Source organism: Pseudomonas sp. NCHU5216 (genome assembly GCF_052156495.1).
In the GTDB taxonomy this organism is placed as follows: domain Bacteria; phylum Pseudomonadota; class Gammaproteobacteria; order Pseudomonadales; family Pseudomonadaceae; genus Aquipseudomonas.
This window is the reverse complement of record NZ_JBQLIX010000042.1, coordinates 1-43,043: the sequence shown is the minus strand read 5'-3', so window position 1 is coordinate 43,043 and position 43,043 is coordinate 1. Positions and strand designations below refer to the sequence as shown.

The window sequence follows — 43,043 nt, the reverse complement described above, 5'->3', positions numbered from 1 at the left end:
TCCGATACCAGAAGCCTGGCATCGGATTTTCGTGGAAGCCCCGCGGGGGCTCAAATGCTTAAGTGAACAGCATTACGAGACTGGCTCGGGGTTTCCTATCGGTTCGATAGCGCCTCAGAACGGAATATCGTCGTCAAAGCTGTCGTAATCCGGAGCCGGCTGCTGGGGTTGCTGCGGCGCCGGGCGCTCCTGGCGCGGAGCCGACTGTTGCGGCTCACGCTGCGGTGCCGGGCGCGATTGACGCGGGGCACCGCCCTCGTCACCACTGGGACGGCCACCGAGCAATTGCATCTGACCGTTGATGTCCACCACGATCTCGGTGGTGTAACGATCCTGACCATCCTGCCCCTGCCACTTGCGGGTACGCAGGCTACCTTCGACATACACCTGCGAGCCCTTGCGCAGGTACTCGCCGGCGATTTCCGCCAGGCGCCCGAAGAACACCACGCGGTGCCACTCGGTACGCTCCTGCTGCTGGCCGGTCTGCTTGTCCTTCCAGCTCTCGGAGGTGGCCAGGGTGATGTTGGTCACGGCGTTGCCGTTGGGCATGTAGCGAGTTTCCGGGTCGCCACCGACGTTACCCACCAGAATGACTTTGTTAACCCCACGGGCCATAACGTTCTCCTAGGCTTGGCACGCCGCCGGCGCAGAGGAAATCATGCGCTCCAACGACGTGCGATCCACTTGTTGGGTGTCCACTTTGATATAGATGGCCGCTTCATCGACCACCACCACGGCGTCCGCCACTCCCGGCGTCGCCTTGAGGCGTTCGACCAGTCCGGCATCGGCCAGTGCCGCAGCATCGAGCGGCAGACGCAGGCTGGTGACATACGGCGGTTCGCGCATAGTAACAGCAATGGCCAGCCAAATCGCACAGAGCAGGGCGCAACCACCGAACACGCCGACCAAACCCACATGCTGGTAAAGCCAGCCACCGAGAATGCCGCCCAGGGCCGCGCCGAGGAACTGGCTGGTGGAGTACACCCCCATCGCCGTGCCCTTGCCACCGGCTGGCGCCACCTTGCTCACCAGCGAGGGCAGCGAGGCCTCCAGCAGGTTGAACGCGGTGAAGAACACCACGATGCCCACCACCAGCATCCGCAGGCTGTGGCCGAGCACGGCGAAATACAGCTCGCAGGCCAGCAGCACCGTCACCGCACCGAGCAGCACGCGCTTCATCTGGCGCTTCTTCTCGCCATAGATGATGAACGGCACCATGCCGAAGAAGCCGACCAGCAGCGCGGTGAGGTATACCCACCAGTGCTGCTCCTTGGGCAGGCCGCCCTGCTCCACCAGCGCCAGTGGCAGCGCCACGAAGCTGGCCATGAGCACGGCGTGCAGGGCCAGGATGGCGAAGTCCAGGCGCAGCAGGTCGGCGTGCTTCAGGGTCGGCCAGAGGGCCTGGGCCGCCACGCCGGACTCGCGATGCTGCAACGGCCCGGCACTTTTCGGCACGATGCCGGCGACGATGAGGATGCCCAGCAGCGCCATGCCGGCCGTGACCCAGAACAGCCCGGCCAGACCGAAGGCGCGGGTCAGCAGCGGGCCGACCACCATGGCCACGGCGAACGACAGGCCGATGCTCATGCCGATCATGGCCATGGCCTTGGTGCGATGCTGTTCGCGGGTCAGATCCGACAACAGCGCCATCACCGCTGCCGAGATGGCCCCAGCGCCCTGCAATACCCGCCCGGCGATCACGCCCCAGATCGAGTCGGCATTGGCCGCCAGCACGCTACCGGCAACGAAGATCAGCAGGCCGGCATAAATTACCGGCCGTCGGCCGATGCGATCGCTGATGATGCCGAAGGGAATCTGCAGCACGGCCTGGGTCAAACCGTAGGCACCGATGGCCAGGCCGATCAGTGCGGGAGTGCTTCCGGCCAGATCCATGCCGTAAGTAGCCAGCACTGGCAGCACCATGAACATGCCCAGCATGCGGAAGGCGAACACCAGGGCCAAGCCGCCGGCAGCGCGAGTCTCGCTGCCACTCATGCGGTCGCTATGGGAATCGTGCATGAAAAATGCCCCATGAAAAACAGCCGGGGATTCTAGCAGCCCTCACAGCGCCGATACAGGCACTCACTTTGCCGCAGGGTGCCGCCTGCCCCTATACTCGACCGTTTTCCGCTCGCCAAAGGTGGCCAGCACCAGGCCACTCGTCAGCGCGGATGAAGGTGCATGCCACCGGCGCGCTGACGGCAACGCAGACAGCTTTTTAGAGGTTTTCCAGTGGACAAGATCCTGATTCGTGGCGCCCGCACCCATAACCTCAAGAACATCGACCTGACCCTGCCACGCGACAAGCTGATCGTGATTACCGGCCTGTCCGGTTCCGGCAAGTCGTCGCTGGCCTTCGACACCCTCTACGCCGAGGGCCAGCGCCGTTACGTCGAGTCGCTGTCGGCCTATGCCCGGCAGTTTCTGTCGATGATGGAAAAGCCCGACGTCGACACCATCGAAGGCCTGTCCCCGGCCATTTCCATCGAGCAGAAGTCCACCTCGCACAACCCGCGTTCAACCGTCGGCACCATCACCGAGATCTACGACTACCTGCGCCTGCTCTATGCCCGCGTCGGCACGCCACGCTGCCCGGATCACGACGTACCGCTGGAGGCGCAGACTGTCAGCCAGATGGTCGATCAGGTGCTGGCCCTGCCGGAAGGGCGCAAGCTGATGCTGCTGGCGCCGGTGGTGCGCGAGCGCAAGGGCGAGCACCTGTCGGTATTCGAGGAGCTGCGCGCGCAGGGCTTCGTCCGCGCCCGGATCGACGGCAAGCTGCATGAGCTGGACGAGCTGCCCAAGCTGGACAAGCAGAAGAAGCATTCCATCGATGTGGTGGTCGACCGCTTCAAGGTGCGCGAAGACCTGCAGCAGCGTCTGGCCGAATCCTTCGAGACCGCCCTCGGCCTGGCCGACGGCATCGCCCTGATCGCCCCGATGGACGATGAAGAAGGCGAAGAGATCATCTTCTCCGCGCGCTTCGCCTGCCCGCATTGCGGCCACTCGATCAGCGAGCTGGAACCCAAGCTGTTCTCCTTCAACAACCCGGCTGGCGCCTGCCCCACTTGCGACGGCCTGGGGGTGAAACAGTTCTTCGACGCCAAGCGTCTGGTCAATGGCGAACTGACCCTGGCCGAGGGCGCCATTCGCGGCTGGGACAGGCGCAACGTCTATTACTTCCAGATGCTCGGCTCGCTGGCCAGCCACTATGGCTTCAGCCTGGAAGAGCCCTTCGACGAACTGGCTGCCGAGCACCAGAAGGTCATCCTGTTCGGCAGCGGCACGCAGAGCGTGGACTTCAAGTACCTCAACGACCGCGGCGATATCGTCAAACGCTCGCACCCCTTCGAGGGCATCATCCCCAACCTCGAACGCCGCTATCGCGAGACCGAGTCGAACAGCGTGCGCGAGGAACTGGCCAAGTTCCTCAGCACCCAGCCCTGCCCCGACTGCCGTGGCACGCGCCTGCGCCGCGAGGCGCGGCATGTCTGGGTCGGCGAGAAGACCCTGCCGGCCGTCACCGGCCTGCCGGTAGGCGATGCCTGCGAATACTTCGGTGATCTGCATCTGAGCGGTCGCCGCGGCGAGATCGCCGAGAAGATCCTCAAGGAAATCCGCGAGCGTTTGCAGTTTCTGGTCAACGTCGGCCTCGACTACCTGACCCTCGACCGTAGCGCCGACACTCTTTCCGGCGGCGAGGCCCAGCGTATCCGCCTGGCCAGCCAGATCGGTGCCGGCCTGGTGGGCGTCATGTACATCCTCGACGAGCCGTCCATCGGCCTGCACCAGCGCGACAACGAACGCCTGCTGGCCACCCTCACCCACCTGCGCAACCTGGGCAACACGGTGATAGTGGTGGAGCACGACGAAGATGCCATCCGTCTGGCCGACTACGTGGTGGACATCGGCCCCGGCGCTGGCGTGCATGGCGGACAGATCGTCTCCCAGGGCACCCCTGAGCAGGTGATGGCCGACCCGCAATCGCTGACCGGCAGCTACCTGTCCGGGCGCAAGAAGATCCTCTACCCGGCCACCCGCACCCCGCGTGACAAGAAAAAGCTGCTCAAGCTCAAGGGCGCACGCGGCAACAACCTGCGCAAGGTCGACCTGGAAATTCCGGTCGGTCTGCTCACCTGCGTCACCGGCGTGTCCGGCTCGGGCAAGTCGACGCTGATCAACAACACCCTGTTCCCCATCACCGCCACTGCGCTGAATGGCGCCACCAGCCTGGAAGCAGCACCGCACGACTCGTTCGACGGCCTGCAACACCTGGACAAGGTGGTGGACATCGACCAGAGCCCGATCGGCCGCACACCGCGCTCCAACCCGGCCACCTACACCGGCCTGTTCACGCCGATCCGTGAACTGTTCGCCGGCGTGCCGGAGTCGCGCTCGCGCGGCTACGGGCCGGGGCGCTTCAGCTTCAACGTCAAGGGCGGGCGCTGCGAGGCGTGCCAGGGCGACGGCGTGATCAAGGTGGAGATGCACTTCCTGCCGGACATCTACGTGCCCTGCGACGTGTGCAAGGGTAAGCGCTACAACCGTGAAACCCTGGAAGTGAAGTACAAGGGCAAGAGCATCACCGAGGTGCTGGACATGACCATCGAGGACGCCCGCGCCTTCTTCGACGCCGTGCCGGCCATCGCCCGCAAGCTGCAGACGCTGATGGACGTGGGCCTGTCCTACATCAAGCTGGGGCAGAGCGCGACCACCCTGTCCGGCGGCGAGGCGCAGCGGGTCAAGCTCAGTCGTGAGCTGAGCAAGCGCGACACCGGCAAGACCCTGTACATCCTCGACGAGCCGACCACCGGCCTGCACTTCGCCGACATCCAACAGTTGCTCGACGTGCTCCATCGCCTGCGCGACCACGGCAACACCGTGGTGGTGATCGAGCACAACCTGGACGTGATCAAGACCGCCGACTGGCTGGTGGATCTCGGCCCCGAGGGCGGCTCCAAGGGCGGCATGATCATCGCCACCGGCACCCCGGAAGAGGTCGCGGCCAACCCGGCCTCGCACACCGGACACTTCCTCAAGCCGTTGCTGGAAAGAGATAGCGACAAGCGGCAAGCCTCAAGCGGCAAGTAAGAGCAAAAACAAAAAGCCAGAGCATCAGCTCTGGCTTTTTCTTGCAGCTTGCAGCTTGCAGCTTGCGGCTTGCAGCTCACATCTGACTTTGCAGGTACTTCTCCAGCCCCAGCTTGTCGATCAGTTGCAGTTGGATCTCCAGCCAGTAGGCGTGGTCTTCCTCGGTGTCCTTGAGCTGGGCCAGGAGGATGTCGCGGGTCTGGTAGTCCTGATGTTTTTCGCACAGTTCGATGCCCTTGCTCAGGGCCGCGCGCACTTCGTACTCCAGGGCCAGATCCAGTTTCAGCGCCTCGGGCACGGTCTGACCGAACTTGAAGGGGCTCGGCACCATGTCCGGCACGCCTTCGAGAAAGAGAATCCGCTTGAGCAGCGCATCGGCGTGCTGGGTTTCCTCTTCCATCTCGTGGTTGATGCGCTCGTAGAGCTTGTCAAAGCCCCAGTCCTCGTACAGCCGCGAGTGGATGAAGTACTGGTCGCGCGCGGCCAGCTCACCCTTGAGCAGGTGCTTGAGGTAGTCGATGACTTCGATATGGCCTTTCATGCCGGCAATCCTTGTTGCATTCGAGTGGGCAATGCTCCGCTTGACGGCCCTTGCGGTCAAGCAAAAGCACAACGCCTCCACGAGGGAGGCGCTGCGTTGCAGTGACGCACCAACGGCGTCGTTCAGGCGACTCAGGCCAGATCGAAACGATCCAGGTTCATCACCTTGCACCAGGCGGCGACGAAGTCCTTGATCAGCTTCTCCTTGCCGTCGGCACTGGCGTACACCTCGGCATAGGCGCGCAGGATCGAGTTGGAGCCGAACACCAGATCGTTGCGGGTCGCCGTGTATTTCACCGCGCCGGTCTTGCGATCACGCCCCTCGAACACTTCGTTGCTGCTGTCCACGGCCTTCCATTCGGTGGCCATGTCCAGCAGGTTGACGAAGAAATCGTTGCTCAGCACACCAGCCTTGTCAGTGAAAACGCCGTGCTGGCTACCGTCATGGTTGGCACCCAGCACACGCAGGCCACCGACCAGGGCGGTCAGCTCCGGCGCGGTCAGGGTCAGCATCTGTGCCTTGTCCACCAGCATGGTCTCGGTGGGCACGCCCAGGTTGCCCTTGCTGTAGTTGCGGAAGCCATCGGCGGCCGGCTCCAGCACGTCGAAGGACTCGACATCGGTCTGATCCTGACGCGCATCGACACGGCCCGCAGCGAACGGTACATCCACTGCCACACCTGCAGCCTTGGCCGCCAACTCGACACCGACGTTACCAGCCAGGACGATGACGTCGGCCAACGAAGCCTTGCCGGATGCCTGCTGGATCTCCATCAGTTTCGGCAGCACCTGAATTGCCCGCTGGTTGACCGCCCAATCCTTCTGCGGCGCCAGGGCCAGACGCGCACCATTGGCGCCGCCACGCTTGTCGCCACCACGGAAGGTGGACGCCGAAGCCCAGGCCACGGAGACCAGGTCGCCTACCGACAGCCCGGATGCCGCGATCTTCGCCTTCAGCTCGGCGATATCGGCAGCGCTCGGGTTGTGCGTGGCCGCCGGCAGCGGGTCTTGCCAGATCAGATCCTCTTTCGGCACTTCCGGGCCGAGGTAACGCGCTTTCGGCCCCATGTCACGGTGGGTCAGCTTGTACCAGGCACGGGCGAAGGCATCGGCGAAGGCCTGCGGATCATCATGGAAGCGCTTGGAGATCTTGCCGAACTCCGGGTCGAAACGCAGGGTCAGGTCGGTGGTGAGCATGGTCGGCTTGTGGAACTTGCCCGGCACATGGGCGTCCGGAATGATCTCCGGCGCGTCCTTGGCCACCCACTGCTTGGCACCGGCGGGGGACTTGGTCAGCTCCCACTCAAAACCGAACAGGTTCTCGAAGAAGTTGTTGCTCCACTGCGCAGGCGTCTTCGTCCAGGTCACTTCCAGACCGCTGGACACGGTGTCCTTGCCGGAGCCACTGCCGAAGTTGCTGGTCCAGCCCAGCCCTTGCGCCTCGATGGGCGCACCTTCCGGCTCAGGCCCCTTGTGCGATTCAGGAGCTGCACCATGGCATTTACCGAAGGTATGGCCACCGGCGATCAGCGCGACGATCTCCTCGTCGTTCATGGCCATGCGGTAGAAGGTGGCGCGAATGTCCTTGGCCGCCTCCATGTAATCGCCGCTGGCATTGGGACCTTCCGGGTTCACGTAGATCAGGCCCATGTGCGTGGCACCGAAGGGCGCGGCGAGTTCACGCTTTTCATCCACACGCTTGGGATCGACACCCAGCCAGGCCTCTTCAGCCCCCCAGTTGACGTCCTGATCCGGTTCCCAGACATCCTCACGACCACCAGCGAAGCCGAAGGTACGGAAGCCCATGGTTTCCAGCGCGACGTTACCCGCGAGGATGTACAGGTCGGCCCAGGAAATGGATTGGCCATATTTCTGCTTGATCGGCCACAGCAGGCGACGCGACTTGTCGATGTTGACGTTGTCCGGCCAGGAGTTCAGCGGCGCGAAGCGCTGCTGACCACGGCCACCACCACCGCGGCCATCGGTGGTGCGATAGGTACCAGCAGAGTGCCAGGCCATACGGATGAACTGCGGGCCATAGTGACCGAAGTCGGCCGGCCACCAGTCCTGGCTATCGGTCATCAGTTTGACCAGATCGGCCTTGAGCGCTTGGTAATCGAGCTTCTTGAAGGCTTCGGCGTAATTGAAGGCTTCACCCAGCGGGTTGGATCGGTCGGAGTGCTGGTTGAGCAGATCCACGCGCAGTTGGTTGGGCCACCAGTCCTTGTTGCTGGTGCCGCCGCCGGCGACGTGATTGAACGGACATTTACCTTGGTTCGACATGCTTCTCTCCTTCTCCTCATCGGGTCAGCCCTTGGCCTGCAGCCGACTTTGGAACAAGCGTAGCCGCGCTTTGATGAGAGAACCAATATATGAACTTCAACAAGCCGATAGTTTTTATCTTTATTTGTTTCAGGAACCCAAGAGCCATGGCGAGCATCGAAGCGCCAAGCCCCTGAAACGAAAAAACCGGGCACTAGGCCCGGTTCTTTCTACAACGTAACGCTTACTCGGCAGCTTCTACCGAACCAGCGACCGGACGGTCGACCAGCTCGACATAAGCCATCGGGGCGTTGTCGCCAGCGCGGAAACCGCACTTGAGGATGCGCAGGTAGCCGCCGTTACGGGTGGCGTAGCGCTTGCCCAGATCGTTGAACAGCTTGCCGACGATGGCTTTCGAGCGAGTACGGTCGAAGGCCAGACGACGGTTGGCAACGCTGTCTTCCTTGGCCAGGGTGATCAGCGGCTCGGCAACGCGACGCAGTTCCTTGGCTTTCGGCAGGGTAGTTTTGATCAGCTCGTGCTCGAACAGCGAGACCGCCATGTTCTGGAACATGGCCTTGCGGTGAGCGCTGGTGCGGCTGAGGTGACGGCCACTTTTACGATGACGCATGGTTCAATTCCTTACCAAACTTGTTCGTTCGGTGATGATGACGATCAGGCAGTCGCCTTGTCGTCTTTCTTCAGACTTGCCGGCGGCCAGTTATCGAGGCGCATACCGAGGGACAGACCACGAGAAGCCAGAACATCCTTGATTTCGGTCAGGGACTTCTTGCCCAGGTTCGGAGTTTTCAACAGTTCTACTTCGGTACGCTGGATCAGGTCACCGATGTAGTAGATGTTCTCCGCCTTGAGGCAGTTGGCCGAACGCACGGTCAGTTCCAGATCGTCGACGGGGCGCAGCAGGATCGGATCGATCTCGTCTTCCTGCTCGACCACCACCGGCTCGCTGTCACCCTTGAGGTCGACGAACGCGGCCAACTGCTGCTGCAGAATGGTCGCGGCACGACGAATAGCCTCTTCAGGGTCGAGGGTGCCGTTGGTTTCCAGATCGAGAACCAGCTTGTCCAGGTTGGTACGCTGCTCGACACGGGCGTTTTCCACCACGTAGGCAACACGGCGAACGGGGCTGAACGAAGCGTCGAGCTGCAAGCGACCAATGCTGCGGCTTTCGTCTTCGTCGCTCTGACGCGCATCGGCCGGCTCGTAACCGCGGCCACGGGCCACGGTGAGCTTCATGTTCAGCGCGCCGTTGTCGGCCAGGTTGGCGATGACGTGGTCGCCGTTGACGATTTCGACATCGTGATCCAGCTGAATATCGGCAGCGGTAACGACGCCCGGGCCCTTCTTGGACAGAGTCAGGGTCACTTCGTCACGGCCGTGCAGCTTGATGGCCAGACCTTTCAGGTTCAGGAGGATCTCGATGACATCTTCCTGTACACCTTCGATCGCGGAGTACTCATGGAGTACGCCGTCGATCTCGGCCTCGACCACTGCACAGCCAGGCATGGAGGACAACAGGATGCGACGCAGCGCGTTGCCCAGGGTATGGCCAAAGCCACGCTCGAGAGGCTCGAGGGTGATCTTGGCGCGGGTCGGACTGACCTCCTGCGCATCGATGTGGCGGGGGGTCAGGAACTCATTTACCGAAATCTGCATGGATGCACCTATTTTCTAGCCCTTACTTGGAGTAGAGCTCGACAATCAGGCTCTCGTTGATGTCAGCGGACAGATCGCTACGAGCCGGGACGTTCTTGAACACACCCGACTTCTTCTCGGCGTCTACTTCTACCCACTCAACGCGGCCGCGCTGGGCGCAGAGCTCGAGAGCCTGAGCGATGCGCAGCTGGTTGCGCGACTTCTCGCGAACAGCAACGACGTCGCCAGCCTTAACCTGGTAGGACGGTACGTTTACGGTCTTACCGTTGACGCTGATCGCTTTGTGCGAAACCAGCTGACGGGATTCGGCACGAGTGGCGCCATAGCCCATACGGTAAACCACGTTATCCAGACGGCACTCCAGCAGTTGCAGCAGGTTTTCGCCGGTGGCGCCCTTCTGGCTGGCAGCTTGCTTGTAGTAGCCACTGAACTGACGCTCCAGCACGCCGTAGATACGACGGACTTTCTGCTTCTCACGCAGCTGGGTGCCGTAGTCGGATTGACGACCGCGACGCTGACCGTGGATGCCGGGAGCGGATTCGATGTTGCACTTGGATTCCAGCGCGCGAACACCGCTCTTCAGGAAGAGATCGGTGCCTTCACGGCGAGACAGTTTGCACTTGGGACCAATGTAACGAGCCATTTCTCACTGTCTCCTGTTTACACGCGACGCTTCTTCGGCGGACGGCACCCGTTGTGCGGGATAGGCGTCACGTCGGTGATGCTGGCGATTTTGTAGCCGCAGGCGTTCAGAGCACGCACAGCGGATTCGCGACCCGGACCTGGGCCCTTGACGTTCACGTCGAGGTTCTTCAGGCCATACTCCAGAGCGGCTTGACCGGCACGCTCGGCGGCGATCTGGGCAGCGAACGGAGTGGACTTACGCGAGCCGCGGAAACCCGAACCACCAGAGGTAGCCCAGGACAGGGCGTTACCCTGACGGTCGGTAATGGTCACGATGGTGTTATTGAAAGACGCGTGGATGTGGGCGATGCCATCGACCACCGTCTTTTTGACTTTCTTACGAGTACGAGCAGCAGGTTTTGCCATGACTAAATTCCTGTCGATTCGCGAATGCGATTACTTGCGGATCGGCTTACGCGGGCCCTTACGGGTGCGAGCGTTGGTCTTGGTGCGCTGACCGCGAACCGGCAGACCTTTACGATGACGCAGGCCACGGTAGCAGCCCAGATCCATCAAGCGCTTGATCTTCATATTCACTTCACGACGCAGGTCGCCTTCGGTATTCACCTTGGCTACTTCGCCACGCAGTTGCTCGATCTGCTCGTCAGTCAGATCCTTGATTTTCGCAGCCGGATTTACGCCGGTAGCGGCACAGATTTTCTGTGCAGTGGTGCGACCAACACCAAAGATGTAGGTCAGCGAGATAACAGTGTGCTTGTTATCCGGAATGTTAACGCCTGCAATACGGGCCATTCAGTGGAACTCCAATTGACAGCTACCTACGCCCCGGAAGCCAAGAAATAGGGCGCGAGATATTAACGCTGTAAAAACAAATAATCAACCCGGCAGCGCACTAGCTGCCGGGCTTATCACGCGTGGTTCACACTCAGCCTTGGCGCTGCTTGTGACGCGGCTCTGCGCTGCAGATCACCCGCACGACACCTTCGCGACGGATAATTTTGCAGTTACGGCACAGCTTTTTCACCGATGCACGAACTTTCATTACCAACTCCTCGAACCTTACGGGTGGATCAGCGGAGCATGCCGCTGCCATAGCCCTTCAGGTTGGCTTTCTTCATCAGGGAATCGTACTGGTGAGACACGAGGTGAGATTGCACTTGGGACATGAAGTCCATGACAACCACGACCACGATCAGCAACGAGGTCCCGCCAAGGTAGAACGGAACGTTGGCCGCCACCACCAGGAACTGGGGCAGCAGGCACACGGCCGTCATGTACAGAGCACCGAACATGGTCAAACGGGTCAGAACGCCATCGATATAGCGTGCCGACTGCTCGCCCGGACGGATACCCGGAATAAAGGCACCGGACTTCTTCAGGTTTTCCGCTACGTCTTTCGGGTTGAACATCAGCGCCGTGTAGAAGAAGCAGAAGAAAATGATCCCTGCACTAAACAGCAAGATGTTCAACGGCTGACCGGGAGCGATCGCCTGCGCAATGTCCTGCAGCCAGCCCAGACCTTCGGACTGACCGAACCAGGAACCCAGCGAGGCCGGGAACAGCAGAAGGCTGCTGGCGAAGATGGCAGGAATGACGCCGGCCATGTTCACCTTCAACGGCAGGTGGCTGGTCTGCGCAGCGAAGACCTTGCGGCCCTGCTGACGCTTGGCGTAGTGCACCGCGATGCGACGCTGACCACGCTCGATGAACACCACGAAACCGATGATCGCCACTGCCAGCAGAGCGATGGCAACCAGAGCGAAGATGTTGATGTCGCCCTGACGCGCAGACTCGAAAGACTGCCCGATCGCCCTCGGCAGACCGGCCACGATGCCAGCAAAGATCAGCATCGAGATACCGTTGCCGACACCGCGTTCGGTGATCTGCTCGCCCAGCCACATCATGAACATCGCGCCCGCCACGAAAGTGGTGACCGCCACGAAGTGGAAACCGAAACCGACCGAGAACGCGACGCCCTGACTGGCCAGACCCACGGACATGCCGGTGGCCTGCACCAATGCCAGGACGAGAGTGCCGTAGCGGGTGTACTGGCTGATCTTGCGACGGCCAGCTTCACCTTCCTTCTTCAACTGCTCCAGCTGCGGGCTGACGGCGGTCATCAGCTGCATGATGATCGAAGCCGAGATGTACGGCATGATCCCCAGTGCAAAGATGCTCATCCGTTCCAGCGCGCCGCCGGAAAACATGTTGAACAAGCTAAGAATGGTCCCCTCATTCTGGCGGAACAAGTCCGCCAGGCGGTCCGGGTTGATGCCGGGCACCGGGATGTGCGCGCCTATCCGATAGACGATGATCGCCAGGAACAGAAAACGCAGACGAGCCCAGAGTTCGGACAACCCGCCACCTGCCAACGCAGAGAGAGCACCTTGCTTAGCCATTTAGTCCTCGAACTTACCGCCAGCTGCTTCGATAGCCGCACGCGCACCTTTGGTGGCAGCGATACCTTTCAGGGTGACCGCACGGGTAACCTCACCGGACAGCATGACTTTCACACGCTGTACGTGATGGCCAACCAGATTGGCATCCTTCAGAGCCTGCAGAGTTACGACGCCTTCTACCTTGTTCAGCTCGGAGGTACGCACTTCAGCGCGATCCATAGCCTTCAGGGAAACGAAGCCGAACTTCGGCAGACGGCGGTGCAACGGCTGTTGACCACCCTCGAAGCCCGGAGCGATGGAACCACCGGAGCGGGAGGTCTGACCCTTGTGGCCACGGCCACCGGTCTTGCCCAGACCGCTACCGATACCACGGCCCGGACGGTGCTTTTCGCGACGGGCACCCGGCGCGGAACGCAGATCGTTCAGTTGCATGATTAACCCTCCACCTTCAGCAGGTAGTAAGCCTTGTTGATCATGCCGCGGTTTTCAGGAGTGTCCTGAACTTCGACGGTGTGACCAATGCGACGCAGGCCCAGGCCCTTGACGCAAGCTTTGTGATTGGCCAGACGGCCATTGGTGCTCTTGATCAGAGTCACTTTGACGGTGTTAGCCATGGTTAGAGAATCTCCTCGACGCTCTTGCCACGCTTGGCCGCAACGGACGCAGGGGACTGCATGGCCTTCAGACCTTCGAAAGTGGCATGCACCACGTTCACCGGGTTGGTGGAGCCGTAGCACTTGGCCAGAACGTTCTGCACACCAGCCACTTCCAGCACGGCACGCATGGCGCCGCCGGCGATGATGCCGGTACCTTCGGATGCCGGCTGCATGTACACCTTGGAGGCGCCATGAGCGGACTTGACCGGGTACTGCAGGGTGGTGCCGTTCAGATCCACCTGGATCATGTTGCGACGCGCAGCTTCCATCGCCTTCTGGATGGCAGCCGGTACTTCACGGGACTTGCCACGGCCGAAACCGACGCGACCCTTGCCATCACCTACCACGGTCAGCGCGGTGAAGGTGAAGATACGGCCGCCTTTAACGGTCTTGGCAACGCGGTTCACCTGAACCAGCTTCTCGATGTAGCCTTCGTCGCGCTTTTGGTCGTTATTTGCCATAACTTAGAACTCCAGCCCGCCTTCACGAGCAGCATCGGCCAGCGCCTTGACGCGACCGTGGTACTTGAAGCCAGAACGGTCGAATGCAACCTGGGTCACACCAGCGGCTTTCGCACGCTCGGCTACCAGCTGACCAACTTTCTTGGCGGCGTCGACGTTGCCAGTGGCGCCGTCGCGCAGTGCTTTGTCCAAAGTCGAGGCACTGGCCAGGACCTTGCTGCCGTCGGCCGAGATGACCTGGGCATAGATGTGCTGCGAGGAGCGGTACACGCACAGACGCACGGCTTCGAGCTCGTGCATTTTCAGGCGTGCTTTGCGAGCGCGACGCAGACGAGTAACTTTTTTCTCGTTCATATCTCAGCCCCTTACTTCTTCTTGGCTTCTTTACGACGGACGACTTCATCCGCGTAACGAACACCCTTGCCCTTGTACGGCTCAGGACGACGGAAATCACGGATTTCCGCAGCTACCTGACCCACCAGCTGCTTGTCGATACCCTTGATCAGGATCTCGGTCTGGTTCGGGGTTTCGGCCACGACGCCTGCCGGCAGTTCGTAGTCGATCGGGTGTGAGAAGCCCAGCGCGAGGTTCAGCACCTGGCCTTTGGCCTGAGCTTTGTAGCCCACACCGACCAGTTGCAGCTTACGCTCGAAGCCTTGGCTGACACCGATGACCATGTTGTTGACCAGGGCACGAGTAGTACCGGCCATGGCGCGGTTCTGCTGATCGCCATTGCGAGCGGCGAAACGCAGCTCGGAGCCTTCCTGGATCACTTCCACGGACGAGTGAACGTTCAGTTCCAGAGCGCCCTTGGCACCCTTGACCGAAAGCTGCTGACCGGCGAGTTTGACCTCGACACCGGCAGGCAGCACGACGGGGTTCTTAGCAACGCGAGACATGCTTATCCCCCCTTAGAACACGGTGCAGAGCACTTCGCCGCCGACACCGGCAGCGCGCGCAGCGCGATCCGTCATCACACCTTTGTTGGTGGAGACGATGGAAACACCGAGACCGCCGCGGACCTTCGGCAGGTCATCGACGGATTTGTATTGACGAAGGCCGGGACGGCTCACGCGCTTGACTTCCTCGATGACCGGACGGCCCTCGAAGTACTTCAGCTCGATGGACAACTGCGGCTTGGCTTCGCCATTGACTTCGTAACCCGCAATGTAACCTTCGTCCTTCAGAACCTTGGCTACAGCCACCTTCAGAGTGGAAGACGGCATGCTTACGACGGACTTTTCAGCCATCTGGGCATTACGGATACGAGTTAGCATGTCCGCTAACGGGTCCTGCATACTCATGGGCTAGACGCTCCTGATACAAAAAGAACAGCCAGAAGGCTGTGGGATCATCCAAAAGCTCGGCATGGAAATACCAGGCTCAGGAGAGCCGGACATTCTAGAGACCGATCAAAAATGAATCAAGCCCCAAAAGGGGCTTGATTCGGATAAAACAAAGCCGGCGCTAGCCGGCTCCGTTTCGACTTACCAGCTGGCTTTCACCAGGCCCGGTACGTCACCGCGCATGGCGGCTTCGCGCAGCTTGTTACGCGACAGACCGAACTTGCGGTAAACGCCGTGCGGACGGCCGGTGATGCGGCAGCGGTTACGCAGGCGCGAGGCGCTGGCGTCACGCGGCTGCTTCTGCAGGGCGACCTGGGCTTCCCAACGAGCTTCCGGAGTGGAGTTCGGGTTGGCGATGATCGCTTTCAGCTCGGCACGCTTCTTGGCGTACTTGGCAACCGTCTGCTGACGCTTCAGCTCGCGGTTCTTCATGCTTGTCTTGGCCATTTGTCCAGACTCCGATCAGTTGCGGAACGGGAAGTTGAAAGCACGCAGCAGAGCGCGGCCTTCATCATCGTTACGGGCAGTGGTAGTCAGGGTGATGTCCAGACCACGCAGCGCATCGATCTTGTCGTAATCGATTTCCGGGAAGATGATCTGCTCTTTCACGCCCATGCTGTAGTTGCCGCGGCCGTCGAAGGACTTGGCATTCAGGCCGCGGAAGTCACGTACGCGCGGCAGGGAGATGGACAGCAGACGATCCAGGAACTCGTACATACGCTCGCGACGCAGAGTGACCTTGACGCCAATCGGCCAGCCCTCACGAACCTTGAAACCTGCGATCGACTTGCGGGCATGAGTCACGACGACTTTCTGACCGGTGATCTTCTCGAGGTCGGCAACGGCGTTCTCGATGACTTTCTTGTCACCGATCGCTTCGCCCAGGCCCATGTTCAGGGTGATTTTGGTGATGCGCGGAACTTCCATCACGTTGGCCAGCTTCAGTTCTTCCTTCAGCTTGGGCGCGATTTCCTTCCGGTAAATCTCTTTCAGTCGTGCCATGGTGTTCTACCTATGATTCTCAAGCGCCAACCGGCTTCTGGGTGGACTTGAAGACACGAATTTTCTTGCCGTCTTCGATCTTGAAGCCAACGCGATCAGCCTTGTTGGTTTCAGAGTTGAAGATGGCAACGTTGGAAGCGTGCAGTGGCGCTTCTTTCTCGACGATACCGCCTTGAACGCCCGACATCGGGTTCGGCTTGGTATGACGCTTCACCAGGTTGATGCCACCGACGACCAGACGGTCGTCAGCGAGAACCTTGAGCACCTTACCGCGCTTACCTTTGTCTTTGCCGGCGATCACGATGATCTCGTCGTCACGACGAATCTTTTGCATGTCGGATCTCCTTAAAGCACTTCAGGGGCGAGCGAGACGATCTTCATGAACTTCTCGGAACGCAGTTCACGGGTCACTGGCCCGAAAATACGGGTACCGATCGGCTCTTGCTTGTTGTTCAGCAGAACAGCAGCGTTGCCGTCGAAGCGGATGATCGAACCGTCGGCACGGCGAACGCCGTGACGGGTACGAACGACCACTGCGGTCATGACCTGACCTTTCTTCACCTTGCCGCGCGGAATTGCTTCCTTGACGGTGACCTTGATGATGTCGCCGATGCCGGCATAGCGACGATGCGAGCCGCCCAGCACCTTGATGCACATCACACGACGTGCACCACTGTTGTCAGCCACATCGAGCATGGATTGAGTCTGAATCATAAAATTTCTCCGACCCCTAGCCCTTAGACTTCGACTGCGCGTTCAACGACTTCAACCAGGGCCCAGGACTTGGTCTTGGACTGCGGGCGGGTCTCACGGATGGAGACGAAATCGCCGATCTTGCACTGGTTGTTTTCGTCGTGAGCGTGCAGCTTGGTCGAACGCTTGACGTATTTACCGTAGATCGGGTGCTTGACGCGACGCTCGATCAGAACGGTGATGGTCTTGTCCATCTTGTCGCTGACAACACGGCCGGTCAGCGTACGGACTGTTTTTTCAACTTCGGCCATGATTACTTACCTGCCTGCTGGCTGAGGACAGTCTTGACGCGAGCGATGTCGCGCTTCACTTGCGAGAGCAGGTGAGACTGCCCCAGTTGGCCAGTCGCTTTCTGCATGCGCAGATTGAACTGGTCGCGCAGCAGGCCGAGCAGTTGCTCGTTCAGCTGTTGCGCGCTTTTTTCACGAAGTTCGGTCGCTTTCATCACATCACCGTCCGCTTAACAAAGGTGGTGGCGAGCGGCAGCTTTGCAGCAGCCAGGGCGAAAGCCTCGCGCGCCAACTCTTCGGATACGCCTTCGATCTCGTACAGGACCTTGCCCGGTTGGATCTGGGCTACCCAGTACTCGACGCCACCCTTACCTTTACCCATACGCACCTCGAGAGGCTTCTTGGTAACCGGCTTGTCCGGGAAGACGCGGATCCAGATCTTGCCGCCACGCTTAACGTGACGGGTCAGAGCACGACGAGCGGACTCGATCTGACGAGCGGTGAGACGACCGCGGGCAACGGACTTCAGCGCGAATTCGCCGAAGCTCACTTTGCTACCGCGCTGAGCCAGACCACGGTTGTGGCCGGTCATCTGCTTGCGGAACTTCGTACGCTTTGGTTGCAACATGATGCGTACTCCTTATTTCTTGGCAGCTTTACGAGGAGCGGGCGCTTGCGGCTTCAGCTCTTCAGTGCGGCCACCGATGACCTCACCCTTGAAGATCCAAACCTTGACGCCGATCACACCGTAGGTGGTGTGCGCTTCGTAGGTGGCGTAATCGATATCGGCACGCAGGGTGTGCAGGGGCACACGACCTTCGCGATACCACTCGGTACGGGCGATTTCAGCGCCACCGAGACGACCACTCACCTGGATCTTGATGCCCTTGGCACCAATGCGCATGGCGTTCTGTACGGCGCGCTTCATGGCGCGACGGAACATGACGCGACGCTCCAGCTGCTGAGCTACGCTCTGTGCAACCAGCATACCGTCGAGCTCCGGCTTGCGGATCTCTTCGATGTTGATGTGCACCGGCACACCCATTTGCTTGGTCAGGTCCTGACGCAGCTTCTCAACATCTTCACCTTTCTTGCCGATCACGATGCCGGGACGAGCGGTGTGGATGGTGATGCGTGCGGTTTGCGCCGGACGAGCGATGTCGATACGGCTAACGGACGCGCTTTTTAGTTTGTCTTGCAGGTATGCACGAACCTTCAGGTCGGCATTCAGATAGTCGGCGTAATTGCGACCGTCTGCGTACCAGACCGAGGTGTGATCCTTGACGATTCCCAGGCGGATGCCAACGGGATGTACTTTCTGACCCATCTGATCGACTCCGTTACTTGTCCGCAACCTTGACAGTGATATGGCAAGACCGCTTGACGATGCGATCAGCACGGCCTTTGGCACGCGGCATGATGCGCTTAAGCGAACGCCCTTCGTTGACGAAAACGGTGCTGACCTTCAGGTCATCAACGTCTGCGCCTTCGTTGTGCTCGGCGTTGGCCACGGCCGACTCCAGCACTTTCTTCATGATCTCGGCGGCTTTCTTACTGCTAAAAGCCAGCAGGTTGAGCGCTTCGCCCACCTTCTTCCCGCGGATCTGGTCGGCGACCAGGCGAGCTTTCTGGGCGGAGATGCGAGCGCCCGACAACTTAGCGGCTACTTCCATTTCCAAAACCCCTTAACGCTTGCCTTTCTTGTCGGCAACGTGACCACGATAGGTACGCGTACCGGCAAATTCGCCCAGTTTGTGGCCGACCATGTCTTCGTTCACGAGAACCGGGACATGCTGACGACCGTTATGCACAGCGATGGTCAGACCGACCATCTGCGGCAGGATCATGGAACGACGCGACCAGGTTTTAACCGGCTTGCGATCGTTCTTTTCCACCGCCGCTTCGACCTTCTTCAGTAGGTGAAGATCGATAAAAGGACCTTTTTTCAGAGAACGTGGCACTGTCGTATCCCTCTATTTACTTGCGACGACGGACGATCATGTTGTCGGTGCGCTTGTTAGCACGGGTCTTCGCGCCCTTGGTCGGGAAGCCCCATGGCGACACCGGATGACGACCACCGGAGGTACGACCTTCACCACCACCGTGCGGGTGATCAACCGGGTTCATGGCAACACCACGAACGGTCGGGCGAACGCCACGCCAGCGTTTGGCACCGGCTTTACCCAGCGAACGCAGGCTGTGCTCGGAGTTCGAGACTTCGCCCAGGGTCGCACGGCACTCGGCCAGGACTTTACGCATCTCGCCGGAGCGCAGACGCAGGGTCACATAGGCACCTTCACGGGCGATCAGCTGAGCGGAAGCACCAGCGGAGCGAGCGATCTGAGCACCCTTGCCCGGCTTCAGCTCGATACCGTGAACGGTCGAACCCACCGGAATGTTACGCAGCTGCAGGCTGTTACCGGCCTTGATCGGGGCCATGATGCCCGCAACCAGCTGATCGCCAGCTACCACGCCTTTGGGGGCGATGATGTAGCGACGCTCACCGTCGGCGTACTTCAGCAGAGCGATGTGAGCAGTACGGTTCGGATCGTATTCCACGCGCTCGACGGTGGCAGGGATGCCATCCTTGTCGTTGCGACGGAAGTCGACCAGACGGTAATGCTGCTTGTGACCACCACCGATATGACGGGTGGTGATGCGGCCGTTGTTGTTACGACCACCGGATTTCGACTTCTTCGCCAGCAGCGGAGCATAAGGAGCGCCTTTGTGCAGCTCCTGATTGACCACCTTGACCACAAAACGGCGGCCAGCGGAAGTCGGTTTGCATTTAACGATTGCCATGATGCACCCCTTCCTTACTCAGCACTGCTGGTGAAATCGAGATCTTGGCCCGGCTGAAGGGAGATAACTGCCTTCTTCCAGTCGTTACGCTTGCCCAGACCGCGAGCGGTGCGCTTGCTCTTGCCCAGAACATTCTGGGTAGTGACGCGCTGAACCTTCACGTTGAACAGGCTTTCGACGGCCTTCTTGATTTCCAGCTTGGTCGCATCGGTAGCGACTTTGAAAACGAACTGACCTTGCTTGTCAGCCAGCGTCGTGGCCTTCTCGGAGACGTGCGGGCCAAGCAGCACTTTGAATACGCGTTCCTGGTTCATCCCAGCAGCTCCTCGAATTTCTTCACGGCCGAAACGGTGACCAGCACCTTTTCGTACGCGATCAGGCTGACCGGATCAGAACCCTGGACGTCACGTACGTCGACGTGCGGCAGGTTGCGGGCAGCCAGGTACAGGTTCTCGTCGACGGCATCGGAAACGATCAGTACGTCGTTCAGGCCCAGGCCGTTGAGCTTGCTCAGCAGCGCCTTGGTCTTCGGAGCCTCGACGGCGAAGTCTTCGACCACGACCAGACGATCGGTACGCACCAGCTCAGCAAGGATGGAGCGCAGGGCAGCGCGGTACATCTTCTTGTTCAGCTTTTGCTCGTGGTTGCGGGTGGACGCTGCGAAGGTCACACCACCGCCACGCCAGATCGGACCACGGGTGGTACCGGCACGGGCACGACCGGTGCCCTTCTGACGCCACGGGCGCTTGCCGCCACCGGAAACGTCGGAACGGGACTTCTGGCCTTTGGTGCCCTGACGGCCGCCAGCCATGTAGGCTACGACTGCTTGGTGAACCAGGGTCTCGTTGAACTCGCCACCGAAGGTCGCTTCGGACACTTCGATCGCCTGAGCGCCATTTACATTCAATTGCATCTCAGATTCTCCCCTTACGCCTTGACAGCCGGACGAACGATAACGTCGCCGCCAGTAGCGCCAGGAACGGCACCCTTGACCAGCAGCAGGTTACGCTCGGCGTCTACGCGCACGACTTCCAGGGACTGAACGGTAACGCGCTCGGCACCCAGGTGACCGGACATCTTCTTGCCCTTGAATACGCGACCCGGGGTCTGGCACTGGCCAATGGAACCCGGAACACGGTGGGACACGGAGTTGCCGTGAGTGTTGTCTTGGCCGCGGAAGTTCCAACGCTTGATGGTACCGGCGAAGCCTTTACCTTTGGACTGACCGGTGACATCCACCAGTTGACCAGCTTGGAAAATTTCAGCGTTGATCAGATCGCCGGCCTGGTAGTCGCCTTCTTCAAGACGGAATTCCATGACGGTACGACCTGCCGCGACGTTCGCCTTGGCGAAGTGACCGGCCTGAGCCTTGCTGACACGGGAGGCACGGCGCTCACCGACAGTGACCTGCACTGCGCGGTAGCCATCGGACTCCTCGTTTTTGAACTGGGTGACGCGATTCGGTTCGATCTCGATGACCGTGACCGGAATGGAGACACCTTCTTCGGTGAAAATGCGGGTCATGCCGCACTTACGACCGACTACACCAATAGTCATGTTATAAACCTCATGAGTGTACGGGGCTTTCACCCGCTATGGCCGCCCATTTCAGAGCGTTACACGACTAAAACCGCCAGGTTTTAGCCGAGGCTGATCTGCACTTCCACGCCTGCCGCAAGGTCGAGCTTCATCAGCGCGTCGACGGTTTTGTCCGTCGGCTGAACAATGTCCAGCACACGCTTATGAGTGCGGATTTCGTACTGATCGCGCGCGTCTTTGTTGACGTGCGGGGAAATCAGAACGGTGTACCGCTCCTTACGAGTAGGCAGAGGAATCGGACCACGCACCTGAGCACCAGTACGTTTCGCGGTTTCCACGATTTCCTGGGTAGATTGATCGATCAGGCGATGGTCAAAAGCCTTCAACCGAATACGGATTTGTTGGTTTTGCATTTTGACCTCAGATTCCAAGCTGCTAATCCCCACAGACGGACTACGCCCGTTCAAGGGAGGCGCAATTGTACGGATGCCCCCTGGGGGTGTCAACTTTTAACCAGCTCAATAAAAAAAGGGCCCCGAAGGGCCCTTTTCCTTACCGCGGATCGAGGAGATTACTCGACGATCTTGGCAACCACGCCGGCACCAACGGTACGGCCGCCTTCGCGAATCGCGAAGCGCAGGCCGTCTTCCATGGCGATCGGCTTGATCAGGGTGACAACCATCTTGATGTTGTCGCCCGGCATTACCATCTCAACGCCTTCCGGCAGTTCGCACGAACCGGTCACGTCGGTGGTACGGAAGTAGAACTGCGGACGGTAGCCCTTGAAGAACGGGGTGTGACGACCACCTTCTTCCTTGGACAGGACGTAAACCTCAGCCTCGAACTTGGTGTGCGGCTTGATGGTGCCCGGCTTGGCCAGTACCTGACCACGCTCGACTTCATCACGCTTGGTGCCGCGCAGCAGTACGCCGCAGTTCTCGCCAGCACGACCTTCGTCCAGCAGCTTGCGGAACATTTCCACGCCGGTGCAGGTGGTCTTGGTGGTCGGACGCAGACCGACGATCTCGATCTCTTCCTGAACCTTGACGATACCGCGCTCGACACGACCAGTTACCACGGTACCACGACCGGAGATCGAGAACACGTCTTCAATCGGCATCAGGAACGGCTTGTCGATGGCACGAACCGGCTCAGGGATGTAGGTATCCAGAGTCTCGACCAGCTTCTTGACGGCAGTGGTGCCCAGCTCGTTGTCGTCTTCGCCGTTCAGCGCCATCAGCGCGGAACCGATGATGATCGGGGTGTCGTCGCCCGGGAAGTCGTAGGTGCTCAGCAGGTCGCGAACTTCCATCTCGACCAGTTCCAGCAGCTCGGCGTCGTCAACCATGTCGGCCTTGTTCAGGAACACGACGATGTACGGTACGCCTACCTGACGGGACAGCAGGATGTGCTCACGGGTTTGCGGCATGGGGCCGTCGGCAGCCGAGCAGACCAGGATCGCGCCGTCCATCTGGGCAGCACCGGTGATCATGTTCTTCACGTAGTCGGCGTGGCCCGGGCAGTCAACGTGCGCGTAGTGACGAATATTGGAGTCGTACTCTACGTGCGCGGTGTTGATGGTGATACCACGAGCTTTCTCTTCCGGAGCGCTGTCGATCTTGTCGAAGTCGACCTTGGCCGAACCGAAAACTTCGGAGCAGACGCGGGTCAGAGCAGCGGTCAGAGTGGTCTTACCGTGGTCAACGTGACCGATGGTGCCGACGTTGACGTGCGGTTTGTTACGTTCGAATTTTTCCTTAGCCACGACAGTAAACCTCTTACTTAAAGGGCGGGATTAGCCTTGTTTTTTAACCAGCGCTTCGACGATGTTCGCCGGAGCTTCTGCGTACTTGGAGAATTCCATGGAGTAGCTGGCGCGACCCTGGGACATGGAACGGACGTCGGTAGCGTAACCAAACATCTCGCCCAGCGGAACTTCGGCACGGATAACCTTACCGGATACCGAATCTTCCATACCCTGGATCAGACCACGACGACGGTTCAGGTCACCCATCACGTCACCCATGTAGTCCTCGGGGGTCACCACTTCCACCTTCATGATCGGCTCGAGCACCTTACCACCGCCCTTCTGGGCCAGTTGCTTGGTCGCCATGGAGGCAGCGATCTTGAACGCCATCTCGTTGGAGTCGACGTCGTGGTAGGAACCATCGAACACGGTCGCCTTCAGGCCGATCAGCGGATAGCCGGCAACGACGCCGTTCTTCATCTGCTCTTCGATACCCTTCTGGATCGCCGGGATGTATTCCTTCGGAACCACACCACCTACGACTTCGTTGGTGAACACCAGACCTTCGGTGATGTTGCCCTTGTCGTCCACGTCCGGAGTCGAGAAACGAATCCAGCAGTGACCGAACTGACCGCGACCACCGGACTGACGAACGAACTTGCCTTCGATCTCGACGTTGTCCTTGGTGATGGTTTCACGGTAGGAAACCTGCGGCTTGCCGATGTTGGCCTCGACGTTGAACTCGCGCTTCATGCGGTCAACGAGGATGTCCAGGTGCAGCTCGCCCATACCAGAGATGATGGTCTGGCCAGTCTCTTCGTCGGTCTTGACGCGGAACGACGGGTCTTCCTGAGCGAGTTTGCCCAGAGCGATACCCATCTTCTCCTGGTCAGCCTTGGTTTTCGGCTCAACAGCCACCGAAATCACCGGCTCCGGGAAGTCCATGCGCTCGAGGATGATCGGCTTCTCCGGATCGCACAGGGTTTCACCAGTGGTGACGTCCTTCATGCCGATCAGAGCCGCGATGTCGCCGGCGCGTACTTCTTTGATCTCTTCACGCTGGTTGGCGTGCATCTGCACCATACGACCAACGCGCTCTTTCTTGCCTTTCACGGAGTTGATGACCGACTGGCCCGACTCCAGAACGCCCGAGTAGACACGAACGAAGGTCAGCGTACCAACGAAGGGGTCGGTCGCGATCTTGAACGCCAGAGCCGAGAACGGCTCGTTGTCGTCGGCATGACGCTCGTCTTTCGGCGCGTCGTCGCCCTGCTCGATGTGATCCGGGTGGATACCCTGAATCGCAGGGATCTCGGTCGGAGCCGGCAGGAAGTCGATGACGGCATCGAGAACCAGGGGCACGCCCTTGTTCTTGAACGAGGAACCGCAGACAGCCGGAACGATTTCGCTGGCCAGGGTGCGCATGCGCAGACCGGCTTTGATGTCCTCAGCGGAGAGGTCGCCCTCTTCGAGGTACTTGTTCATCAGCTCTTCGTTGGCTTCGGCAGCAGCCTCGACCATGTTGGAACGCCACTCGTTGGCCAGGTCTACCAGCTCGGCAGGAATCTCTTCCTCACGGTAGGTAGTGCCCTTGTCGTCATCGTTCCAGTAGATGGCCTTCATCTTGATCAGGTCGACCTGACCTTCGAAGTTGTCTTCGGCACCGATGGCGATCTGGATCGGAACCGGGGTGTGACCCAGACGGTTCTTGATCTGACCGACGACGCGCAGGAAGTTGGCACCGGCACGGTCCATCTTGTTCACGTAGACGATACGCGGAACACCGTACTTGTTGGCCTGACGCCATACGGTTTCGGACTGCGGCTCAACGCCCGAAGTACCGCAGAACACCACGACAGCGCCGTCGAGTACGCGCAGGGAGCGCTCTACTTCGATGGTGAAGTCGACGTGACCGGGGGTATCGATGACGTTTACGCGGTACTTGTCGTACTGACGACGCGAACCTTCCCAGAAGGTGGTGATCGCAGCAGAAGTAATGGTGATACCACGCTCCTGCTCCTGAACCATCCAGTCGGTGGTCGCGGCGCCATCATGCACCTCGCCCATCTTGTGGCTCAGGCCTGTGTAGAACAGGATCCGCTCGGTAGTGGTCGTCTTGCCCGCATCGACGTGCGCGCAGATACCGATGTTACGGTAGCGGTTAATTGCTGTATTACGAGCCATAAAGCCCTCGCAAGGTTAGTGGAGCCGGAATTAGAAGCGGTAGTGCGAGAAAGCCTTGTTGGCCTCGGCCATACGGTGCACGTCTTCACGCTTCTTGACAGCAGCGCCTTTGCCTTCAGCAGCATCCAGCAGCTCACCAGCCAGACGCAGAGCCATGGACTTCTCACCGCGCTTGCGCGCGAAGTCCACCAGCCAGCGCATGGCCAGAGCGTTACGACGGGACGGACGAACTTCGACCGGAACCTGGTAGGTAGCACCGCCTACACGGCGGGACTTGACTTCGACCAGCGGAGCGATGGCGTCGAGAGCTTTCTCGAAGATCTCCAGGGGATCGCTGTTCTTGCGCGCCTTGACAGTGTCCAGAGCACCGTAAACGATGCGCTCGGCCACGGCCTTCTTGCCGCTTTCCATCACGTGGTTCATGAATTTGGCGAGGATCTGGCTTCCGTATTTCGGATCGTCCAGGATCTCACGCTTTGCTGCTACACGACGTCTTGGCATTGATAAGCCCTCAAACGGTCTTCAGGTTAGCTCGGGACTCACAGCATCAGCCGGCCCGACCTTACTCTTATCGACTCAACTAGATAAAAAGGATCAAGCGACCTTATTTCGGACGCTTGGTACCGTACTTGGAACGACCCTGCTTACGGTCTTTGACGCCGGAGGTATCCAGCGAACCACGCACGGTGTGGTAGCGCACACCCGGAAGGTCTTTTACACGACCGCCACGGATCAGCACGACGCTGTGCTCTTGCAGGTTGTGGCCTTCACCGCCGATGTACGAAGACACTTCGTAGCCGTTGGTCAGACGCACGCGGCACACTTTACGCAGTGCCGAGTTAGGTTTCTTCGGCGTGGTGGTGTACACGCGGGTGCACACGCCACGACGCTGCGGGCAGTTCTGCAGCGCAGGCACGTCGGATTTCTCGACGATGCGCTTACGCGGCTGACGTACCAGCTGGTTGATAGTTGCCATCTACTAGCTCCACTGTTGTCTTTCGACGCTCACAAATAAAGATGGCAGAGCCAAACGCCCTGCCAAATTTAGGGGTGCATGAGTCTAAAGAGACGCACGCCCCCAGTCAAGGCAAAGCCCCGCTGACGAATCAGCGAGGCTTCGACTCAATTTCCGCTGGAGTTCAGCGCTTCGGTCAGTGCGGCTTCCACCTCACTGGCGCTGACCCGTACCGGCTTGTCGGCATCACGCTTGCGCTTGCGCTCGCTGTGATAGGCCAGGCCGGTACCGGCCGGGATCAGACGACCCACGACCACGTTCTCTTTCAGACCACGCAGGTAGTCGCGCTTGCCGGTAACCGCCGCCTCGGTGAGGACGCGGGTGGTTTCCTGGAAGGAAGCCGCCGAGATGAACGACTCGGTGGACAGCGACGCCTTGGTGATACCCAGCAGCACACGGGTGTACTTGGCGAGGAACTTGTCTTCCTCGGCCAGACGCTCGTTCTCGCCCAGTACCTGGGTGAGCTCCATCTGGTCGCCCTTGATGAAGGACGAATCGCCGGACTCGGTGACTTCAACCTTACGCAGCATCTGACGCAGGATGGTCTCGATGTGCTTGTCGTTGATCTTCACGCCCTGCAGACGGTAAACGTCCTGGATTTCGTTGACGATGTACTTGGCCAGCGCGCTGACACCCAGCAGACGCAGGATGTCGTGCGGGTCGCTCGGACCGTCGGAGATCACCTCGCCCTTGTTCACCTGCTCGCCTTCGAACACGTTCAGGTGACGCCACTTCGGAATCAGCTCCTCGTAAGGATCGCTGCCATCGGTCGGGGTGATGACCAGACGGCGCTTGCCCTTGGTCTCTTTACCGAAGCTGATGGTGCCGCTGATTTCCGCCAGGATCGAAGCTTCCTTCGGACGACGCGCCTCGAACAGGTCGGCAACACGCGGCAGACCACCGGTGATGTCGCGGGTCTTCGAGGTTTCCTGCGGGATACGGGCGATAACGTCACCCACCGCGATCTGCGCACCGTCGGCCACGCCGACCAGGGCGTTGGCGGGCAGGAAGTACTGGGCCGGTACGTCGGTACCCGGCAGCAGCAGTTCCTTGCCATTGGCGTCGACCATCTTGATCGCCGGACGGATGTCCTTGCCGGAGGCCGGACGATCCTTCGGATCCATCACCTCGATGTTGGTCAAACCGGTCAGTTCGTCGGTCTGACGCTTGATGGTGATGCCCTCCTCCATGCCGACGAAGGTCACGATACCCTTCATTTCGGTCACGATCGGGTGGGTGTGCGGATCCCACTTGGCGACGATGGCGCCAGCGTCGACCTTGTCGCCTTCCTTCACCGAAATCACGGCACCGTAAGGCAGCTTGTAGCGCTCACGCTCACGGCCGAATTCGTCGGCGATGGCCAGCTCACCGGAACGCGATACGGCGACCAGGGCGCCGTCGGTACGCTCGACGTGCTTGAGGTTGTGCAGACGCACCACACCACCGTTCTTCACCTGCACGCTGTCGGCAGCCGAGGTACGGCTGGCAGCACCACCGATGTGGAAGGTACGCATGGTCAGCTGGGTACCCGGCTCACCGATGGACTGGGCGGCGATGACGCCGACCGCTTCACCGATGTTGACCTGGTGACCACGAGCCAGGTCGCGACCGTAGCACTTGGAGCAGATGCCGTAGCGGGTTTCGCAGGTGATCGGCGAACGCACCACCACTTCGTCGACGCTGTTGAACTCAATGAACTCGACCCACTTCTCGTCGATCAGGGTACCGGCCGGCACGATGATCTCGTCGGTGCCCGGCTTGGGCACGTCACGGGCGATCACACGACCCAGCACGCGCTCACCCAGCGGCTCGACCACGTCGCCACCTTCGATGTGCGGGGTCATCAGCAGACCCTGTTCGGTGCCGCAGTCGATCTCGGTCACCACCAGATCCTGAGCCACGTCCACCAGACGGCGGGTCAGGTAACCGGAGTTCGCGGTCTTCAGTGCGGTATCCGCCAGACCTTTACGCGCACCGTGGGTGGAGATGAAGTACTGCAGTACCGACAGACCTTCACGGAAGTTCGCGGTGATCGGCGTCTCGATGATCGAGCCGTCCGGCTTGGCCATCAGACCACGCATACCGGCCAGCTGACGAATCTGGGCAGCGGAACCCCGCGCACCGGAGTCAGCCATCATGTACATGGAGTTGAAGGACTCCTGCTCGACGGTCTTGCCTTCGCGATCGACTACTGGCTCTTTCGAGAGGTTGGCCATCATCGCCTTGGACACTTCGTCGTTGGCCTTCGACCAAAGGTCGATCACCTTGTTGTACTTCTCGCCCTGGGTTACCAGGCCGGAGGCGTACTGCGATTCGATTTCCTTCACTTCCTCGGTGGCGGCATCGATGATGCGCGCCTTCTCGGCCGGGATGACGAAGTCGTTCACGCCGATCGATACACCGGAGATGGTGGAGTAGGCGAAACCGGTGTACATCAACTGGTCAGCGAAGATGACGGTGTCCTTCAGACCCACGGTGCGGTAGCACTGGTTGATCAGCTTGGAGATCGCCTTCTTCTTCATCGACTGGTTGACCACGTCATAGGACAGGCCAGCCGGCACGATCTGGAACAGCAGCGCGCGGCCGACGGTGGTGTCGACGATGCGGGTGTTCTTCACCAGGCTGCCGTCCTTCTGCTTGACGGTCTCGTTGATGCGCACTTTCACGCGGGCGTGCAGGGACGCTTCGCCGGCGCGGAACACGCGGTCGACTTCCTGCAGGTCGGCGAAGACGCGACCTTCACCCTTGGCGTTCACCGCTTCACGGGTCATGTAGTACAGACCCAGTACCACGTCCTGCGACGGCACGATGATCGGCTCGCCGTTGGCGGGCGAGAGGATGTTGTTGGTCGACATCATCAGCGCGCGCGCTTCGAGCTGGGCTTCCAGGGTCAGCGGCACGTGCACGGCCATCTGGTCACCGTCGAAGTCGGCGTTGTACGCGGCGCAGACCAACGGGTGCAGCTGGATGGCTTTACCTTCGATCAGTACCGGCTCGAACGCCTGGATACCCAGACGGTGCAGGGTCGGTGCACGGTTGAGCAGTACGGGGTGTTCGCGGATGACTTCGGCGAGAACGTCCCAGACCTCGGGCAGCTCGCGCTCGACCATCTTCTTGGCCGCCTTGATGGTGGTGGCCAGGCCACGGGCTTCCAGCTTGCCGAAAATGAACGGCTTGAACAGCTCCAAGGCCATCTTCTTCGGCAGACCGCACTGGTGCAGGCGCAGGGTCGGGCCCACGGTGATCACGGAACGACCGGAGTAGTCCACGCGCTTACCGAGCAGGTTCTGACGGAAGCGACCTTGCTTACCTTTGATCATGTCGGCCAGCGACTTCAGCGGACGCTTGTTCGAGCCAGTGATGGCGCGACCGCGACGGCCGTTGTCGAGCAGCGCGTCTACAGCTTCCTGCAGCATGCGCTTTTCGTTGCGCACGATGATGTCCGGCGCCGACAGGTCGAGCAGGCGCTTGAGACGGTTGTTACGGTTGATCACGCGGCGATACAGATCGTTCAGATCCGAGGTCGCGAAGCGGCCGCCATCGAGCGGTACCAGCGGACGCAGATCCGGCGGCAGTACCGGCAGAACGGTCAGTACCATCCACTCCGGCAGGTTGCCGGAGTCCTTGAAGGCTTCCATCAGCTTCAGGCGCTTGGACAGCTTCTTGATCTTGGTTTCCGAGTTGGTCTGCGGAATCTCTTCGCGCAGGCGGCCGATCTCGTGTTCCAGGTCGATGGCGTGCAGCAACTCGCGAACGGCCTCGGCGCCCATGCGCGCGTCGAAGTCGTCACCGAACTCTTCGAGGGCCTCGAAGTACTGCTCATCGTTCAGCAGTTGGCCTTTTTCCAGCGTGGTCATGCCCGGATCGATCACCACGTAGCTCTCGAAATAGAGCACGCGCTCGATGTCACGCAGGGTCATGTCCATCAGCAGGCCGATACGCGACGGCAGCGACTTGAGGAACCAGATGTGGGCGACCGGCGAGGCCAGTTCGATGTGCGCCATGCGCTCACGACGAACCTTGGCCAGGGCCACTTCAACGCCGCACTTCTCGCAGATCACGCCGCGATGCTTGAGGCGCTTGTACTTGCCGCACAGGCACTCGTAGTCCTTGACCGGGCCAAAGATCTTGGCGCAGAACAGACCATCGCGCTCGGGCTTGAAGGTACGGTAGTTGATGGTTTCCGGCTTCTTAACTTCACCGAACGACCACGAACGGATCATCTCGGGCGAGGCCAAGCCGATACGGATGGCGTCGAACTCTTCGACTTGACCCTGGTTTTTCAGCAAATTCAGTAGGTCTTTCAAGGCCTTTCCTCCTGGCGGAGCAGGTAGCGGGGCTTCACCCCGCTACCGATTCACGTCGTGTTATTCGGTTTCCAGATCGATGTCGATGCCGAGCGAACGGATCTCTTTGATCAACACGTTGAAGGACTCGGGCATGCCCGGCTCCATGCGGTGATCGCCATCCACGATGTTCTTGTACATCTTGGTACGGCCGTTCACGTCGTCCGACTTCACGGTCAGCATCTCCTGCAGGGTGTAGGCGGCACCGTAGGCTTCCAGCGCCCAGACCTCCATCTCCCCGAAACGCTGACCACCGAACTGCGCCTTACCACCCAGCGGCTGCTGGGTAACCAGGCTGTAGGAACCAGTGGAACGCGCGTGCATCTTGTCGTCCACCAGGTGGTTCAGTTTGAGCATGTACATGTAGCCGACGGTGGTCGGACGCTCGAACTGGTTGCCGGTACGGCCGTCGAACAGGCGCATCTGGCCGCTCTCCGGCAGATCGGCCAGCTTGAGCATGGCCTTGATCTCGGTTTCCTTGGCACCGTCGAACACGGCAGTCGCCATCGGCACACCGCCCTTGAGGTTCTTCGCCAGCTCGAGGATCTCGTTGTCGGAGAACTCTTCGAGGTTTTCCTGACGACCACCGATCTCGTTGTAGATCTCGGTGAGGAACTTGCGCAGTTCGGCGACCTTGCGCTGCTCTTCGAGCATGCGGTTGATCTTCTCGCCCAGACCCTTGGCCGCCAGGCCCAGGTGGGTTTCGAGGATCTGACCGACGTTCATACGCGAGGGTACGCCCAGCGGGTTGAGCACGATGTCCACCGGCGTACCGTTGGCGTCGTGCGGCATGTCTTCGACCGGCATGATCACCGAGACCACACCCTTGTTACCGTGACGACCGGCCATCTTGTCACCCGGCTGGATGCGACGGCGGATGGCCAGGTAGACCTTGACGATCTTCAGTACGCCCGGCGCCAGATCATCGCCCTGCTGCAGCTTGCGCTTCTTGTCCTCGAACTTGTCGTCGAGCATCTGACGACGGTCGGAGATGTAGGCCTGGGCCTTCTCCAACTGCTCGTTCAGGGCGTCGTCGGCCATGCGCAGCTTGAACCACTGACCACGCTCGAGACCGTCGAGGATCTCGTCGGTAATGACAGTGCCTTTCTTCAGACCGGCACCGCCTTCGGCAGTGGCGCCCACCAGCGCGGAACGCAGACGCTCGAAGGTGGCGCCTTCGACGATGCGGAACTCTTCGTTCAGATCCTTGCGGATCTCGTCCAGCTGCTGCTTCTCGATGGCCAGGGCGCGGCTGTCGCGCTCCACGCCGTCACGGGTGAAGACCTGCACGTCGATGACGGTGCCCTTGGTGCCGGTCGGCACGCGCAGGGAGGTGTCCTTCACGTCGGACGCCTTCTCACCGAAGATCGCACGCAGCAGCTTCTCTTCCGGGGTCAGCTGGGTTTCGCCTTTCGGCGTGACCTTGCCCACCAGGATGTCACCCGGGCCGACTTCGGCACCGACGTAGACGATACCGGCTTCGTCCAGCTTGTTCAGCGCCGCCTCACCCACGTTCGGGATATCCGAGGAGATTTCCTCTGGGCCGAGCTTGGTGTCACGCGCCACACAGGTCAGTTCCTGAATGTGGATGGTGGTGAAGCGATCTTCCTGCACCACACGCTCGGACAGGCAGATGGAGTCCTCGAAGTTGAAACCGTTCCAGGGCATGAACGCGACGCGCATGTTCTGACCCAGGGCCAGTTCACCCATGTCGGTGGACGGGCCGTCGGCCATGATGTCGCCGCGCGCCACCTGATCACCCTTGTTCACCAGCGGGCGCTGGTTGATGCAGGTGTTCTGGTTGGAGCGGGTGTACTTGGTCAGGTTGTAGATGTCGACACCGGCTTCACCAGTCTCGACTTCGTCGTCATTGACGCGAACCACGATGCGGCTGGCGTCGACCGAGTCGATCACACCACCACGACGGGCCACGACGCAGACACCGGAGTCACGGGCGACGTTGCGCTCCATGCCGGTACCCACCAGCGGCTTGTCGGCACGCAGGGTCGGCACGGCCTGACGCTGCATGTTCGAGCCCATGAGTGCACGGTTGGCGTCGTCGTGCTCGAGGAACGGAATCAGCGAGGCGGCAACCGAGACGACCTGCTTCGGCGATACGTCCATCAGGGTGACGTCTTCCGGCGCCTTGACGGTGAATTCGTTGAGGTGACGTACGGCAACAAGCTCGTCGATCAGCTGACCCTTGTCGTTCAGGGTCGCGGATGCCTGGGCGATTACGTGATCGGCCTCTTCGATGGCGGACAGGAACACGATCTCGTCGGTGACCTTGCCTTCCTTGACCACGCGGTACGGGCTTTCCAGGAAGCCGTACTGGTTGGTGCGGGCGTAGGCCGCCAGGGAGTTGATCAGGCCGATGTTCGGACCTTCAGGGGTTTCGATCGGGCACACGCGGCCGTAATGGGTCGGGTGTACGTCGCGAACCTCGAAGCCGGCGCGCTCACGGGTCAGACCGCCTGGGCCGAGTGCGGAGACACGGCGCTTGTGGGTGATCTCCGACAGCGGGTTGTTCTGGTCCATGAACTGCGAGAGCTGGCTGGAACCGAAGAACTCCTTCACCGCCGCCGCAACCGGCTTGGCGTTGATCAGGTCCTGCGGCATCAGGCCTTCGCTTTCGGCCATCGACAGACGTTCCTTGACCGCGCGCTCGACGCGCACCAGGCCAACGCGGAACTGGTTCTCGGCCATCTCGCCGACGCAACGCACGCGACGGTTACCCAGGTGGTCGATGTCGTCGACGATACCCTTGCCGTTACGGATGTCGACCAGGGTCTTGAGCACGGCAACGATGTCTTCACGCGACAGCACGCCCGGGCCTTCGATCTCGGTACGACCGATACGACGGTTGAACTTCATGCGGCCCACGGCGGACAGGTCGTAACGCTCGGAGCTGAAGAACAGGTTGTTGAACAGGGTCTCGGCGGCATCCTTGGTGGGCGGCTCGCCAGGACGCATCATGCGGTAGATCTCGACCAGCGCTTCCAGTTGATTGGTGGTGCTGTCGATCTTCAGGGTGTCGCTGATGAACGGGCCGCAGTCGATGTCGTTGGTGTACAGGGTCTCGAAGCGCACCACGTTGGCCTTGGCCATCTTGGCCAGCAGGTCGGCGGTCAGCTCGGTGTTGCACTCGGCGATGATCTCGCCGGTCGCCGGGTGCACGATGGCCTTGGCGGTGGTACGGCCAATCACGTACTCGATCGGCACGTCCAGCTCGGTGATGCCAGCCTTGTCCAGCTGGTTGATGTGGCGAGCCGTGATACGACGGCCCTGCTCGACGATCACCTTGCCATTGCCGTCCTTGATGTCCTGCACGGCGACTTCGCCACGCAGACGCTGCGGCACCAGCTCCAGGCTCAGGCCTTCGCTCTTAACGTGGTAGACGTTGGTGTCGTAGAACGCGTCCAGCACCTCTTCGGTGCTGTAGCCCAGCGCGCGCAGCAGGACGGACGCCGGCAGCTTGCGGCGACGGTCGATACGCACGAACACGGCGTCCTTCGGGTCGAACTCGAAGTCCAGCCAGGAGCCACGGTAAGGAATGATGCGCGCGGAGTACAGCAGCTTGCCCGAGCTGTGGGTCTTGCCACGGTCGTGGTCGAAGAACACACCCGGCGAACGGTGCAGCTGGGACACGATGACACGCTCGGTACCGTTGATGACGAAGGTACCGTTCTCGGTCATGAGCGGGATTTCGCCCATGTACACTTCTTGCTCTTTGATGTCCTTGATCGCTTTGTTCGACGATTCTTTGTCGAAAATGATCAGGCGCACTTTCACGCGCAGCGGCACGGCGAAGGTCACGCCACGCAGGACGCACTCCTTGACGTCGAACGCCGGCTCGCCCAGGCGATAGCCGACGTACTCCAGAGCGGCGTTGCCGGAGTAGCTGATGATCGGGAATACGGATTTGAAGGCCGCATGCAGGCCGATGTCACGGAACTGTTCCTTGCTCACCCCTTGCTGCAGGAATTCGCGGTACGAATCCAGCTGGATGGCCAGGAGGTAAGGCACATCCATGACATCCGGCAACTTGCTAAAGTCCTTGCGGATACGTTTTTTCTCAGTGTATGAGTAAGCCATCAGCGTTCCCCAGCTTGGTCACCTGCTTGTTTGGCCAGCGCCGGCGGCGATGACCAGAAAATCGTGCAAACCCTCGGTTTGCAGCCGCCCTCGGGCGGGTTCTTTTCGGCTCCAGGTCGGCTGTCGAACAGCCAACCTAGAACGGAAAAAGGCCGGTGGCAAAAGCCACCAGCCATCAGCCTTGTGCGAGTCGCTCGGGCTGTAGACGCAAGGTGCGAACTTACTTGAGTTCGACCTTGGCGCCAGCTTCTTCCAGCTTCTTCTTGGCGTCTTCGGCAGCTTCTTTGCTCAGACCTTCAGCGATGACCTGAGGAGCGGTGTCGACCTTCTCCTTGGCTTCTTTCAGGCCCAGACCGGTCAGCTCGCGAACAGCCTTGATCACGTTCACTTTCTTGTCGCCGGCTTCAGCCAGGACGACGTTGAACTCGGTTTGCTCTTCAACAGCAGCGGCAGCAGCAGCCGGGCCAGCGGCAACGGCAGCAGCAGCGGTAACGCCGAAGGTTTCTTCCATCGCTTTGATCAGCTCGACGATTTCCATGACGGATTTCTGGCCGATGGCTTCGATGATTTGCTCGTTAGTCAGAGACATGACTATCAATTCCTGTATTGGGGTGACGGCCTAGGCGACCATCAAATTAAACGTTTGATTTCGAAAGGGCTCAGGCCGCCTTAGGCAGCAGCAGCTTCTTTCTGGTCGCGAATGGCTGCCAGAGTGCGAGCGAGCTTGCTGGTGGCGCCTTGGATAACGCTCATCAGCTGGGCGATGCCCTCGTCGCGGGTCGGCAGGCTTGCCAGTACGTCGATCTGGTTGGCTGCGAGGTACTTGCCCTCGAACGCAGCTGCCTTGATCTCGAACTTGTCCTGACCCTTGGCGAACTCCTTGAACAGACGAGCAGCAGCGCCCGGGTGTTCGTTGGAGAAAGCGATCAGGGTCGGGCCTTTGAACACGTCGTTGAGCACGTCGAACTGAGTGCCTTCAACGGCGCGCTTGAGCAGGGTGTTACGCACGACTTTCACGTACACACCAGCTTCGCGGGCCTCTTTACGGAGTCCGGTCATTGCGCCGACGGTCACGCCACGGGCATCAGCCACGACAGCGGACAGACCGGCTTTGGCAGCCTCGTTGACTTCAGCGACGATGGCCTTCTTGTCTTCGAGTTTAATTGCCACGGGTTTACTCCTGGTTTTTACCGTTTCGTCAGGCCGAAGCCCGACGGCGTTTTGGTGTCTGATTCGGTATGAATCGGGAGCACCATCTGCGTAGGCCCCGCGAGATCGCTCTCTTGGGTTTAAAGCTTGCACCACCTACGGTCTTGGATAGCCCCCGCCAGGCAGGGACCCCAATCTTGCAAGGCTGACGGCCGCAGTCGCCGTCAGCCCGTATTGCCTTACGCCTCGAGCGAAGCCTGATCGATGATCAGACCCGGACCCATGGTGGTGCTCAGGGTCACGCGCTTGACGTAGATACCTTTGGAAGTGGACGGCTTCAGACGCTTGAGGTCGGACAGCAGGGCTTCCACGTTCTGCTTCAGCGCGGCGGCTTCGAAGCCGACCTTGCCAACGGAGGTGTGGATGATGCCGTTCTTGTCGGTACGGAAACGCACCTGACCCGCCTTGGCGTTCTTCACAGCAGTGGCGACGTCCGGAGTCACGGTGCCGACTTTCGGGTTCGGCATCAGACCGCGCGGGCCGAGAACCTGACCCAGCTGACCGACGACGCGCATGGCGTCCGGGGAAGCGATGACGACGTCATAGTTCAGATCGCCAGCCTTCATTTCGGCGGCCAGATCGTCCATGCCAACCTTGTCGGCACCGGCAGCCAGAGCAGCTTCAGCGCCCGGGCCTTGGGTGAACACGGCAACGCGTACGGTCTTGCCGGTACCGTTCGGCAGAACGGTGGCGCCACGTACGACCTGGTCGGATTTACGCGGGTCGACGCCCAGGTTCACGGCGATGTCGAAGGACTCGGTGAACTTGACGGCCGACAGTTCGGCCAGCAGCTTGGCTGCGTCTTCAAAGGAATAAGCCTTGCCAGCTTCAACCTTGGCGGCGATGGCCTTCTGGCGCTTGGTCAACTTAGCCATTACACACCCTCCACGTTCAGGCCCATGCTACGAGCGGAACCGGCGATGGTACGCACGGCCGCATCCATGTCAGCTGCAGTCAGATCGGCCTGTTTGGTCTTGGCGACCTCTTCCAGCTGAGCACGGGTAACGGTGCCGACTTTCTGGGTGTTGGGACGGCTGGAGCCACTCTGGATGCCGGCTGCTTTTTTCAGCAGTACGGAAGCCGGGGTGCTCTTGGTTTCAAAGGTGAAGCTGCGGTCGCTGTAAACGGTGATGATCACAGGAGTCGGCAGACCAGGTTCCATGCCCTGGGTCTTGGCGTTGAACGCCTTGCAGAATTCCATGATGTTCACGCCGTGCTGACCCAGAGCCGGGCCCACGGGTGGCGACGGGTTTGCCTGACCGGCTTTAACTTGCAGCTTGATATAAGCCTGAATCTTCTTAGCCATTAGCTACTCCAATTTCGGGTTCGAACGCCTCGCAAGGCTCCCCGGTTACTTACGCATTTATCCCAATGACGACAAAACCCCGCAGCCTGGGGCTGCGGGGTGAGGGATGCTTATGTCAGTTATGCCTTCTCGACCTGACTGAACTCCAGCTCGACCGGGGTGGAGCGACCGAAGATGGTCACTGCAACCTGGATACGGCTCTTCTCGTAATTCACTTCTTCGACCACACCGCCGAAATCGGCGAACGGGCCATCGATGACGCGCACCATCTCGCCCGGCTCGAACAACGTCTTCGGCTTGGGCTTGTCGCCACTGTCGGCAACACGACGGAGAATGGCTTCGGCTTCCTTCTCGGTGATCGGCGCCGGCTTGTCGGCCGTACCACCAATGAAGCCCATGACGCGAGGCGTGTCCTTGATCAAGTGCCAAGTCGCCTCGTTCATTTCCATCTGTACCAGCACATAGCCAGGGAAGAACTTGCGCTCACTCTTGCGCTTCTGACCGTTGCGCATCTCGACCACTTCTTCAGTGGGCACGAGAATCTCGCCAAAGTCATCTTCCATGCCAGCCAGCTTGACGCGCTCGATCAGCGAGCGCATGACATGCTTCTCGTAACCCGAGTAAGCATGCACGACGTACCAACGCTTAGCCACGGGACACCCTTAACCTACAATCAGGGAAACAAGCCAACCGAGCAGGGAGTCGAGCCCCCACAGCAGCAGCGCCATCACCAGCACCACAGCCACCACGATCAGCGTGGTCTGCGTGGTTTCCTGGCGGGTTGGCCATACGACCTTGCGAATTTCGACGCGAGCTTCTTTCAGCAACACCGCGAAGGCCTGGCCACGAGCCGTCTGAAAGGCCACGAAAGCAGCCACGACAGCGAGCACCAGCACACCAAGAACGCGATAAAGGATCGGCTCGGCGGCAAAGTACTGATTACCGACCACACCCACTACAACCAGGGCAGCGACAACCAGCCACTTGACCAGATCAAAGCGAGAGTCTTGGGCTTCAGCCTTACCATTCATTCGAGAGGATCCTGTGAAAGACGCGCCAAATTCGTTAGAAAATGGCAGGTCAGGAGGGAATCGAACCCCCAACCTGCGGTTTTGGAGACCGCCGCTCTGCCAATTGAGCTACTGACCTAGATGAATCAGGCCGACCATTATGCCGGCCTGAGAGTGACAGATCAACCGATTATTCGACGATCTTGGCAACCACGCCGGCACCAACGGTACGGCCGCCTTCGCGAATCGCGAAGCGCAGGCCGTCTTCCATGGCGATCGGCTTGATCAGGGTGACAACCATCTTGATGTTGTCGCCCGGCATTACCATCTCAACGCCTTCCGGCAGTTCGCACGAACCGGTCACGTCGGTGGTACGGAAGTAGAACTGCGGACGGTAGCCCTTGAAGAACGGGGTGTGACGACCACCTTCTTCCTTGGACAGCACGTAAACCTCAGCCTCGAACTTGGTGTGCGGCTTGATGGTGCCCGGCTTGGCCAGTACCTGACCACGCTCGACTTCATCACGCTTGGTGCCGCGCAGCAGCACGCCGCAGTTCTCGCCAGCACGACCTTCGTCCAGCAGCTTGCGGAACATTTCCACGCCGGTGCAGGTGGTCTTGGTGGTCGGACGCAGACCGACGATCTCGATCTCTTCCTGAACCTTGACGATACCGCGCTCGACACGGCCAGTTACCACGGTACCGCGGCCGGAGATCGAGAACACGTCTTCGATCGGCATCAGGAACGGCTTGTCGATGGCACGAACCGGCTCAGGGATGTAGGTATCCAGAGTCTCGACCAGCTTCTTGACGGCAGTGGTGCCCAGCTCGTTGTCGTCTTCGCCGTTCAGCGCCATCAGCGCGGAACCGATGATGATCGGAGTGTCGTCGCCCGGGAAGTCGTAGGTGCTCAGCAGGTCGCGAACTTCCATCTCGACCAGCTCCAGCAGCTCGGCGTCGTCAACCATGTCGGCCTTGTTCAGGAACACGACGATGTACGGTACGCCTACCTGACGGGACAGCAGGATGTGCTCACGGGTTTGCGGCATGGGGCCGTCGGCAGCCGAGCAGACCAGGATCGCGCCGTCCATCTGGGCAGCACCGGTGATCATGTTCTTCACGTAGTCGGCGTGGCCCGGGCAGTCAACGTGCGCGTAGTGACGAATGTTGGAGTCGTACTCTACGTGCGCAGTGTTGATGGTGATACCACGAGCTTTCTCTTCCGGAGCGCTGTCGATCTTGTCGAAGTCGACCTTGGCCGAACCGAAAACTTCGGAGCAGACGCGGGTCAGAGCAGCGGTCAGAGTGGTCTTACCGTGGTCAACGTGACCGATGGTGCCGACGTTGACGTGCGGTTTGTTACGTTCGAATTTCTCTTTAGCCATCTTGACCGTCTCCTAGCGAAGAATTGAGCAAGCCATATATGCCACTTAAAACAAAGGCAGATACTTTCATATCTGCCTTTATTAGATGGAGCTCATGAGCGGACTTGAACCGCTGACCTCACCCTTACCAAGGGTGTGCTCTACCAACTGAGCTACATGAGCCAAACTCTTTTGCACGAAACACAAACTGGAGCGGGCAGCGGGAATCGAACCCGCATCATCAGCTTGGAAGGCTGAGGTTCTACCACTGAACTATGCCCGCGGAGCTTGCAGCTCACGCCGAATCTGGTGGAGGGGGAAGGATTCGAACCTTCGAAGTCGATGACGTCAGATTTACAGTCTGATCCCTTTGGCCGCTCGGGAACCCCTCCAAAGTGAGGCGGCATTTTCTAGATCTGCCACCCTACTGTCAAGCTTTTTCTCATTTAAAATCTTGAGGTTAGCTACATCGACAGCATCTTCGTCGGGAACCAACTTTGACCACCCTGCGAAGCGGGCGCCATTCTATGCAAACTACTGGGGCATTGCAACGCCTTCACAAGGCATTAATTGATGTTGCAAACCGGCAAAATCTCCAGCCAGGCGCCCCAGCAAGACTTCATCGGCCAATCGCCGACTTTCAGGTGCCACCTGCACCCAGAAACTGCGATGCGCACGGGGCAGCTCACGAATCTTCGGCTCGTAGCCCGCATCATGCAGACGCTGCATCACCACCTCTGCCGAATCCTTGCGTGGGAAGATGCCCAGGGAAATGCCATTGGCCAGATCTCCCTGAGTGATGATGTAGCTATCGACGTTGCGCGCCTGCAATTCACGCAACTGTCGCAATGAGGCCTGGCGCGATGCCAGAGGCTCCAGATAGACCCAGAACTCGACGCCCGCCGCGGCATCCACCGAGCGCACCTGCACCTTGATATCCAGCGACAGCAAGCGCTGCTCCACCTCTCGGGCCTGAGCTTCACGCTCGAAACTGCCCAGATAAAGGCAGGCAGAGGCGTCCTCGGACTCCGCGCCATCGCCCCCCCCTCTGCCGGCTCTGCTACTGGCCGCAGAGTCGGCTTCACTGAGCAGACGAATATCCTTGCGCTCACCCTGATAAGGCTCGACCGGCGCGACCTCCTTGGCACGCAGGGGCGCCTGCTGCTGATGCCAGATGTAATAGAAGGCATTCAAGAGAATCAGCAAAAGGAGAATCCAACGCATGCCAGGCCTCACACCAAGGGGCAGGCAATCGCCAGCCCAACGAAAACCAGATCGGGAACTACCTGCGCACCGGGAATCACATCCCTGACCAGATCGACGTCGCCCCCCGTGAGAAACACCTCCACCCCCTGGGGAAAATGCCGCAGTGCCTCCTGATACTGTTCCCGCACGAAACCGCGCAGCATCAGTACACACCCCCGCTCCACCGCTTCTGCCGTGGAACGCCCTGGCTCGAGTGTCGACAAGGCCAAGGCTGCCGACTCCCGGTCATAGCGAATACGTCGGGTGTGGGTGCTCAACTGCTCGCGCATCAACGGCACCCCGGGACAGATAAATCCCCCCAGATGCCGTCCATCGCTGGCCACCAGATCGGCGGTCACGGCCGTACCCAGATCGATGATGAGGCAGGCACGCTGCCCGAGATGATACCCCCCAAGCACGGCCAACCAGCGATCGAGCCCGAGGCGAGCGTGATCATCGTAGCCATTGATCACCGCCCCCTGCTGCTGAGCCGGCACGGCACAGACCGGCTCGACGGCAAAGCGGATCCGTAGCTGGGTAACCAGAGCGACCGTCTCTGCATCGCTGCGCACACTGACCAGACGGCAATGGCTAATGCTCACCCCAGTCAAAGCGCCCAGCTCGGCGAACAAACGCTCCAGAGAGTCGACTATCCCCACATGAAGCACGGCCTGCTCAGGTGAACTGAGAATGCGCCACTTGATAAAGCTGTTACCGCAGTCGAGCTCAAGAATCATCGCGCAACCTCAAGCTCAACTCTCCACCACTGAAAGCAGACGCCTTGCCATCGATATCCAGGTGAATGGCACCCGAATCATCGACCCCAAGAATCCTTCCCGTGGTCACCCGCTCACCTGCTATCAAAGCCGCCTCTCTCCCCTGCCAGGCATGCAAGCTCTCCCACTCATGGCGTACACCAGCGAATCCAGCCTGCCAATGCCTGGCAAGATAGGCAGCGAGCTGCCCCAGCAGCTCCCCCGCCAACTCGTTACGGTCGACCGGATGCCCCAGCACCTGGCGCATGGACGTCCAGGGCTGCTCGATGGCCTCCGCCTTTTCCGCAAGCATGTTCACATTGATGCCGATACCGATGATCACATGACAGATATCCGCGGGGTCGCCAACGAGCTCCAGCAGAATCCCGGATACCTTGCGGCCACCCAGCAATATGTCATTCGGCCACTTGAGGCCGACATCATCCAGACCGAAGCACTGCAATGCGCGGGCAACGGCAAGCCCGATACTCAGGCTCAGCGCCTCCACCTGGCGCATACCACCATCGACCCGTACCGCCAGGCTGCCATACAGATTCTCTGCAAAGGGACTTACCCAGGCCCGTCCACGCCTGCCGCGCCCCGCCGTCTGACGTTCGGCGAACACGGCGAAAGGCGCCGACACCTGGCGGGCAAGCGAACGCATGACCTCGGCATTGGTGGAGTCGACCGCCGCCAGCACCTGGACAGGCCAATGCAGTTGCCCGGCATGCTGAGTGATAGCCTCGACATCCAGAAGCTGCAACGGCTGCGCAAGCCGGTAGCCCTTGCCGGGAACGCGGAACACCTCAAGACCGAACTCGGCCTGCAGCCCTTGTAGTTGCTTCCAGATAGCACTACGGCTGACACCCAAAGCAGCGCCCAGCGCTTCCCCCGAATGAAAGCGCCCGTCTTGGATAAGCTTCAACAATGCCTGCATGAAAGGCCCCACCTTGAACAAGGTTGGCATGATAGCGACGCCTCCGGGCGTTGCATAGAAAACCACCCTTGGCGCTGCAGCGGCACGCCCAACCAAAACCCGGATTAACAGGCAGCTTTTGTTCCCGCAGACTTCCCTAAGGCTACGAAGCACCACCGTAGGGTGCGCTGCGCGCACCTTGACCATAAACCCGGAGTCTCGGTGCGCACAGCGCACCTACAGGCCGCTCGAACCTCCGTATGTATCGAGCCACCTCGAACCTGCGTAGGGTGCGCCGCGCGCACCATGGCCTTGAGCTCGGAGTTTCGGTGCGCACAGCGCACCCTACGCCAGGCTTTGGCTTGTGCGCAGCGCAAAGAAGAAACCCCAGACCGCGTTAGCGATCTGGGGTTTCGTATAGGAGCTTGACGATGACCTACTCTCACATG

Annotated in this window: 49 protein-coding genes and 4 tRNA genes; 1 reads left to right on the top strand and 52 read right to left on the bottom strand. The window is 60.2% G+C overall.

All coding sequences use genetic code 11. The annotated features are described in order from the left end of the window. Positions 1–114 precede the first annotated feature (114 nt). On the bottom strand, positions 115–615 hold the full coding sequence (gene ssb, locus ACSVIK_RS22150; RefSeq protein ID WP_442446319.1) for a single-stranded DNA-binding protein: 501 nt from the start codon (positions 613–615) through the stop codon (positions 115–117). Positions 616–624: 9 nt separating this feature from the next. Next, positions 625–2,019, bottom strand: a complete 1,395-nt coding sequence (locus tag ACSVIK_RS22145) for an MFS transporter (protein ID WP_442446318.1) — start codon at positions 2,017–2,019, stop codon at positions 625–627. A gap of 213 nt (positions 2,020–2,232) precedes the next feature. Here ACSVIK_RS22145 and uvrA point away from each other — a divergent pair, with 213 nt between their 5' ends. After that, positions 2,233–5,091: an excinuclease ABC subunit UvrA gene (gene uvrA, locus ACSVIK_RS22140; protein ID WP_442446317.1), complete on the top strand. Its 2,859-nt coding sequence runs from the start codon at positions 2,233–2,235 to the stop codon at positions 5,089–5,091. A 76-nt stretch (positions 5,092–5,167) separates the two neighbouring features. Here the strand turns inward: uvrA and bfr are convergent, their stop codons facing one another. The 50 genes from bfr to birA form a co-directional block, all read right to left on the bottom strand. Beyond that, on the bottom strand, positions 5,168–5,632 hold the full coding sequence (gene bfr / locus ACSVIK_RS22135) for a bacterioferritin (RefSeq protein ID WP_268181183.1): 465 nt from the start codon (positions 5,630–5,632) through the stop codon (positions 5,168–5,170). Between the two features lie 131 nt (positions 5,633–5,763). Then, on the bottom strand, positions 5,764–7,914 hold the full coding sequence (katG, locus tag ACSVIK_RS22130) for a catalase/peroxidase HPI (RefSeq protein WP_442446316.1): 2,151 nt from the start codon (positions 7,912–7,914) through the stop codon (positions 5,764–5,766). Between the two features lie 223 nt (positions 7,915–8,137). Then, positions 8,138–8,524, bottom strand: a complete 387-nt coding sequence (gene rplQ, locus ACSVIK_RS22125) for a 50S ribosomal protein L17 (protein ID WP_037055738.1) — start codon at positions 8,522–8,524, stop codon at positions 8,138–8,140. Between the two features lie 44 nt (positions 8,525–8,568). After that, a complete protein-coding gene (locus ACSVIK_RS22120; RefSeq protein ID WP_442446315.1) occupies positions 8,569–9,570 on the bottom strand; it encodes a DNA-directed RNA polymerase subunit alpha in 1,002 nt (333 codons plus the stop codon). Positions 9,571–9,592: 22 nt separating this feature from the next. Next, a complete protein-coding gene (gene rpsD, locus ACSVIK_RS22115) occupies positions 9,593–10,213 on the bottom strand; it encodes a 30S ribosomal protein S4 (protein ID WP_442446314.1) in 621 nt (206 codons plus the stop codon). A gap of 17 nt (positions 10,214–10,230) precedes the next feature. After that, the gene (gene rpsK, locus ACSVIK_RS22110; protein ID WP_003243933.1) at positions 10,231–10,620 is read right to left on the bottom strand and encodes a 30S ribosomal protein S11; all 390 of its coding nucleotides are present in this window, start codon (positions 10,618–10,620) and stop codon (positions 10,231–10,233) included. Between the two features lie 30 nt (positions 10,621–10,650). After that, complete coding sequence (gene rpsM, locus ACSVIK_RS22105; RefSeq protein ID WP_003463275.1) at positions 10,651–11,007, bottom strand: 30S ribosomal protein S13; 357 nt, start codon at positions 11,005–11,007, stop codon at positions 10,651–10,653. Between the two features lie 133 nt (positions 11,008–11,140). After that, positions 11,141–11,257, bottom strand: coding sequence for a 50S ribosomal protein L36 (gene rpmJ / locus ACSVIK_RS22100; RefSeq protein WP_002555468.1), 117 nt, complete (start codon positions 11,255–11,257; stop codon positions 11,141–11,143). 28 nt (positions 11,258–11,285) lie between these two features. After that, on the bottom strand, positions 11,286–12,614 hold the full coding sequence (gene secY, locus ACSVIK_RS22095; protein ID WP_268181174.1) for a preprotein translocase subunit SecY: 1,329 nt from the start codon (positions 12,612–12,614) through the stop codon (positions 11,286–11,288). Further along, on the bottom strand, positions 12,615–13,046 hold the full coding sequence (gene rplO, locus ACSVIK_RS22090; protein WP_017675610.1) for a 50S ribosomal protein L15: 432 nt from the start codon (positions 13,044–13,046) through the stop codon (positions 12,615–12,617). 2 nt (positions 13,047–13,048) lie between these two features. Next, entirely contained in the window at positions 13,049–13,228 is a 180-nt protein-coding gene (gene rpmD, locus ACSVIK_RS22085; protein ID WP_159973761.1) for a 50S ribosomal protein L30, read from the bottom strand. Positions 13,229–13,230: 2 nt separating this feature from the next. Continuing rightward, complete coding sequence (gene rpsE / locus ACSVIK_RS22080; RefSeq protein ID WP_268181171.1) at positions 13,231–13,731, bottom strand: 30S ribosomal protein S5; 501 nt, start codon at positions 13,729–13,731, stop codon at positions 13,231–13,233. A 3-nt stretch (positions 13,732–13,734) separates the two neighbouring features. Beyond that, a complete protein-coding gene (gene rplR, locus ACSVIK_RS22075; RefSeq protein WP_268181169.1) occupies positions 13,735–14,085 on the bottom strand; it encodes a 50S ribosomal protein L18 in 351 nt (116 codons plus the stop codon). 11 nt (positions 14,086–14,096) lie between these two features. After that, complete coding sequence (gene rplF, locus ACSVIK_RS22070) at positions 14,097–14,630, bottom strand: 50S ribosomal protein L6 (protein ID WP_021444325.1); 534 nt, start codon at positions 14,628–14,630, stop codon at positions 14,097–14,099. A gap of 12 nt (positions 14,631–14,642) precedes the next feature. Beyond that, positions 14,643–15,035 carry a 30S ribosomal protein S8 gene (gene rpsH, locus ACSVIK_RS22065; protein ID WP_003243915.1) on the bottom strand — a complete coding sequence of 131 codons (393 nt, stop codon included), beginning with the start codon at positions 15,033–15,035 and terminating at the stop codon, positions 14,643–14,645. Between the two features lie 183 nt (positions 15,036–15,218). Next, positions 15,219–15,524, bottom strand: a complete 306-nt coding sequence (gene rpsN, locus ACSVIK_RS22060) for a 30S ribosomal protein S14 (protein WP_003243912.1) — start codon at positions 15,522–15,524, stop codon at positions 15,219–15,221. Between the two features lie 15 nt (positions 15,525–15,539). Next, positions 15,540–16,079 (bottom strand): 50S ribosomal protein L5, encoded by a 540-nt coding sequence (gene rplE / locus ACSVIK_RS22055; RefSeq protein WP_003243911.1) that lies wholly within the window; start codon positions 16,077–16,079, stop codon positions 15,540–15,542. A gap of 19 nt (positions 16,080–16,098) precedes the next feature. After that, entirely contained in the window at positions 16,099–16,413 is a 315-nt protein-coding gene (gene rplX, locus ACSVIK_RS22050) for a 50S ribosomal protein L24 (protein ID WP_003243909.1), read from the bottom strand. An 11-nt stretch (positions 16,414–16,424) separates the two neighbouring features. Then, positions 16,425–16,793, bottom strand: coding sequence for a 50S ribosomal protein L14 (rplN, locus tag ACSVIK_RS22045; protein WP_003243907.1), 369 nt, complete (start codon positions 16,791–16,793; stop codon positions 16,425–16,427). A 23-nt stretch (positions 16,794–16,816) separates the two neighbouring features. Further along, positions 16,817–17,083 (bottom strand): 30S ribosomal protein S17, encoded by a 267-nt coding sequence (gene rpsQ / locus ACSVIK_RS22040; protein WP_268181164.1) that lies wholly within the window; start codon positions 17,081–17,083, stop codon positions 16,817–16,819. A gap of 2 nt (positions 17,084–17,085) precedes the next feature. Then, on the bottom strand, positions 17,086–17,277 hold the full coding sequence (gene rpmC, locus ACSVIK_RS22035; protein ID WP_159973767.1) for a 50S ribosomal protein L29: 192 nt from the start codon (positions 17,275–17,277) through the stop codon (positions 17,086–17,088). Then, positions 17,277–17,690 (bottom strand): 50S ribosomal protein L16, encoded by a 414-nt coding sequence (gene rplP / locus ACSVIK_RS22030; protein ID WP_003243901.1) that lies wholly within the window; start codon positions 17,688–17,690, stop codon positions 17,277–17,279. Before rplP ends, rpmC begins: the two co-directional genes overlap by 1 nt. Before the next feature lie 12 nt (positions 17,691–17,702). Then, the gene (gene rpsC, locus ACSVIK_RS22025) at positions 17,703–18,389 is read right to left on the bottom strand and encodes a 30S ribosomal protein S3 (protein ID WP_003243898.1); all 687 of its coding nucleotides are present in this window, start codon (positions 18,387–18,389) and stop codon (positions 17,703–17,705) included. A gap of 13 nt (positions 18,390–18,402) precedes the next feature. After that, on the bottom strand, positions 18,403–18,735 hold the full coding sequence (gene rplV / locus ACSVIK_RS22020) for a 50S ribosomal protein L22 (RefSeq protein WP_003103908.1): 333 nt from the start codon (positions 18,733–18,735) through the stop codon (positions 18,403–18,405). A gap of 12 nt (positions 18,736–18,747) precedes the next feature. Beyond that, complete coding sequence (gene rpsS / locus ACSVIK_RS22015) at positions 18,748–19,023, bottom strand: 30S ribosomal protein S19 (protein WP_003243896.1); 276 nt, start codon at positions 19,021–19,023, stop codon at positions 18,748–18,750. Positions 19,024–19,039: 16 nt separating this feature from the next. Next, positions 19,040–19,864: a 50S ribosomal protein L2 gene (gene rplB / locus ACSVIK_RS22010; RefSeq protein WP_442446313.1), complete on the bottom strand. Its 825-nt coding sequence runs from the start codon at positions 19,862–19,864 to the stop codon at positions 19,040–19,042. A 14-nt stretch (positions 19,865–19,878) separates the two neighbouring features. Continuing rightward, positions 19,879–20,178 carry a 50S ribosomal protein L23 gene (rplW, locus tag ACSVIK_RS22005; RefSeq protein WP_268181157.1) on the bottom strand — a complete coding sequence of 100 codons (300 nt, stop codon included), beginning with the start codon at positions 20,176–20,178 and terminating at the stop codon, positions 19,879–19,881. Further along, entirely contained in the window at positions 20,175–20,777 is a 603-nt protein-coding gene (gene rplD / locus ACSVIK_RS22000; protein WP_442446312.1) for a 50S ribosomal protein L4, read from the bottom strand. Before rplD ends, rplW begins: the two co-directional genes overlap by 4 nt. A 14-nt stretch (positions 20,778–20,791) precedes the next feature. After that, entirely contained in the window at positions 20,792–21,421 is a 630-nt protein-coding gene (gene rplC / locus ACSVIK_RS21995; RefSeq protein ID WP_268181153.1) for a 50S ribosomal protein L3, read from the bottom strand. A gap of 83 nt (positions 21,422–21,504) precedes the next feature. Then, positions 21,505–21,816: a 30S ribosomal protein S10 gene (gene rpsJ / locus ACSVIK_RS21990; RefSeq protein WP_003243886.1), complete on the bottom strand. Its 312-nt coding sequence runs from the start codon at positions 21,814–21,816 to the stop codon at positions 21,505–21,507. Between the two features lie 158 nt (positions 21,817–21,974). Continuing rightward, on the bottom strand, positions 21,975–23,168 hold the full coding sequence (tuf, locus tag ACSVIK_RS21985) for an elongation factor Tu (protein ID WP_268181140.1): 1,194 nt from the start codon (positions 23,166–23,168) through the stop codon (positions 21,975–21,977). A 30-nt stretch (positions 23,169–23,198) separates the two neighbouring features. After that, the gene (fusA, locus tag ACSVIK_RS21980) at positions 23,199–25,334 is read right to left on the bottom strand and encodes an elongation factor G (RefSeq protein WP_442446311.1); all 2,136 of its coding nucleotides are present in this window, start codon (positions 25,332–25,334) and stop codon (positions 23,199–23,201) included. Between the two features lie 30 nt (positions 25,335–25,364). After that, positions 25,365–25,835, bottom strand: coding sequence for a 30S ribosomal protein S7 (gene rpsG, locus ACSVIK_RS21975; RefSeq protein ID WP_009397350.1), 471 nt, complete (start codon positions 25,833–25,835; stop codon positions 25,365–25,367). A gap of 103 nt (positions 25,836–25,938) precedes the next feature. Continuing rightward, positions 25,939–26,310, bottom strand: a complete 372-nt coding sequence (gene rpsL, locus ACSVIK_RS21970; RefSeq protein ID WP_004373429.1) for a 30S ribosomal protein S12 — start codon at positions 26,308–26,310, stop codon at positions 25,939–25,941. 146 nt (positions 26,311–26,456) lie between these two features. Then, positions 26,457–30,656, bottom strand: coding sequence for a DNA-directed RNA polymerase subunit beta' (rpoC, locus tag ACSVIK_RS21965; RefSeq protein ID WP_442446310.1), 4,200 nt, complete (start codon positions 30,654–30,656; stop codon positions 26,457–26,459). A 60-nt stretch (positions 30,657–30,716) separates the two neighbouring features. Further along, on the bottom strand, positions 30,717–34,790 hold the full coding sequence (rpoB, locus tag ACSVIK_RS21960; protein ID WP_442446309.1) for a DNA-directed RNA polymerase subunit beta: 4,074 nt from the start codon (positions 34,788–34,790) through the stop codon (positions 30,717–30,719). A 220-nt stretch (positions 34,791–35,010) separates the two neighbouring features. Continuing rightward, complete coding sequence (gene rplL / locus ACSVIK_RS21955; protein ID WP_074861137.1) at positions 35,011–35,379, bottom strand: 50S ribosomal protein L7/L12; 369 nt, start codon at positions 35,377–35,379, stop codon at positions 35,011–35,013. An 80-nt stretch (positions 35,380–35,459) separates the two neighbouring features. After that, a complete protein-coding gene (gene rplJ, locus ACSVIK_RS21950) occupies positions 35,460–35,960 on the bottom strand; it encodes a 50S ribosomal protein L10 (RefSeq protein WP_003463333.1) in 501 nt (166 codons plus the stop codon). 218 nt (positions 35,961–36,178) lie between these two features. Then, positions 36,179–36,874 (bottom strand): 50S ribosomal protein L1, encoded by a 696-nt coding sequence (rplA, locus tag ACSVIK_RS21945; protein WP_268181144.1) that lies wholly within the window; start codon positions 36,872–36,874, stop codon positions 36,179–36,181. Beyond that, positions 36,874–37,305, bottom strand: a complete 432-nt coding sequence (gene rplK / locus ACSVIK_RS21940; RefSeq protein WP_442446308.1) for a 50S ribosomal protein L11 — start codon at positions 37,303–37,305, stop codon at positions 36,874–36,876. The genes rplA and rplK overlap by 1 nt, the downstream gene beginning before the upstream one ends. A gap of 119 nt (positions 37,306–37,424) precedes the next feature. Beyond that, a complete protein-coding gene (gene nusG, locus ACSVIK_RS21935) occupies positions 37,425–37,958 on the bottom strand; it encodes a transcription termination/antitermination protein NusG (RefSeq protein ID WP_024309662.1) in 534 nt (177 codons plus the stop codon). Positions 37,959–37,967: 9 nt separating this feature from the next. Next, positions 37,968–38,336: a preprotein translocase subunit SecE gene (gene secE, locus ACSVIK_RS21930; RefSeq protein WP_268181142.1), complete on the bottom strand. Its 369-nt coding sequence runs from the start codon at positions 38,334–38,336 to the stop codon at positions 37,968–37,970. 42 nt (positions 38,337–38,378) lie between these two features. Then, positions 38,379–38,454, bottom strand: a tRNA-Trp gene (locus ACSVIK_RS21925). Between the two features lie 51 nt (positions 38,455–38,505). Then, complete coding sequence (gene tuf, locus ACSVIK_RS21920; RefSeq protein ID WP_268181140.1) at positions 38,506–39,699, bottom strand: elongation factor Tu; 1,194 nt, start codon at positions 39,697–39,699, stop codon at positions 38,506–38,508. A gap of 86 nt (positions 39,700–39,785) precedes the next feature. Further along, positions 39,786–39,861, bottom strand: a tRNA-Thr gene (locus ACSVIK_RS21915). A 26-nt stretch (positions 39,862–39,887) separates the two neighbouring features. Next, a tRNA-Gly gene (locus tag ACSVIK_RS21910) sits at positions 39,888–39,961 on the bottom strand. A 24-nt stretch (positions 39,962–39,985) separates the two neighbouring features. Further along, positions 39,986–40,070, bottom strand: a tRNA-Tyr gene (locus tag ACSVIK_RS21905). A 142-nt stretch (positions 40,071–40,212) separates the two neighbouring features. Next, positions 40,213–40,902, bottom strand: a complete 690-nt coding sequence (locus ACSVIK_RS21900; protein ID WP_442446307.1) for an SPOR domain-containing protein — start codon at positions 40,900–40,902, stop codon at positions 40,213–40,215. Positions 40,903–40,910: 8 nt separating this feature from the next. Continuing rightward, positions 40,911–41,660 carry a pantothenate kinase gene (locus tag ACSVIK_RS21895; protein WP_442446306.1) on the bottom strand — a complete coding sequence of 250 codons (750 nt, stop codon included), beginning with the start codon at positions 41,658–41,660 and terminating at the stop codon, positions 40,911–40,913. Continuing rightward, the gene (gene birA, locus ACSVIK_RS21890) at positions 41,650–42,615 is read right to left on the bottom strand and encodes a bifunctional biotin--[acetyl-CoA-carboxylase] ligase/biotin operon repressor BirA (RefSeq protein WP_442446320.1); all 966 of its coding nucleotides are present in this window, start codon (positions 42,613–42,615) and stop codon (positions 41,650–41,652) included. Before birA ends, ACSVIK_RS21895 begins: the two co-directional genes overlap by 11 nt. Between the last annotated feature and the right edge of the window lie 428 nt (positions 42,616–43,043).

What these genes read in the sequence shown, in the direction of transcription:
- ssb (WP_442446319.1), bottom strand. Translation starts at nt 615, where the DNA reads ATGGCCCGTGGGGTTAACAAAGTCATTCTGGTGGGTAACGTCGGTGGC.
- ACSVIK_RS22145 (WP_442446318.1), bottom strand. Translation starts at nt 2,019, where the DNA reads ATGCACGATTCCCATAGCGACCGCATGAGTGGCAGCGAGACTCGCGCT.
- bfr (WP_268181183.1), bottom strand. Translation starts at nt 5,632, where the DNA reads ATGAAAGGCCATATCGAAGTCATCGACTACCTCAAGCACCTGCTCAAG.
- katG (WP_442446316.1), bottom strand. Translation starts at nt 7,914, where the DNA reads ATGTCGAACCAAGGTAAATGTCCGTTCAATCACGTCGCCGGCGGCGGC.
- rplQ (WP_037055738.1), bottom strand. Translation starts at nt 8,524, where the DNA reads ATGCGTCATCGTAAAAGTGGCCGTCACCTCAGCCGCACCAGCGCTCAC.
- ACSVIK_RS22120 (WP_442446315.1), bottom strand. Translation starts at nt 9,570, where the DNA reads ATGCAGATTTCGGTAAATGAGTTCCTGACCCCCCGCCACATCGATGCG.
- rpsD (WP_442446314.1), bottom strand. Translation starts at nt 10,213, where the DNA reads ATGGCTCGTTACATTGGTCCCAAGTGCAAACTGTCTCGCCGTGAAGGC.
- rpsK (WP_003243933.1), bottom strand. Translation starts at nt 10,620, where the DNA reads ATGGCAAAACCTGCTGCTCGTACTCGTAAGAAAGTCAAAAAGACGGTG.
- rpsM (WP_003463275.1), bottom strand. Translation starts at nt 11,007, where the DNA reads ATGGCCCGTATTGCAGGCGTTAACATTCCGGATAACAAGCACACTGTT.
- rpmJ (WP_002555468.1), bottom strand. Translation starts at nt 11,257, where the DNA reads ATGAAAGTTCGTGCATCGGTGAAAAAGCTGTGCCGTAACTGCAAAATT.
- secY (WP_268181174.1), bottom strand. Translation starts at nt 12,614, where the DNA reads ATGGCTAAGCAAGGTGCTCTCTCTGCGTTGGCAGGTGGCGGGTTGTCC.
- rplO (WP_017675610.1), bottom strand. Translation starts at nt 13,046, where the DNA reads ATGCAACTGAACGATCTGCGTTCCGCGCCGGGTGCCCGTCGCGAAAAG.
- rpmD (WP_159973761.1), bottom strand. Translation starts at nt 13,228, where the DNA reads ATGGCTAACACCGTCAAAGTGACTCTGATCAAGAGCACCAATGGCCGT.
- rpsE (WP_268181171.1), bottom strand. Translation starts at nt 13,731, where the DNA reads ATGGCAAATAACGACCAAAAGCGCGACGAAGGCTACATCGAGAAGCTG.
- rplR (WP_268181169.1), bottom strand. Translation starts at nt 14,085, where the DNA reads ATGAACGAGAAAAAAGTTACTCGTCTGCGTCGCGCTCGCAAAGCACGC.
- rplF (WP_021444325.1), bottom strand. Translation starts at nt 14,630, where the DNA reads ATGTCTCGCGTTGCTAAGAACCCCGTCGTGCTGCCTGCCGGTGTCGAG.
- rpsH (WP_003243915.1), bottom strand. Translation starts at nt 15,035, where the DNA reads ATGAGTATGCAGGACCCGTTAGCGGACATGCTAACTCGTATCCGTAAT.
- rpsN (WP_003243912.1), bottom strand. Translation starts at nt 15,524, where the DNA reads ATGGCCAAGACAAGCATGAAGAACCGCGAGCTGAAGCGTCAGCAGACG.
- rplE (WP_003243911.1), bottom strand. Translation starts at nt 16,079, where the DNA reads ATGGCACGACTGAAAGAGATTTACCGGAAGGAAATCGCGCCCAAGCTG.
- rplX (WP_003243909.1), bottom strand. Translation starts at nt 16,413, where the DNA reads ATGCAAAAGATTCGTCGTGACGACGAGATCATCGTGATCGCCGGCAAA.
- rplN (WP_003243907.1), bottom strand. Translation starts at nt 16,793, where the DNA reads ATGATTCAGACTCAATCCATGCTCGATGTGGCTGACAACAGTGGTGCA.
- rpsQ (WP_268181164.1), bottom strand. Translation starts at nt 17,083, where the DNA reads ATGGCCGAAGTTGAAAAAACAGTCCGTACGCTGACCGGCCGTGTTGTC.
- rpmC (WP_159973767.1), bottom strand. Translation starts at nt 17,277, where the DNA reads ATGAAAGCGACCGAACTTCGTGAAAAAAGCGCGCAACAGCTGAACGAG.
- rplP (WP_003243901.1), bottom strand. Translation starts at nt 17,690, where the DNA reads ATGTTGCAACCAAAGCGTACGAAGTTCCGCAAGCAGATGACCGGCCAC.
- rpsC (WP_003243898.1), bottom strand. Translation starts at nt 18,389, where the DNA reads ATGGGTCAGAAAGTACATCCCGTTGGCATCCGCCTGGGAATCGTCAAG.
- rplV (WP_003103908.1), bottom strand. Translation starts at nt 18,735, where the DNA reads ATGGAAGTAGCCGCTAAGTTGTCGGGCGCTCGCATCTCCGCCCAGAAA.
- rplB (WP_442446313.1), bottom strand. Translation starts at nt 19,864, where the DNA reads ATGGCAATCGTTAAATGCAAACCGACTTCCGCTGGCCGCCGTTTTGTG.
- rplW (WP_268181157.1), bottom strand. Translation starts at nt 20,178, where the DNA reads ATGAACCAGGAACGCGTATTCAAAGTGCTGCTTGGCCCGCACGTCTCC.
- rplD (WP_442446312.1), bottom strand. Translation starts at nt 20,777, where the DNA reads ATGCAATTGAATGTAAATGGCGCTCAGGCGATCGAAGTGTCCGAAGCG.
- rplC (WP_268181153.1), bottom strand. Translation starts at nt 21,421, where the DNA reads ATGACTATTGGTGTAGTCGGTCGTAAGTGCGGCATGACCCGCATTTTC.
- rpsJ (WP_003243886.1), bottom strand. Translation starts at nt 21,816, where the DNA reads ATGCAAAACCAACAAATCCGTATTCGGTTGAAGGCTTTTGACCATCGC.
- fusA (WP_442446311.1), bottom strand. Translation starts at nt 25,334, where the DNA reads ATGGCTCGTAATACAGCAATTAACCGCTACCGTAACATCGGTATCTGC.
- rpsG (WP_009397350.1), bottom strand. Translation starts at nt 25,835, where the DNA reads ATGCCAAGACGTCGTGTAGCAGCAAAGCGTGAGATCCTGGACGATCCG.
- rpsL (WP_004373429.1), bottom strand. Translation starts at nt 26,310, where the DNA reads ATGGCAACTATCAACCAGCTGGTACGTCAGCCGCGTAAGCGCATCGTC.
- rpoB (WP_442446309.1), bottom strand. Translation starts at nt 34,790, where the DNA reads ATGGCTTACTCATACACTGAGAAAAAACGTATCCGCAAGGACTTTAGC.
- rplL (WP_074861137.1), bottom strand. Translation starts at nt 35,379, where the DNA reads ATGTCTCTGACTAACGAGCAAATCATCGAAGCCATCGGCCAGAAATCC.
- rplA (WP_268181144.1), bottom strand. Translation starts at nt 36,874, where the DNA reads ATGGCTAAGTTGACCAAGCGCCAGAAGGCCATCGCCGCCAAGGTTGAA.
- rplK (WP_442446308.1), bottom strand. Translation starts at nt 37,305, where the DNA reads ATGGCTAAGAAGATTCAGGCTTATATCAAGCTGCAAGTTAAAGCCGGT.
- secE (WP_268181142.1), bottom strand. Translation starts at nt 38,336, where the DNA reads ATGAATGGTAAGGCTGAAGCCCAAGACTCTCGCTTTGATCTGGTCAAG.
- tuf (WP_268181140.1), bottom strand. Translation starts at nt 39,699, where the DNA reads ATGGCTAAAGAGAAATTCGAACGTAACAAACCGCACGTCAACGTCGGC.
- ACSVIK_RS21900 (WP_442446307.1), bottom strand. Translation starts at nt 40,902, where the DNA reads ATGCGTTGGATTCTCCTTTTGCTGATTCTCTTGAATGCCTTCTATTAC.
- ACSVIK_RS21895 (WP_442446306.1), bottom strand. Translation starts at nt 41,660, where the DNA reads ATGATTCTTGAGCTCGACTGCGGTAACAGCTTTATCAAGTGGCGCATT.
- birA (WP_442446320.1), bottom strand. Translation starts at nt 42,615, where the DNA reads ATGCAGGCATTGTTGAAGCTTATCCAAGACGGGCGCTTTCATTCGGGG.